The organism is Streptomyces sp. SID13726 (assembly GCF_010548375.1).
Classification (GTDB): domain Bacteria; phylum Actinomycetota; class Actinomycetes; order Streptomycetales; family Streptomycetaceae; genus Streptomyces.
In genome coordinates, this window is record NZ_JAAGLY010000036.1 from 1 (window position 1) to 57,671 (window position 57,671).

Sequence of the window (57,671 nt, forward strand, 5' to 3'; positions counted from 1 at the left end):
GTGGAGACCGCTGAGGACGCCGTGGAGGCCGAGGCGCCTGCCGGGCGTGCGCGTCGGCGGGCCAGCCGGCGTGCTTCCGCGCCCGCCGGTGCTCCGGAGGCCGCCGAGGCCCCCGAGGTCCCCGACACCCCTGAGACCGTCGAGGCCGTCGAGGCCGTCGAGCCCGCCGACGCCGAGGACGGCGCCCCGCGCCGGAGCCGTCGGCGTGCCACGCGCCGTGTCTCCACGCCCGCCGGGGCCCCCGAGGGCGAGGCCGTCGCGTCGGAGCCGGTCGCCGTGCCCGAGCCGGTCGCCGAGACGCCCGCCGCCGAGACGCCCGCTGTCGAGACCCCGGTCGCCGAGGCCCCCGTCGAGGAGCCCGCTCCCCGCCGTGCCCGTCGCCGGTCCGTGCGGCAGGCCGCCACCGGGTTCTCCGAGCCCGCGCGTGTGAACGGTGCCGAGGACGACGACGAGTCGCCGCGTCGCCCGGCCCGCCCCTCCGTCGCCGTGTTCCAGGCGCCCGTGTTCACCGAGCCGCAGTTCCAGACCCCGCAGCGGGCCGCCGCCGAGGCCGCCGCCGTGGCGGAGTCCGGGCAGAGCGAGCCGGCCGAGCAGGTCGATGCCGTCGAGCCGGTCGAGGAGATCGCCGAGGAGCAGACCGGGGGACGGCGCCGCCGTCGCCGCCGGGGTGCCGCCGACGAGCCCGAGGTGCGGGAGACCGCCGCCGAGACCGTCGTAGAGGAAGAAGACGAGACGGACGAGGGCGTCGAGGACTCCGCCGACGTCGACGGGGACGAGGCCGAGGAGACCGGGTCGCGGCGTCGCCGTCGGCGCGGCGGGCGTCGCCGTCGTCGGGGCGAGTCCGCCGACGCGTCCGGTGACGAGGAGTCCGAGGACTCCGACGAGCTTTCCGCCGAGCAGTCCGAGGACGACGCCGAGCAGGACGACGAGGACGACGAGGACGCGCGTTCCGAGGAGTCCGGCGGCTCCAGCTCCAGCAGCCGTCGCCGGCGTCGTCGGCGCCGCAGGGCCGGGGACTCCTCCGGCGACTCCGAGCCCGGTGACGGCGACCCCGAGCGGACCGTCGTCAAGGTGCGCGAGCCGCGGCCCCCGCGGGAACGGGGCGGTGAGCCGTCCGACGAGGTGCAGTCCATCAAGGGCTCCACGCGTCTGGAGGCCAAGAAGCAGCGCCGCCGCGAAGGCCGTGAGCAGGGCCGCCGCCGTGTCCCGATCATCACCGAGGCCGAGTTCCTGGCCCGCCGTGAGGCCGTCGAGCGCGTGATGGTCGTCCGGCAGAGCGGTGAGCGCACGCAGATCGGCGTCCTGGAGGACGGCGTGCTCGTCGAGCACTACGTCAACAAGGAGCAGTCGACCTCGTACGTCGGCAACGTCTACCTGGGCAAGGTCCAGAACGTCCTGCCGTCGATGGAGGCCGCGTTCATCGACATCGGCAAGGGGCGCAACGCCGTCCTGTACGCCGGTGAGGTCAACTTCGAGGCGCTCGGCATGGCCAACGGGCCGCGTCGCATCGAGGCCGCGCTGAAGTCGGGGCAGCCCGTCCTGGTCCAGGTCACCAAGGACCCGATCGGACACAAGGGCGCCCGTCTGACCAGCCAGATCTCGCTCCCGGGCCGCTACCTCGTGTACGTCCCCGAGGGCTCGATGACCGGCATCAGCCGCAAGCTGCCCGACACCGAGCGGGCGCGTCTGAAGACCATCCTCAAGAAGATCGTCCCCGAGGACGCGGGCGTCATCGTCCGTACGGCCGCGGAGGGCGCTTCGGAGGACGAGCTGCGCAGGGACGTCGAGCGGCTCCAGGCGCAGTGGGAGGACATCCAGAAGAAGGCGAAGAGCGGCAACGCCCCGACGCTGCTGTACGGCGAGCCGGACATGACCGTCCGGGTCGTCCGCGACATCTTCAACGAGGACTTCTCCAAGGTCGTCGTCAGCGGTGACGAGGGCTGGGAGACCATCCACGGCTACGTCTCGCACGTCGCCCCCGACCTCGCCGACCGGCTGTCGAAGTGGACCTCCGAGGTCGACGTCTTCGCCACGTACCGGATCGACGAGCAGCTCGCCAAGGCGCTGGACCGCAAGGTCTGGCTGCCCAGCGGCGGTTCGCTGGTGATCGACCGGACCGAGGCGATGGTCGTCGTCGACGTCAACACCGGCAAGTTCACCGGCCAGGGCGGCAACCTGGAGGAGACGGTCACCAGGAACAACCTGGAGGCGGCCGAGGAGATCGTGCGTCAGCTGCGGCTGCGCGACCTCGGCGGCATCATCGTGATCGACTTCATCGACATGGTCCTGGAGTCCAACCGGGACCTGGTGCTGCGGCGCCTCCTGGAGTGCCTGGGCCGGGACCGGACCAAGCACCAGGTCGCCGAGGTCACCTCGCTGGGGCTGGTCCAGATGACCCGTAAGCGGGTCGGCCAGGGTCTGCTTGAGTCCTTCTCCGAGACCTGCGTCCACTGCAACGGCCGCGGTGTCATCGTGCACATGGAGCAGCCCAGCTCCTCCGGTGGCGGCGGCAAGCGCAAGAAGCGCGGGCGCGGCGGCGACGGGCACGAGCACACCCACGAGGCCGCGGTCGCCGTGGAGGCGCCCGAGGCTCCGGAAGAGGTCGAGACCGAGGCCGAGGTCGCCGCCGAGGTGGCCGAGCCGATCGCGCTGACGCCTCCCGAGTTCCACGCGGACGAGGAGCTGTACAGCAGCGTCGCCGAGGCGGAGGCCGCCGCCACGCGCGGTCGTGGCCGTCGCCGGGCGAGCCGTCGTGCGTCGGCTCCGGCCGGTGCGCCGAGGGGCGCCGGGTCGAGGCGGAACGCCGGCTCCGAGGCGCAGGTGGCCGAGGAGGGCGCCGAGAGCGCCGAGGTCCCGACCGCGCAGGGTGTTCCCGCCGAGGCGGAGGCCGCGCGTCCGGTGCAGCCGGAGACGGCCGCCGAGGCGCAGGCCGAGCCCGTCGCGGCGGAGGACCCGGTGGTCGAGGCCGCCGCGTCCGCCCCGGCCGAGGCCCCGGTCGCCGAGGAGGCCGCTCCCAAGGGCCGTACCCGTCGTCGCGCCACCCGCAAGGTGTCCGCGCCGGCCGGTTCGCCCGCCGGGGCCGAGGCCTCCGTGGTGACGGTCGCCGAGAGCACGCCGGTCGCCGAGACCGCGCCGGTGGCGGAGCCGCAGGCCGAGGAGGCTCCCGCGGAGGTCGCCGAGACCGCCGAGAGCGCGGCCCCGGCCCGTCCGCGGCGCCGAGCCGTCCGCAAGGCCACCGCGCCCACCGCGTCCGAGGAGGCGGCCGTCGTGGTCGTCCCGTCGGCGGAGGCGGGGGAAGCGGCGGACGCGGCGGAAGCGGCTGAGTCCCCTGCCGGTGCCGAAGAGGCCACCGAGGGACCGGTTCCGGCCAAGAAGGCGGCCCGCAAGACGGCCAAGAAGGCCACGGCGAAGAAGGCCGCGACCAAGAAGACGGCCGCCAAGAAGACCGCCGCGAAGAAGACCGTCGCCAAGAAGACGACCGCGAAGAAGGCGGCGTCGAAGAAGACGGTGGCTGCCGAGCAGCAGTCGGCGCGGTCCGTCTCCACCCCGGCCGACGAGGCCTGACACCCGGTCACCGGGAAACCGGCCCGTGAGAGATGGGCCATAAGAAGATCGAAATCCGCCCCCGGTCCACCGGGGGCGGATTTCGCGTTTCACCTGGATTGCATCCGGCCGGGAGCTGTCGTACGGGGATCGATCATGTGAATGACGGGTGAATCGAGGCTCCGGCGACAGGGTTATGATGTGAGCCGAGATTGACACTTAATTTAGACAAATAGGGAATTTCGTGAAGGCTCTCGTGCTCTCCGGGGGAGCGGGCACCCGCCTCCGCCCGATCACCCACACCTCGGCCAAGCAGCTGGTGCCGGTCGCCAACAAGCCCGTCCTGTTCTACGGCCTGGAGGCGATCGCCGAGGCCGGGATCAGCGAGGTCGGCATCGTCGTCGGCGACACCGCCGACGAGATCCGCGAGGCGGTCGGTGACGGCTCCCAGTTCGGGATCAAGGTCACCTACATTCCGCAGGAAGCGCCGCTGGGCCTCGCTCACGCCGTCCTCATCGCGCAGGAGTTCCTCGGTGACGAGGACTTCGTCATGTACCTCGGCGACAACTTCATCGTCGGCGGTATCACCGGTCTGGTCGAGGAGTTCCGCGGCGAGCGCCCCGACGCGCAGATCCTGCTGACCAAGGTCCCCAACCCCACCTCCTTCGGTGTCGCCGAACTCGGCGCCGACGGCCGGGTCGTGGGCCTGGAGGAGAAGCCGAAGGAGCCCAAGAGCGACCTGGCGCTCGTCGGCGTCTACCTCTTCACCCCGGCCATACACGAGGCCGTCCGCTCCATCGAGCCCTCCTGGCGCGGCGAGCTGGAGATCACGCACGCCATCCAGTGGCTGATCGACGAGCGGCGCGACGTGCGCTCCACCACGATCTCCGGCTACTGGAAGGACACCGGCAACGTCACCGACATGCTGGAGGTCAACCGGTCGGTCCTGGAGACCGTGGACCCGGTGAACGAGGGCACGGTCGACGCGGACAGCGAGATCATCGGCCGGGTGCGCGTCGAGGCGGGCGCCCGCGTCAGCGGCAGCCGGATCGTCGGCCCCGCGATCATCGGCGCCGGTACGGTGGTGGAGAACGCGTACATCGGTCCCTTCACCTCCGTCTCGGAGGGCTGCCGGATCGAGGACAGCGAGATCGAGTACTCCATCGTGCTGCGCGGCTCGTCCGTGACCGGCGTGCGCCGCGTGGAGGCCTCGCTCATCGGGCGGGACGTCGAGGTGACCCCCGCCCCCCGTAACCCTTCCGCCCACCGGCTCGTGCTCGGTGATCACAGCAAGGTGCAGATCTCTTCATGACCACGCGCATCCTGGTGACCGGCGGCGCCGGTTTCATCGGCTCGCACTACGTCCGTACCGTGCTCGGCCCCGAGGGCCCCGGTGACGTGTCGATCACCGTCCTGGACAAGCTGACCTACGCGGGCAACCCGGCCAACCTCGACGAGGTGCGCGAGCACCCCGGGTTCGCCTTCGTGCAGGGCGACATCTGCGACCCCGAGCTGGTCGGCAAGCTGATGGCCGAGCACGACCAGGTGGTGCACTTCGCCGCCGAGTCGCACGTGGACCGCTCCATCGACGGCGGCGCGGAGTTCGTGCGCACCAACGTGGTCGGCACCCACACCCTCATCGACGCGGCCCACCGCGCGGGGATCAAGACCTTCGTGCACATCTCCACCGACGAGGTCTACGGCTCCATCGACGAGGGCTCCTGGCCCGAGACGCACCCGCTGCAGCCCAACTCGCCCTACTCCTCGGCGAAGGCGTCCAGCGACCTGATCGCGCTGTCGTACCACCGCACCCACGGCCTGGACGTCCGCGTGACCCGCTGCTCCAACAACTACGGGCACCACCACTTCCCCGAGAAGGTCATCCCGCTCTTCGTGACCAACCTGCTCGACGGCAAGAAGGTCCCGCTGTACGGCGACGGCGCCAACGTCCGCGACTGGCTGCACATCGACGACCACGTCCAGGGCATCGAGCTGGTGCGCACCAAGGGCCGGGCCGGCGAGGTCTACAACATCGGCGGCGGCACCGAACTCTCCAACAAGGAGCTCACCGGGCTGCTGCTGGAGGCGTGCGGCGCCGACTGGGAGACCAGCGTCGAGTACGTCGAGGACCGCAAGGGCCACGACCGCCGCTACTCCGTCGACTGCACCAAGATCCGCGAGGAGCTGGGCTACGAGCCCCGCAAGAGCTTCCAGCAGGGCCTCGCGGAGACCGTGCAGTGGTACCGCGACAACCGCGCCTGGTGGGAGCCGCTGAAGGAGCGGGCCGCGCTGTGACGCTCAACTGGCTGGTCACCGGCGCGGGCGGGATGCTCGCCCAGGACGTCCTGGCGCGTCTCGCCGACGCCGGGATCCCGGCGGTCGCGGCGACCCGCGCCGAACTCGACGTCACGGACCCGGAGTCGGTGCGCTCGGCCTTCGCCGCCCACCGCCCGGCCGTCGTCGTCAACTGCGCCGCCTGGACGGCCGTCGACGACGCCGAGTCCCGCGAGGACGAGGCGCTGCGGATCAACGGCGACGGCGCCCGGCACCTCGCCGAGGCGTGCGCGGCCGAGGGCGCGGTACTCCTCCAGGTCTCCACGGACTACGTGTTCGCCGGGGACGCCGAGAAGCCGTACGCCGAGGACGCGCCCACCGGGCCGCGCAGCGCGTACGGACGCACCAAGCTCGTCGGCGAGCAGGCGGTCCTGACCGCGCTGCCGTCGCGCGGCTACGTGGTGCGCACGGCCTGGCTGTACGGCGCGGGCGGCGGCAACTTCGTCCGTACGATGATCAAGCTGGAGTCCGTCAAGGACACCCTCGACGTCGTCGACGACCAGCGGGGCCAGCCCACCTGGACCGCCGACCTCGCCGACCGGCTGGTCCGCCTCGGCCGTGGCGCCCTCGCGGGCACCGCACCGGCCGGCGTCTACCACGGCACCAGCTCCGGCGAGACGACCTGGTTCGGCTTCACCCGGGCCATCTTCGAGCAGCTGGGTACCGACCCCGAGCGGGTCCGTCCCACCACGAGCGAGGCGTTCGTACGACCCGCTCCCCGGCCCGCGTACAGCGTGCTGGGCCACGACAGGTGGGCGGCGGCGGGCATCGAGCCGATCCGCGACTGGCGTGCGGCGCTGACGGAGGCGTTCCCGGCGCTGGTCGAGGCCGAGCGCGGCTGACGGACGTACGACAGGAGAGGGGCCCTTCGTGACGAAGGGCCCCTCTTCGTACAACCCAAGTTCCGCTCGGGCAGTCCGAGTTCACATGAACAGAAGGCTTGCCGCGGGTGTCGTCCTGGTTCTTGTGCTGTCCGGCTGCGGGTCGGGCGGTTCGGAGGACGGCCCCGCGCGTCATCCCGGGGTGCGGTCCGACTTCGACGGGGACGGGTACGGCGATCTCGTCGTCGGTGACACCGGCGCGACCGTCGACGGGAAGTACGCCGCCGGATACGCGGCCGTCCTGCCCGGATCGGCGAAGGGCCCCGAGAACACCGGCAAGCCGCGGGTCGTCACCCAGAACTCGCTCGGACTCGGCAAGGCGGGCGAGGGCGGCGGCTTCGGCAGCGCCGGTGCGAGCGTGACCGCGGACCTCGACGGCGACGGACGGGCCGACTTCGTCACCCAGGCGGGCCGCAGCACGATCTTCGTGGTCTGGGGGAGCGACAAGGGGCTCTCCGGCGACGCGGCGGCCCGGCTCCCCGGTGCCGCGCCGCTCACCGGTGACGTGGACGGGGACGGGCACGCCGACCTCGTCGTCTCGGGGAGCGAGGAGAACACCGTACGGGTGCTGCTGGGGCCGTTCAGCCGCAAGGGGGCGCCGCGTGGGTCGGTCTCCCTCGATCTGACGCCGAGCGATCCGGCGTACCCGCGCGCGGTGCCCGCCGCCCTCGGGGACGTCACCGGGGACGGCAAGGACGACCTGCTGGTCAGCTGGGCGTTTCTGGCGGACGAGGCGCCCGTGGCCCGTGCCACCGTGCTCTACCGGGGCGCCGCCGGCGGGAAGCTGGCCGAGGGGCAGCGGTGGAAGGACTTCTACGGGACCGCGCTCAGCGTGGGCGACGTCAACAAGGACGGATACGCCGACGTCGTGGCGGAACTCGCCTGCGAGATGCGCGGCGACCCCTTCCCGCCGGAGGGCGGCAGCCGGGTGGAGGTGCTGTACGGCGGGACGTTCCAGACCACGCGCATCACCGAGGAGACGGCGGGGCTGCCCGTCCAGGGGCCCTTCTCCTACTGCTCGTTCGGCAGCGGGCCGGAGGTCGGTGACGTCGACGGCGACGGATACGCCGACGTGGCGTTCTCGGCCGAGACCGAGAAGCGGAAGAGCGTCGGCATCCTGCTGCACGGAAGCGCGCGCGGGCTGACGGTCACCGGGGCGCAGTCCGTGCCCGCCGGCGCGGCCCTGATGCTCGACACCGACGGCGACCGCGCGGACGAGCTGATCATCCAGGACCTGGGAGCGGTCCAGGTGCTGCGCGGCGGACCGGACGGGGTCGGCACCTCACCGATGCTCACGGTCCACGGGGCGAACCTGGACCTCGGTCCGGACATCACGGGTACGGGACGGGGCTTCCGGCCGGTCGGCTGACGCCGGTACCGGCCGGAGGCCGCCCGTGTCTCAGCCGCGCAGCTCCGCGTAGTACGCCTGGCACGCCTCCCACGTCGGCAGCAGGCCCTGTGCCTCCGCCTCGGCCAGCGTCGGGGCCGCCGCGTCCTTCTCGGACAGGACCGGCTCCAGGCCCGCGGGCCACTCGATGCCGACCTCGGTGTCGAGCGGGTGGATGCCGTGCTCGCGCTGCGGGGCGTACCCCTCGGAGCACAGGTAGACCACGGTCGCGTCGTCGGTCAGCGCCATGAAGGCGTGCCCGAGCCCCTCGGAGAGGTAGACCGCGTGGTGGTCCACGTCGTCCAGGCGTACGGCCTCCCACTGCTTGTAGGTGGGGGAGCCGACCCGGATGTCGACGATGACGTCCAGCACCGCGCCGCGTACGCACTTGACGTACTTGGCCTGGCTGGGCGGCACGTCGGCGAAGTGGACACCGCGCAGGGTGCCGCGGCTGGAGATGGACATGTTGGCCTGGGACAGGCCCAGCCGGTGGCCGACCGCCTCCTCGAAGTCGGCCCCCTTGAACCACTCGTGGAAGCTCCCGCGAGCGTCTGGAAAGACCTTCGGTTCATGGATCCAGGCGCCGGCGATGCCGAGCTCCCGCATGTAGATCACATCCTTGCTGTGTGTCCGGGTCCGTGGTGCGGACGGTGGTCAGCCGACCAGCTTCTTCGCGAGCCCGCTGAGCTTCTCGCGGGCCGGGGAGGGCAGCCTACGGACCACGGGACCGCCGACGGCACGCAGCCTGCGCCGAATGGCCGCCTTGCGCCGCTTGGCCAGGGCGGTGCGCACGACCTCCGGGTCGACGACCGGGACGGCGGCGCTGATCTGCACCTTGCCGTTGCCCTGGATCGTCACCTCGCACAGGTCGAGGGCCGCGCTCTTCTCGCCGTCCAGCTTCGCCGCGAGCTTCCAGTCGCCCGCGGGGACACCCGCCGCCCGCTCGGGCAGCACGACGTGACCGCGGCTCGCGACATGGCGGACCTCGCCCGGCAGCACGAACGTCCGGCCGTCCGCGCCGGTCAGGATGAGGTCCGTCTTGTACGGGGCGGTCGCCGGGCGGCTGAACAGGTCGAGCCGCAGCTCCGGCCGGCCGGAGGGCATCCGCAGCACGGGACGCCCCTCCAGGTAGGTCTGGAGCTTCTTGCTGCGCCGGGCCACGTCGAGGGTGAGGTTGCCGTGCGGGTCGGTGAAGTAGAGGATCACCGCGCGCGAGGGCGAGCCGAGCAGCGCCGGGCGGCAGTCCGCGTCGACATGGGGCGCGCGGTCGGCGCCGAGGCGGGCCTTGCGGACCACACCGAGCCCGCGGACCGGCACCCAGATGTCCCAGAAGCCGCGGGAGACCGGGCCGCGGCCCTTGACGCCCTGCGGGGCGACCTGGCCGGTGCCGCGCAGTACGACCTCGCAGGCGTCGTCGCCGAGGTCGACCACCTCGGAGGTGTACTTGGCGGCGCAGGACCACTCGACGGCCGTCTCCCGGTTGCGCAGCGACATCTCGGCCTTGAAGTCGCCGAGTTCGTCGGTGACGTCGACCAGCTCGCCGTCCTTCAGCACGTCCTCGACGAAGTCGGGGTGCAGGTAGACGCGGCCGTCGCGGCGCAGCAGCTTCAGCGGCTCGGAGTTCTCGCCGTGGGTGAGCCGGGCGCTGACGGTGACGGCCAGCTTGCCGTCGGGCTGCCAGGCGACGTCCTCCAGGCGGGCCGCGCCCTTGATGGAGCTCATGAACCGGGCGAAGCGCACCAGGGCCTGGCGGTCGTCGCGGCGCAGCAGGGTGGAGCGGACCCGGGTGAGCGCGCCGAGCCCGTCGTGCACGCCCTCGGTCATGAAGTCCCGCTCCAGCGGGCGGATGGCCTCGACCATCTCGTCGAGGTAGGCCTCGTCGTACTTGAGGACGCTGGGCTCGCTGAGCCGGCCGAGCATCTCCACCCGGTAGAAGCGGCGCAGCAGCAGGTCGCGGAAGGCGCCGGGCTCGGTGTTGGCGACGACGACGTCCAGGACCTCGCGGAGGTTTCCGTAGTAGCCGGACGGGATGATCCGGGCGGAACCGGCGTTGTTGCCGTCGTCGCGCTTCGAGTAGTAGTAGCAGGTGTAGCTGCCGAGAATGGAGACGACCTTGGCGGGGAAATACGCCTCCATCATGTAGAGCTGGTCCTCGAGCCGCCGCTTGCCCTCGGGGTAGGCGATGTTGTTCTCGCGGAGGAATTCCGTGCGGAACATCTTGTGCGGGGTGAGGCTGTCGTACAGAGGGGCGTCGTGGATGGTGCACTTCTCGCGGTCCAGGCGGAAGACGCCGTGCGGGACCCCGCGGAAGTTGCTGGCCACCTTGCCGATGACGATGTCGGAGCCGTTGCGGTGGCCCATGTCGTACAGGCGGCGCAGGGCGTCGGAGGCGAGGTAGTCGTCCTGGTCGACGAACTGGACGTATTCGCCCTTGGCCTCACCGACGCCTATGTTCCTGGGCTTTCCGGGCCAACCGGAGTTGGGTATGTGAATCGCCCGGAAATGCGGGTGTTCCTTGGCGAGGGAGTCCAGCTTCTCGGCGGTGTCGTCCGTCGAGCCGTCGTTCACGAAGAGGACTTCGAATTCCTCGGCCGGCAGGGTCTGCCGCAGCAGCGAGTCGATGCAGGGTTCGATGTACTTTCCCGGGTTGTAGACCGGGATGATGACGCTCACTTTGATCGACATCTGCTGGTACCTGTCTCCTGTTCGCAAGCCCTGCGGCGTATGGCCGCCCCATGGACGGCTGGTGATCATCAGGTGTATGCCTGGGGTCACAGGGTAGCTGCACATGTTCGAGGCGGCTCGGTTTGACCCCTTCGCTGACGGCCCCGTACTCTTGACCGTCGACGTGTCCGCAGAACAGGCCACGTCACATCCCCGTAAACCTCATTCCTCCAGGGCACCGGGTGCCACGGAGAGGCCGCTCGTATGCCGGGCGGCTGGACTGCGGGGGTGCCGTTCCCGAGCGAGAGAGTGAGATCCGCGTGTACGCCATCGTGCGCAGCGGTGGTCGCCAGCACAAGGTTGCTGTCGGCGAAATCGTTGAGGTTGACAAGATTTCCACTGCCAAGGTTGGCGACACGGTCGAGCTCTCGACCCTGCTCGTTGTCGACGGCGAAGCTGTCACCAGCGACCCGTGGGTGCTGGCCGGCATCAAGGTCCAGGCCGAGGTCGTGGACCACCACAAGGGCGTCAAGATCGACATCCTTCGCTACAAGAACAAGACCGGCTACCGCCGTCGTCAGGGCCACCGCCAGCAGTACACGGCGATCAAGGTCACTGAGATCCCCGCGGCTGCGAAGTAAGGGACTGAGGAGAGATGGCACACAAGAAGGGCGCATCGTCCACCCGTAACGGTCGTGACTCCAACGCTCAGCGCCTCGGCGTGAAGCGTTACGGCGGTCAGGTCGTCAGCGCGGGCGAGATCCTGGTCCGCCAGCGCGGCACCCACTTCCACCCGGGTGCGGGCGTCGGCCGTGGCGGCGACGACACGCTGTTCGCGCTGAACGCCGGTGCGGTGCAGTTCGGCACCCACCGTGGCCGCAAGGTCGTGAACATCGTTCCGGTCGCCTGAGCTCAGGCTCAGACCGAACTTTTCGCGAGGCGGACCTCACTTCCCTGGTGGGAAGGCGGGTCCGCCTTTCGCGTGTTAGAGCAATAGGTATTCCGTACGTTTTCTGGAGGCACTGACCATGACCACCTTCGTGGACCGCGTCGAACTGCATGTCGCCGCGGGTAACGGAGGTCACGGCTGTGCCTCCGTCCACCGGGAGAAGTTCAAGCCGCTCGGCGGACCCGACGGCGGCAACGGCGGCCGGGGCGGGGACGTGATCCTCACCGTCGACCAGTCCGTGACCACGCTGCTCGACTACCACCACTCCCCGCACCGCAAGGCCACCAACGGCAAGCCCGGCGAGGGCGGCAACCGCTCCGGCAAGGACGGCCAGGACCTGGTCCTGCCCGTGCCGGACGGCACCGTGGTCCTCGACGCGGTGGGCAACGTCCTCGCCGACCTGGTCGGACAGGGCACCACCTACATCGCGGCCCAGGGCGGCCGCGGCGGACTCGGCAACGCGGCGCTGGCCTCCGCCCGCCGCAAGGCCCCCGGCTTCGCGCTGCTCGGCGTGCCCGGCGACCTCCAGGACATCGTCCTGGAGCTCAAGACCGTCGCCGACGTGGCGCTGGTCGGCTACCCGAGCGCCGGGAAGTCCTCGCTGATCTCCGTCCTTTCAGCGGCCAAGCCGAAGATCGCCGACTACCCCTTCACCACGCTGGTCCCGAACCTCGGTGTGGTCACCGCCGGCGAGACCGTCTACACCATCGCCGACGTGCCGGGTCTGATCCCGGGCGCCAGCCAGGGCAAGGGCCTGGGCCTCGAGTTCCTGCGCCACGTCGAGCGGTGCAGCGTCCTCGTGCACGTCCTGGACACCGCCACGCTGGAGTCCGACCGGGACCCGGTCTCCGACCTCGACATCATCGAGGCGGAGCTCAGGGAGTACGGCGGCCTCGACAACCGGCCGCGGATCGTCGTCCTGAACAAGACCGACGTACCGGACGGCAAGGACCTCGCCGAGATGGTGCGGCCGGATCTGGAGGCCAGGGGATACCGGGTCTTCGAGGTGTCCGCGGTCGCGCACGTCGGCCTGCGGGAGCTGTCCTTCGCGCTCGCCGACCTGGTCGGCAGGGCGCGGGCCGCGCGGCCCAAGGAGGAGGCGACCCGGATCGTCATCCGGCCCAAGGCCGTGGACGACGCGGGCTTCACCGTGACCCGCGAGGACGACGGGCTGTTCCGGGTGCGCGGCGAGAAGCCGGAGCGCTGGGTGCGCCAGACCGACTTCAACAACGACGAGGCCGTCGGCTACCTCGCCGACCGGCTCAACCGCCTCGGTGTCGAGGAGGAGCTGATGAAGGCGGGCGCCCGCTCCGGCGACGGCGTCGCCATCGGCCCCGAGGAGAACGCGGTCGTCTTCGACTGGGAGCCGACGGTCATGGCCGGCGCCGAGATGCTCGGCCGGCGTGGCGAGGACCACCGCTTCGAGGAGCCCCGTCCCGCCGCCCAGCGCAGGCGCGACAAGCAGGCCGAGCGCGACGAGGCAGCACAGGAGTTCGACGACTTCGAGCCCTTCTGAGCCCCGGCCCCGCCGGGGGTGTCCGGAAGGTGAATTTCCTCCCGAAGACAAACTCAATCTAAAAGATCGTCACACGGCGGTGTCCTGAGGCCCGTTGCGACAAGATCACGTTCATCATGTGATTCCCGAGTCGCAACGGGTCTCCTGTTTGCTATCTGTTTGTCATGCACGCGAACGCTCGGGTTCAGCAGGCGGACCGCCCCGGAGCATGAGCTTCCAGGGTGTCCAAGAGGCCAGCGACGCAAGGGAGTTCGTCATGACCCGAGTCACCTCGCCCGACCGGCGCCGCTTTCTGACCGCTGGTGCCGCCGTCCTCGGCGCCGCGGCCTCCGCGCAACTGTGGCTGCCGGCCACCGCGAGAGCGGCCGCCGCCGCACTTCCGGACGGTGTCTTCGGCCTCGGCGTGGCCTCCGGCGACCCGCTGCCGGACGGCATCGTGCTGTGGACCCGCCTCGCCCCCGACCCGCTGCACGGCGGTGGCATGCCCGACAGCGCGGTCGAGGTGGAGTGGGAGATCGCCGAGGACGAGCGCTTCGCGAAGGTCACGCGCCGGGGCACCGCCCAGGCGCTGCCCGCATACGGACACAGTGTTCACGTGGATGTACGGGGTCTGGGAGCCGGACGCACCTACTGGTACCGCTTCCGCGCGGGCGGCCAGCTCTCCCGCACCGGCCGCACCCGCACCGCGCCCTCCTGGACCTTCTCCCGCGGCAGCCTCCGGGTGGCGCTCGCCTCCTGCCAGAACTGGCAGCACGGCTACTTCACGCCGTACGCCGACATGCTCGCCCAGGACCCCGACTTCGTGCTCTTCGTCGGCGACTACATCTACGAGTCCGCGCCGGCCTCGACCGGCCCGCGCCGCCACGAGGGCACCGGGGAGCCGTACACCCTCGTGCAGTACCGCAACCGGTACGCGCAGTACCGCGCCGACCCGGACCTCGCCGAGATGCACGCCAACGCGCCCTTCGTGGTCACCTTCGACGACCACGAGGTCGACAACGACTTCGCCGGCGAGATCCCGCAGGACCCCGACAAGCAGCCGCACGACGCCTTCGTGGCCCGGCTCACCGCCGCCTACCAGGCGTACTACGAGCACATGCCGGTCCGCGCGAGCGCCGTGCCGAACGGCCCGCACATCCAGATGTACCGCGCGCTGGACTTCGGCCGCCTCGCCCGGCTCAACATCCTCGACACCCGGCAGTTCCGCAGCGACCAGGCCACCAGCCAGTCCGGCGCCCAGGACCCCGGGCTGACCATGCTCGGCGCCGCGCAGAAGCAGTGGCTGCTCGGCTCGCTGCACGGCTCGACGGCCCGCTGGAACCTGGTGGCCTCCCAGATCATGCTCGCCGAGACCGACCTCCTGCTCGGCGAGGGCAAGCTCTGGTACTACGACGCCTGGGACGGCTACCAGGCCGAGCGCAACGCCCTGCTCGGCCAGCTCGGGAACGTGAGCAACCCCCTCGTGCTCAGCGGCGACCGCCACCTCACGATGGTCAGCGACCTCAAGGAGGACTACGCCGACCCGTCCTCCGCCGTGGTCGGCGCCGAGTTCGTCGGCACGTCGATCTCCAGCAACGGCGACCAGGACCAGGCCGCCTTCCACGCCCAGTGGGACCCGCTGCGGGCCGACAACCCGCACTGGAAGCTGATCGACGCCCACCGCGGCTACCACCTCTTCGACATCGACCGCGACGGCGTCGACGCGCAGGTCAGGGTCGTGGACACGGTCCTCAGGCCGCAGGCGGCGCCGAGCACGCTGGCCCGGCTGCGGGTGGACTCGGGGACCCCGGGCGTCCGGCTGGTGTGAAACCTGTGTGAGGGGAGCCTGGGACTCATCCCTGTCCCAGGTCTCTCTCAGGCAGGTCTCAGGAGCGGCTCTTACCGTCCTCTGACCATGGAGACGGACTGTACGAGTGATGACTTCCCGGTGAACGGCGTGCCCGCCCCGCTGTCCGCCGGTACCCGGCTGCTGCACATCGGCCCCCACAAGACCGGCACGACCGCCGTCCAGGGCGCGCTGTTCGCGGCCAAGGAGCGGCTGCCCGAGCACGGCGTGGTGTTCCCGGCGCACACCAGGCACCCGATGGAGGCCGCCCTCGCCGCCTGCGCGAGGCCCGCGATGATGGGCGACACCGCGCCCACCGAGAAGCACTGGACCCGGCTGGTCGAGGACGTGGCCGCCGCCGGCCCGCGCACCTCGGTGGTGAGCAGCGAGTTCTTCGCCGACGCCGAGGACGACGCCACCGTCGCGCGGATCGTCGAGCGGCTCGGCGGGGAGCGCGCGCACATCCTGGTCACGCTGCGGCCGCTGGTGCGGATCATGCCCTCGCAGTGGCAGCAGTACGTGCAGAACGGGCTGCGCATGGGCTACGAGGACTGGCTCACCCACATGCTGCGCAAGGCGCCGTACGAGAAGCCCAACCCCAGCTTCTGGCGGCGGCACCGGCACGACCGGCTGGTCGAGCGCTGGGTCCGGGCGGTCGGGCCCGGGCGGGTCACGGTCGTCGTGGTCGACGACGGCGACCGGGACGGCCTGATGCGCACTTTCGAACGGCTCCTCGGGCTGCCCGAGAATCTTCTCCAGCCGGTTCCGGACACCGCGAATCGTTCTCTTACCCTCGCCGAGACCGAAATGCTGCGGAATCTTAACAAGGAATTCCGCGGCAATGGACTGCCCGACGAGTTGTATTCCAAGCTCGTCCGCAACGGCGCGGTCATGCATATGAAGAACGCGTGCAGTCCCTCGCCCGAGGACGTGAAGATCCTCACTCCGGACTGGGCCGTGGAGGCCGCGGCCGGGATCGGCGCCGGGATGGCTCGAAGCATCCGTGACCTGGGCGTGCGGATCATCGGCGACCCCGCGCTGCTGTCCGCCGTACCGGAGGCGCCCGCCCTGGACGGGATCCCCGCCCCGCGGATCTCGCCCGAGGCGGCGGCCCAGGCGCTGTACGGGGTGCTGGCCGCGGCGGCCGAGGCGCCGGTGCGGCACACTTCGCCGGCCAAGGCGCGCACGGTGCACCAGACGTCGTCGAAGGAACTGATGCGGGTACTCGGCCACCGCTGTCTCAAGAGGCTGCGCCGCCGCTGAACTTCCGCGCGGTCGCGCCGTTACTGCCAGTGCAAGATGAATGACAGGTAGCGCGTACATATGCAGTGAACGGCGGTCACCTTGCACAGCGGTAACCGCAAGTGGGACCATTTCCCCGTTCCCTGTCGCCCCGAGGTAGGTCATCTGTGTCCCAGCACATCGCCAAGCCCCGTACCACCGCAGTGATCCTGGCCGGTGGTACCGGTCAGCGCGTGGGTCTCTCGATCCCCAAGCAGCTGCTGAAGATCGCCGGCAAGGCTGTCATCGAGCACACTCTGACCACCTTTGAGAAGGCCGACTCGATCGACGACATCATCGTGCTGATGGCGCCCGGTTATGTTCCGGACATAGAGAAGATCGTGGCCAAGGCCGGTTTCCGGAAGGTCAAGAAGGTCATCGAGGGTGGCTCCACCCGGAACGAGACCACCGAGCGCGCCATCACGGCCCTCGGCGAGGACCTTGCCGAGGGCGAGGACCTCAACGTCCTGTTCCACGACGCCGTCCGCCCGCTACTGTCGCGGCGCGTGATCGACGACTGCGTGGTCGCCCTGGAGCGCTTCCAGGCGGTCGACGTGGCCATCCCGTCCGCGGACACCATCATCGTCACGCGGACGCACGGCGACGACGGCGAGTTCATCACCGAGATCCCGGACCGCTCCCGGCTGCGCCGCGGCCAGACCCCGCAGGCCTTCAAGCTGTCCACCATCAAGAGGGCCTACGAGGTCGCCGCCGGTGACCCCAACTTCCAGGCCACCGACGACTGTTCGGTCGTGCTCAAGTACCTGCCGGACGTGCCGATCCACGTCGTCGCGGGTGACGAGTACAACATGAAGGTCACCCAGCCCGTCGACGTCTTCATCGCCGACAAGCTCTTCCAGCTCGCCTCGACCGCGGCGCCCGAGCAGGTGGACGACGTGGCCTACCGCGAGCTGCTCACCGGCAAGACCGTCGTGGTCTTCGGCGGTTCCTACGGCATCGGCAAGGACATCGGCGAACTCGCCGAGTCCTACGGCGCCAAGGTGTACGCGCTGGGCCGCTCCACCACCGGCACCCACGTGGAGAACCCGGAGGAGGTCGACGACGCGCTGTCCAAGGCGTACGGCGAGACCGGGCGCATCGACTACGTCGTCAACACCGCCGGCGTGCTGCGCATCGGCAAGCTCGCGGAGACCGACAACGCCACCATCGAGGAGGCGCTGAAGGTCAACTACCTGGCCCCGGTGCAGATCGCGCGGTCCTCGTACAAGTACCTGGCGGAGACCAAGGGCCAGCTGCTGCTGTACACCTCCAGCAGCTACACGCGCGGCCGCGCCGAGTACAGCCTGTACTCCTCGACCAAGGCCGCCATGGTCAACCTGACCCAGGCGCTGTCCGACGAATGGGCGGGTGACGGCATCCGGGTGAACTGCATCAACCCGGAGCGCACCGCCACGCCCATGCGCACCAAGGCCTTCGGCCAGGAGCCCGCGGGCAGCCTGCTGTCCTCCGAGGCGGTCGCCCGCACCTCGCTCGACGTGCTGCTCTCCGAGCTGACCGGGCACGTCATCGACGTCCGCCAGCAGGACCCGACGGCCCCCGCGGGCCAGGCGTCCGGCTTCGAGCAGGCGCTGGCCAGTGTCCTGGACCGACAGGACGGCGTGGCATAATCAGGGACAAATAGTCTTCTGCAAATTCAGGCCTCTGTGGCTGCCCGTTCCTGGTGCATTCGCAGGGGCCTGAAGCCTTAAGCAAGGTTCCGCAGCCCCAAGCACCGTTAATTCGTAAACAACCGGCATCCCTCCCAGAGCAGGTTTTCAGTGATAAGCACCGCTATTCGCGTCGCCCGGGTGGGCAGTGCGGCCGAACTGGCCGCGGCGGTCCTCATGATGGCGGGCTTCCCCGCCATAATGGTGGCCGCGCTCGTCCCGAGCGTTCCCGCCTTCGCGGCCGCGACCGCCGTGACATACCTTGCGGACCACTATCTGCACCGCCAGGGCAGCTATCTGGTCAACCGCCTCAGCAAGGTGCGCGCCGGCCTGTCGATCCGCTTTCTGATCAGACAGCTCCTGCTGATCCTGCTGCTGGCCCGGATGAACCTCTCCGACGGCCTGATCTTCTACGGCGCCACCGCCTGCTTCATCGCGTTCTACGGCCTCCAGGCCCCGCACGGCGCGCTGGTCACCCTGATCCGCAACCGCCGCCGGATGCCGGTCGCCACCCGCAACGTCGACCTGGCCGCCCGGATCCGCATCCCGGACGCCCCGCCGCAGGGTCTGCTCAACCGCTCCGCCGAGAAGATGCTGCACCTCGACCTCGCGGCCGTGGTCGGCATACTCGTCTCCGCCCAGCTGGACTCGGCGGTGCCCGGATTCATCGGCATCGGCGTGACGATCGCGCTCGGCTCCCTGTACGTCCTGGCGCTGATGCCGTACGTGCGCGGCAAGAAGATCCCGCCGAACGCCGACAAGGTGCTCGCCAAGGTCGACGACTGGCTGCGCGACTACCGCCCCGAGACGGTGCTGTACTTCTCCGGCTCCAAGGACTCCGCCTACCAGGTCAACATGTGGCTGGAGACCATGGAGCAGCTGGACACCCGGCCGCTGATCATCCTGCGTGAGCGGGTCATCCTCCAGAACCTCGCGGCCACCACGGTCCCCGTCATCTGCGTGCCCGGAGGGGTGCACCTGATGAACATGGACCTGTCCACGGTGCGGGTCGCGCTGTACGCGGCGAACGTCGGCAAGAACATCCACCTGCTGCGCGTGCCCACCATGAAGCACGTCTTCATCGGCCACGGCGACAGCGACAAGCTGGCCAGCGTCAACCCGTTCAGCAAGGTGTACGACGAGGTGTGGACCGCGGGCCGCGCGGGCCGCGACCGGTACGCCATCGCCGACGTCGGCGTCCGCGACGACGACATCGCCGAGGTCGGCCGCCCGCAGCTCGCGCCGATCGAGAAGTGGCAGGGCGTGCCGGACGGGCGTGTCCCGACGGTGCTCTACGCGCCCACCTGGGAGGGCTGGGACGGCGACCCGGGTAACACCTCGCTCATGCTGGCCGGCGAGAACATCGTGAAGAAGCTGCTCAAGGCCGACCCGCCGGTCCGGGTCCTCTACAAGCCGCACCCCTTCACCGGCACCGTCCTCGCCAAGGCGGGCGCCGCGCACCAGAAGGTCACCGCCCTCATCGCGAAGGCGGCCGCCGAGCGCGCCACCGACCCCCGCTTCCAGGCCGACGCGGCCGCGGTGACCGCGGCCAAGGCCGAGCTGGCCCGGATCGAGGCCCGGCTCACGGTCCTCGCCGGCAGCGGCGGCGAGAAGGGCGACGAGGCCGAGGCCACCCGGGACGGCGTGGTCGACGTCGCCAAGTACGAGGAGATGGCCCGCCTGCGCGGTGAGTGGAACGCCGCCTACTGGCGCTCCTTCCCGGTGTGGGAGCACCGCGTGGTCACGGGCGCCGAGCCGCGCCTGTACGACTGCTTCAACGTCTCCGACGCGATGGTCTCCGACATCTCCAGCGTGGTCTCCGACTTCATCGCGAGCGGCAAGCCGTACGCGGTCACGGACTCCGCGGAGCTGGGCGAGGAGGAGTTCAAGCGGCAGAACACCGCGGTGCGGGCCGCCACGATCCTGTCCAACAGCGCCGCCGAGCTGGGCGGTCTGCTGGACGCGGTCCGCGACCCGGCGGGCGACCCGCTGGCCGAGGACCGGGTGGAGCTCAAGCAGTACCTGCTCGGACCGGACGAGCCCACCTCGATCGACCAGTTCAACACCGCGGTGGCGAACCTGACGATCAAGGCCGAGGCGCGCAACGTCGGCCAGGAGTCACGGGCGGCGGCCGGAGCCGCGGAGACCGTGGCCTGACCCGGCCCGGCTTGGTCCCGGTCGGACTTGGTAAAGAAACGGCCCGGTTTTCGGGGGTGATCCCCGAAAACCGGGCCGTTCCCGCGTATCCCTGGGCATCGGAACAACCCACCGCGTCCAGGGGGAACAGTGTCCTTTGCGCAGCCTGACGTCACCGTCGTCATCGGGGCGTACGAAGCGATGCCCTATCTGGTCGACTGCCTGGCCTCCGTCGAGGCCCAGACCCTCGACCACGCCCGCATCGAGGTCATCGCGGTCGACGACGGCTCGACGGACGGCACCGGCGAGTACCTGGAGGGGTTCGCGGCCCGCACCTCCCTCGACGTCACGGTGCTCCGGCAGGACAACTCCGGCGGCCCCAGCGGCCCGCGCAACGTCGGTCTGGGCAAGGCCACCGGGCGCTACGTCTTCTTCCTCGACGCCGACGACCGGCTCGGCCCCGAGGCCCTGGAGCGGATGGTCGCGACGGCCGACCGCAACGCCACCGACGTCGTCCTCGGCCGGGTCGAGGGCGTCAACCGCAAGCCGCCCACCGCGGCCTGGCGCGCCACCCTGGACCGCACCGACGTCTTCTCCTCCAACATCAAGTTCACGCTGAGCGCCCAGAAGCTGTTCCGCCGCGCCTTCCTCGAACAGCACAGCATGCGCTTCGACGAGTCCCTGTGGACCGGCGAGGACGCGCTGTTCACCATGGAGGCCTATCTGCGGGCCGACGGCGTCTCCGTCATCGCCGACCACACCTGCTACTACCTGGTGGGCCGCGAGGACGGCAAGCACGTCACGAAGACCGGCAGCCACACCCTGCGCTTCGACTCCGCGCGCGCCCTGATGAACCTGATCGCCGACATGGTCCCGGCGGGCGCGCGCCGCGACGCCCTGATGGTGCGCCCCTTCCTCGTCACCCTGCTCCCGCAGTTCGGCCCGCGGTTCCTCACGGACGGCGAGCCGGTGCGCCGGGAGAAGCTGGCCCTGGCGAAGCCGCTGACGGACACCCACTGGACCGGCGAGGTCGCCCACCGGCTGCGGGTCCACGAACGCCTGCGGCTGCACCTGGTGGCGGCCGGCCGCCCCGATCTCCTGGTGGAGGTCCTGGAGTTCATGAAGGCGAAGCGGACACCGGAGGCGGTGCTGGAGAAGGGCGGCCGCCGGGTCTACCTCGCCTACCCCTTCTTCCGCGACCCGTCGGCGGGCCTGCCCGACTCGCTCTACCTGGCCGAGCCGCGGGAGGCCCGCGAGGTGCCGGGCTACCGGGAGGTCGGCGTCGACCAGCTGCTGCGCCGGGCGGTCCGCAAGGCGCGCCGGGTGCTCATCCCAGCAGCGTGAGCGTCCCGGAGGCCGACCCGGTCTCCTCGTCCCGCCGCTGCCCGGGCACGCGTCGCCGCCTGGCCACCAGACACAGCGCCTGTACGGCCATGTCGAACCGTTCCTGCGAAGAGGGCGAGTCCGGCCCCAGCAGCCGCCGCTTCAACTCCCGCCGGGCCTCCACGAGTCCGTCCAGCTCCGGGTGGCGTACGGCATCCAGCAGCTGTCGTACGCCCGAGCCGTCCGGGGTCAGCACCGTCGCCGCTCCCGCCGTCGGGAACGCCTCGCGGAACGCCCGCTCGCTCAGCCCGCTGGTGTTCGCGACCGCGTACGGCTTCCCGCTCGCCAGGAAGTCGCTGACCACACTGGACACATCGCTGATCAGCAGGTCCGCCCGGTTGAAGCAGGCGTACAGCGTGGGCCGGGCGTCGGTCACGAGCTGGTGCTCCCACTCGGGGAGCGAGGCCCAGTACGCCCGCTCCCAGGCCGCGGTCGCCCGGGTCACCGCGTCCGCCCGGCCCCGCTCCGGCGTGGACTGGAGCAGCATCCGCTCGACCGAGTCGGCGGCGGTCCGGAAGGACGCGGTGGTGAGCCGGTCCAACTCGCGGGTCCGGGAAGCGAGTTCACCGCTGTCGACGGGACGTTCCCCGGCCCGCTCCCGGTTCGCCGCCCGGACCAGCTCGCGGATGCGCAGATCCGCCGCCCCCGCCCGCGGGTCCACCGAGCCGGTCAGCGGATGTGGCTTGTACAGCAGCCGGACGCCCGGGTCGGCCAGCAGCGCCCGCACCAGGTTCTCCCCGGCGGCCACCACCGACGTGTTGCCGGGGTTGCCGTCCCAGCCCTCCCAGGTCGGCGCGTACAGCACGGTCACGGGCCCGGCGGGTGGGCCCTCGAAGGGCCGTACGGCTTCCAGCTGCGGGCGGCCGATCTCCACCACGTCCTTGTCCTCGACGCCGACCTCGGCCGCCGCGTACCGCTCGCGCGCCGCGGGTCCCGCCACCCACACCTCGTCGTAGGCCTTGGCGTACGGGTTGCAGGAGGACAGCTTGTCGCTCTCGCCGTGGTTGACGAAGGTGTGCCTGATCGTCGGGATGCGCAGCACCTGGGAGGTCTTGCCGGAGTTCGAGGGGTGGACGAGGACCTGGAGCGTGGACTGCTCCAGCCGCAGCAGCGTGGACACCTTCGGCAGGCAGACCACCGGGACGTCGGTCGCGGCGATCTTCTGCGTCATGAACCGCTCGCGCAGGATGATGACCGGCTTCCCGCCGAGCTTCGCGAGCGGCTCCAGCCACATGTTGGCCTGGTAGGCGGAGGAGGACCCGCCGGAGAAGTACAGGCCGACGGTGGGGCGGTACTCGGCCAGCCACGCGTCGAACCAGTCCAGCACCTCCTGCTCGCCCGCCGGCCGACGGCCCGGCAGCAGGCGTACGAGAAGGTCGCAGAGGCCGATGAGCGCGAGGCCGAGGGACATCGCGATGCCGAAGGCCGCGCACCGGGGTTCACCGGTGGCCGCCGTGACCAGCAGGCCGGTGGTGGCGGGCAGGCCGTGCACCAGGAGACGGGGGCCGGGGCGGCGCAGCAGGGCGGGCGGGGCCGGGGTGAGGCGGAGCGCGGAGGCGTCGATGTTGCGGGTGACCACCGGGAGGGTGCGGGTGCGGCGGACCAGGACCGAGGCCGCCTGGATCGCGCAGTGCAGGGCGTAGAAGCCGAGCAGCCCCGCGACCAGCACGGTGTACGCCGTCTCCTGGTCCTCCGGGGTCAGCCGCAGCAGGCCGACGACCAGGAGCAGGTCGCGCAGGACGTGCCGCACGGTGATGTCCGCGTGCGACTTGGCGAACAGGGACACCATCCCGCGCTGCCACCGGTGCAGGACGCCCTCGACGACGAGGGAGGCGGTGGTGGCGGCGAGCAGCAGCGGGACGTGCGGACGCAGGGCGGCGGCGGCCTGGGCGACGACGGCGGCGGCGAGGACGGCGGCGACGAGGGCTCGCGTCGCGGTCTGCCGGCTCGGCAGCCGCAGCGCGGACCGAAGGCGGGGGAGGGGTTTTCGCACGGGGGTCACTCCAAGGTCGTCGCGAGACGGACGCCTTGGTTAACGGGTACCGACGTCAGGACGACACGCGCGTGTCCTGTGCCTGTGCGTCACGCGACGGGGGCCACCAGGTCCTCGGCGCGTTCCGCCAGCGCCTTGTCGGCGAGGTCGTTCACGGCCGTGTTGAACCGCTCCATGGAGGTCGGGTGGTCCGGGCCCAGCACGTACTCCTTGAGCTCGCGGCGCTGCGAGGCCATCGGGTCGTGGAGGGGCTCGCGGACCGAGCGCAGGATCTCCGGCAGCCGGGTGCAGTCGCGGTCGAGCAGATAGGCGCCGCCCGCGGTGGTGTAGGCGGCCCGGAACTCCTCGTCGGGCAGGTCCTGGGCGTTGGTCAGGACGTACGGCTTCAGGCTGGCCACGAAGTCGGCGACCACCGAGGAGACGTCGCTGACGAGGAGGTCGGCCTGGTTGAAGCACTCGTACAGGGTGGGGAGCTGACCGAGGATCACCTGGTGCCCGGCCGCGCTCCGGCTCTCCCAGAAGAGGCGGTGCCACTCGTCCCGCAGCTCCTGCCACTCGGCCGCGCCCGCGCCGTCGGGGACCCGCGCGTCCCTCAACTGCTGGGCGTCGTCGCCCTCGTGGCGCCCCGACAGCTCGTCGAGCCGGGCCTGGATCTCCTGGAGCCGGGGTCTCGCGCGCTCCGCCGCCCTGTCGGCCTTCTCGTCGTCGGCGCGCAGCAGCTCCCTGATGGTGCGGTCCGCGGTGGCCGCCTCGGGGGAGCGCTTGCCGGTGAGGGGGTGCGGCTTGTAGATGATCCGGACGCGCTCGGCGAGGAGCTTCTCGATCAGGGGTACGCCCATCGGGATCAGCGAGGTGTGGCAGTCGTCGTCGCTCCAGCCCTCCCAGGTGGGGGCGTACAGGACGACGGGGGCCGGGCCGGGGACGTGGTCGGCGTGCAGCCGGACCGGGGCCAGCTGCGGGCGGCCCACCTCGACGATCGCCTCGTCGCTGATGGCGTGCCGGACCCGCTGGTAGCGGTCCCGGCCCGCCTTTCCGGCCACCCAGATCTCGTCGTACACCTTGCTGACCCGGTTGCTGCTGGCCAGCTTGTCGCTGTCGCCGTGGCCGATGAAGACGTGCTTGGCCTCGGCGACGCGCAGCATGTGGACGTTCTTGCCGGCGTTGCCGGGGTAGAGCACGACCCGGACGCCGGACAGCTCCAGCTCGGCCAGGTCGTCGGCCTTGGGCACGCAGATCACCGGGACGCGGGTGCGGCCGAGGTAGCGGAACGAGGCCCGCTCGCGCAGGACGATCACCGGGCGCCGGTCGAGCCGCTCCAGCGTCTCGATCCACATGTTGACCTGGTACATGAAGTCCCGGGAGACCGCCGCGAAGCTGAAGTACAGGGCCACCTCGGGCCGGTAGCCGACCAGTTGGCGGTTGACCTCGGCGATCACCGCGTCCTTGCGGGGCATCCGGCGGACCGAGCGGAACTGTCCGAGGAGCGCCGCGAGGGCGACCAGGGTGGCGCCGATCGTCAGCGCGCAGCCGGCGTAGGCCCAGTACCAGGTTCCGGTCGCCAGCGCGGTGAGGAGTCCCGCGTGGGCCGGCAGGTCGAGGTGGAGGAGCTTGCGCAGGAAACGCCGGTAGAGATAGGCGGGCGGGCGCTCGGGGATGCCGATCCCGCTCATGTCGAGATTCCGTACGACCACCGGAAGTATTCGCCGTCTGCGAATGGCGTGATGCACCGCCGAATACAGCATGACCAGCAGGAAATGGGCGCTGAACACGGCGAGGCCGACGATCAGCAAAGCATCCGGCGCGTCCATCCGGTCGGCCAGGGCGAGCAGCATCACCGAACGCACGGCGAACCGCATCGTGCGGCTGAGCTGCAACGTCGCCAGCCGGCGGACGAAGCCCGGGGCCTTCGCGTGCAGTACCTCGTCGGCGAGGTAGGTCACGGCCCACGCCACGGTGAATCCCCACAGCGAGGGCAGCAGCGCGAGAACCGGAAGCGCCGCGAAGCCGGTACCGAACAGGACCACCAGAAGGAGTTCGGTTTTCCCGGGAACGCGCAGGACGGCACGGAGCCGACGGATCATCATGGCCAGTTCGACGCGGCATGACGAGAAAGGGTTGTACACCTTCCGGAAGTGAGTAATTCACCTTCCGTTCATGGAGGAAGAGGGTGTGGATCTCCTGGTCCGGGGGTGGTCCGGGGGCTGGACGGATGCGCGCCGCCGCGTCCCCTTCGCGTACATTGCGGACGAGGTACCCGGTGTGACGCGAGGGGACAGGAACACGTGGCAGGGGCAAGGCAGGCCGTGAGCGAGGCCCGCAGGATCGTCGTCAAGGTGGGCTCCTCTTCGCTGACCACCGCCTCCGGCGGTCTCGACGCCGACCGGGTCGACGCGCTCGTCGACGTCCTCGCCAAGAGCCGCAGCGGGGGAGAGCGCGAGGTCGTGCTCGTCTCCTCCGGTGCCATCGCCGCCGGACTCGCCCCGCTCGGACTGCGCCGCCGCCCCCGGGACCTGGCCCGCCAGCAGGCCGCCGCCAGCGTCGGCCAGGGCCTGCTCGTCGCCCGCTACACCGCCTCCTTCGCCCGCTACGGCGTCCGCGTCGGCCAGGTGCTGCTGACCAGCGACGACATGAGCCGGCGCGCCCACCACCGCAATGCCTCCCGCACCCTCGACAAGCTCCTCGCGATGGGCGCCTTCCCGATCGTGAACGAGAACGACACCGTCGCCACCGACGAGATCCGCTTCGGCGACAACGACCGGCTCGCCGCGCTGGTGGCCCACCTGGTCCACGCCGACCTGCTGGTGCTCCTCTCCGACGTCGACGGCGTCTACGACGGCGACCCCAGCAGGCCCGGCACCTCGCGGATAGCGGAGGTGCGCGGCCCCGCCGATCTGGCGGGTGTCCAGATCGGCAGCGCCGGGAAGGCCGGAGTCGGCACCGGAGGCATGGTCACCAAGATCGAGGCGGCCGGGATCGCCGCCGCGGCCGGCATCCCCGTGGTCCTGACGAGCGCGGTGCACGCCGCCGAGGCGCTGTCCGGCGGGGACACCGGGACCTACTTCCACGTCACCGGCAAGCGCTCCGCCGACCGGCTGCTGTGGCTCCAGCACGCGTCCACCCCGCAGGGCTCGCTGACCCTGGACGACGGGGCGGTGAAGGCCGTCGTCGAGGGGCGCAAGTCGCTGCTGCCGGCCGGGATCGCCTCCGTCGAGGGCGAGTTCGCCGCCGGTGACCCCGTCGAGCTGCGGGACGGCGAGGGGCGCGCGGTGGCCCGCGGGCTCGTCAACTTCGACGCCAAGGAGATCCCGCTGCTGCTCGGCCGCTCGACCCGGGAACTGGCGCGGGAGCTGGGAGCGGCGTACGAACGGGAGGTCGTCCACCGGGACGATCTGGTTCTCCTGCGTCCGTGAGGCATGTCTGATGCGTCCCTGGTGAGGTCTGATGCGTCTCTGGTGCGTCCGTCGTGCACTCCTGATGCACCCCTGAGGTGCGATGCCACCGGACCGGACGCCCGAAAACGGGGTGAACGCCCTGCCAAGGGCGTCGCCCTGAGGTGGACGTTCCGCAAAACCGCCCCACAAGCCCTTGCGGCCTGCTCAACTTTGTCTCAGGGACACATTCCGCCCGGCCCGTGGGGGTCGATCTGTGCGTAGAGGAGGCCGTCGTGAGACGAGTGCGCCCTGGGACGGCGGTGTCCGGTGGGGCGGCGGTGTCCGGCGGTGGTGTCGTGCGAGCGGGTGGCGGGGCCGGTGGGTCGGCCGCTCGGCAAGGTGGCGGGGCCGGGGGATCGGCCGCGCGGGCGGCCGGTGAGGAGCGGGCTCTGACGAGTGTGGCCGCCGGTGACCGGTTCGAGGGGGAGAAGCCCGAGGACCTGCCCCGGCTCTGGCATGTCACCCTCAGCGTCTCCGGCGAGGAGGCCCCGCTGAAGGAGGTCCGGCGCGCCCTCGAACAGCTGGCCCACGACCACCCCTTCCTGCTGACCAGCCGCTACGCCAACGACCACGCCGAGATCCGCTACTGGGAGGAGGCCCGCGACCTGCACGACGCGGCCGCCGTCGCCCTGCGCCTGTGGGGCGAGCACCGCCAGACCGCGGGGCTGCCGCCGTGGGAGATCGTCGGTCTGGAGGTCATCGACCGGCAGACCTACCACCAGCGGATCGCGGAGGGCTACGGACCGCCCCCGGCCTCGCCCGTCGGGGTCCACCCGTTCTGACCGCGGGCCCGCCGGAGCGTCCCTTTGGTCCCGTCTCGCGCTGTGGAACAACGGGTGGACGGGCCGTTCCGGCGCACTACCCTTCCGGTATGACCTCGCTCTCGCCGTACGACTCCATGACCCCGGTCGTCCAGGCCGCCTACCGGGCCAAGGCCGCCGCCGCCGACCTCGCCCCGCTGCCGAGGGCCGAGAAGGACGACGCGCTGCTCGCCATCGCGGACGCCCTGGAGGTCCGTACCAGCGAGATCGTCGAGGCCAACGCCAAGGACATCGCCAAGGCCCGCGAGGCAGGCACCAGCGAGACGGTCATCGACCGGCTCACCCTCACCCCGGAGCGGGTGCGCGCGATCGCCTCCGACGTCCGGGACGTCGTGGCGCTGCCCGACCCGGTCGGCGAGGTCGTCCGCGGCTCGACCCTCCCCAACGGCATCGACCTGCGCCAGGTCCGCGTCCCGCTCGGCGTGGTCGGCATCATCTACGAGGCCCGCCCGAACGTGACCGTGGACGCGGCGGCCCTGTGCCTGAAGTCCGGCAACGCCGTCCTGCTGCGCGGCTCGGCCTCCGCGTACGAGTCGAACACCGCCCTCGTACGGGTCCTGCGCGACGCCGTGGGCGGGGCCGGGCTGCCCGCCGACGCCGTCCAGCTCGTGCCCGGCGAGTCCCGCGAGAGCGTCCGCGAGCTGATGCGCGCCCGCGGCCTGGTCGACGTGCTCATCCCGCGCGGCGGCGCCTCGCTCATCCAGACCGTCGTGACCGAGTCGATCGTCCCCGTCATCGAGACCGGCACCGGCAACTGCCACGTCTACGTCGACGCCCACGCCGACCTCGACATGGCGATCGACATCCTGATCAACTCCAAGGCCCAGCGCCCCAGCGTCTGCAACGCCGCCGAGACCCTCCTGGTCCACCAGGACATCGCCCCCGAGTTCCTGCCGCGCGCCCTGGACGCCCTCGCGGAGGCCGGGGTCACCGTGCACGCCGACGCGCGTGTGCTGGCGTACGCGAAGGACACCGAGGCGACCGTCGTCGAGGCGACCCTGGAGGACTGGGACACCGAGTACCTCTCCTACGACATCGCCGCCGCCGTCGTCGACTCGCTGGACAAGGCCGTCGAGCACATCCGGCTGTGGACCTCCGGCCACACCGAGGCCATCGTCACCACCTCGCAGCAGGCCGCCCGCCGCTTCACCCAGCTGGTCGACTCCACGACCGTCGCGGTCAACGCCTCCACCCGCTTCACCGACGGCGGCCAGTTCGGCTTCGGCGCGGAGATCGGCATCTCCACCCAGAAGCTGCACGCCCGCGGTCCGATGGGCCTGCCGGAGCTCACCAGCACGAAGTACATCGTCACCGGGGACGGTCACATCCGGCGCTGAGCCGGGCGGCCCGAGACGCACGAGAGGTGTCTCACAAGGCGGATGAATTTCCATACCGTCTGCCCAAATTGACCCCCCAGGTCTACTCTGGATCCGTGCCGGAGGACGTGGGGGGCACGCCGTTCCCTGACGGCTGGGAGCCCGACGACGACCACGACCGCGGGGTGTCGGACGAAGAGTTCGCCTCCGTGGTCTTCGACGAGGCCTTCGTACGGGCGGCCGTGGTGCACGAGCCGACCGCCGTCGAACGCCTCCTGGCCGCCGCCCAGGCGAGAGCCGAGGCGTCCGAGGCCGAGGCCCGCCGCGCCCACCCCAGAGGCGAGCGCTACGAGGACGGCTACGGCCCCGGCGGTTTCGGCCATGATCCCGACCTCGACGACCTGGACGACACCGAGATCCTCGAAGGCCGCTACGGCGCCCCCGGCACGTACGGCAAACAGGTCCGCTGGCACCGCCCGGTCGCCTGGATGCTCGCCCTGGTCATGGGCATCGGCATGGTCGCGCTGGCCTTCACCGCGGTCTACCGGGGCGCGTCCTCGGGCAGCCGGGACCGGGTTCCGGCGCCCGCCTCGACCGGCCTGGAGCAGGGGAGCACGGTGACGCCCTCGGCGTCCGCGGACTATTCCCAGCCAGCCGTCTCCGCGGTGCCGCGAACGCCCTGACACTCCTGGTGAGAACCTGTCAGAAGTTGTCGCGCAGCAGGGCGTTTACCTGAGCTCCCCCGGACCTACTCTGAAGATATGGGAGGGCCAGCAGACCCACCTGAGGGGACACCCGAGGGCGGCCCCGCAGGTGGTGAGGACGAGTACCGATCCGTCGTCTTCGACGAGTCGTTCGTCCGCGCTGCCCGGCTCCAGGAGTTCTCCGCGCAGGAGCGCATGGCCGACCACGCTCCCGCCGTCCGCCGCCGCCCGCCCCTGCGCCGGGGCCTGTCCCGGCAGGCGCTGATCCTGGTCGTGCTGATCGCCGTCGCCTTCGGCACCGCGATCTACATGGGCGTACGGCACCCCTACCAGACCACCGCGGCCCGGCAGCCCGTCGAGCCCCTGCGGATGACGGTCATCCCGCTGGCCCCCGAGGGCAGGGTCCCCGGCCACCCCGACGCCGAGTACCTGTACGCGCACAGCCCCGCCGCGCAGTTCCGCATCGGCGCCGAGGGCATCCCGCTGCCGGCCTCCCGCCGTACCGCGCACTTCTCGGACGGCCAGGTGGTGAGCGCGCTGACCACGGCCAAGGACTACATCGTGCGGTCCGCGCTCGACCCGGACGTGCTCGTCGGCGACCAGGTCCGCTCCGTGCGGGTCCTGCTCGACACCGACCAACTCGACCAGTTCGACCAGAGCTTCGCCCACCCGGCCGCGGACGGACGGCACGCGCCGACCGGGTGGCTGGTTCGCTTCGACCCCGCCGAGGCGCGGCTGGCCGACGGCAGGATCCGGGTGCAGGGCAGTCTCCAGGCCGCCGAGACCGACTCGTCGACGCTGGAGGTGACGGCGGACCACACGTTCGTGTACGCGCTCCGCCCCGTGGGCGGGGCCGCCGGTGCCGAGGTCTCGCTGTTCACCGTCCGCCGCGAGCTGCACTTCCGGTTCGACCGGGACGATCTGCGGATGCACACGGCCCAGCTGGTCGTGTCGTACGTCCAGGCTGGGCCGCTGTCCTGCGCGGCGGACTCCGTCGGCCGGCTGCACCCGCTGCTCGCCGGGGAGACGGCGAAGGCGGGTGGGCCGGCGGGGACGGATCCGTATGCGACCGGCAGCGCCACGGCTCTGTGCGGGACGTTGGCCAGCAGCGCGCAGCCGAAGGTGTGACCGGGGTTTCACGAGGTCGTTCGTCGGCTGCGGGCCGGTGGGGCTGGTCGCGCGGTTCCTCGCGGGTGGGTTTCAGCCCCCTTCACCGTTACGCGGTGTGTCCGTCGGGGGCTCCTCGTCCCTCGGGGACGAGTTCGAGAAGCCGCCGAAGCCCCTGCGTACCCGGCCGCCCAGGTCGCCCGCGCCGCCCGCGATGTCGTTGACCAGCTTCATCAGCGGGTCCTTGGAGTTCTTCACGTTGCTCGCGTAGCTCGCCGCGGACTCGCGGAAGCTGTCGGTGACCGAGGTGTCCTTGTCCTCGGTGCGGCGCGGGTAGTGGCCGTCCATGATCCGCTGGTAGTCGCGGGACTCGGACCACTTCTTCAGCTCGGCCGCCCGGATGGTGGTGAAGGGGTGCGTGCGCGGCAGGATGTTGAGGATCTTCAGGACGGAGTCGCGCAGGTCGCCGCCGGCCTCGTACTCGTCGGCCTGCTTCAGGAACGCGTCCACGTTCATCTCGTGCAGATGGTGGCCGCCCGCCAGCTTCATCAGGCCGCGCATCGAGGCCTTCAGGTCCTGGCCGACCAGCAGGCCCGCCCGGTCCGCGGACAGCTCCGACTTGCGGAACCACTCGCGCAGCGCGGTCACGATCGCCATGATCGCGATGTTGCCGAGCGGGATCCACGCCACCCGCAGGGCCAGGCTGGTCAGGAACAGCAGGATGGTCCGGTAGACCGAGTGGCCGGACAGGGCGTGTCCCACCTCGTGCCCGACGACCGCCCGCATCTCCTCCTCGTCGAGGAGGTCGACCAGGCCCGTGGTGACGACGATGATCGGCTCGTCCAGGCCGATGCACATCGCGTTCGGCTGCGGGTCCTGGTTGACGTACATCGGCGGGACCTTCTCCAGGTCCAGGATGTAACACGCGTCCCGCAGCATGTCGTTGAGGTACGCGAACTGCTGGTCGGACACCCGCACCGAGTCCGACAGGAACAGCAGCCTCAGGCTCCGCTCGGGGAGCAGGCCGCTGAGTGCCTTGAACACCGTGTCGAATCCGCTCAGCTTGCGCAGCGCCACCAGGGCGGAGCGGTCGGCGGGGTGCTCGTACGCACGCGAGGAGATTCCCGGGAAACGCTTGCGCTGCCTGCTCGGCACGTTCTCGTGACCGTCGTTCTGATGGCCGTCGTCGGACATGTCTTCCCCCATGTGCGTCTTTGGCTGTGCCTCTTCGGCCTCTGTGATCCTTTGCGGACCCTTGTGCGGCCCTTTGCGCCCCCGAAGCAGAGCCCAGCCTAGGCGGAGATAGCGTGGACGGGCAGTACAGCGAAGGAGTCCATGTCATGGAGCACACCCGGGCCGCCTGGCTCACCGAGGCCGCGAGCGCCGCCGAGCAGCAAGGGTCCGGAGATCTGCTCCGGGTCGTCCTGGTCGTGATGTTCCTGGGCTGTGCGTTCACCGCGTGGTTCGTGCTGCGGGGGTACAAGCGGAAGGACGACTGAGGAAGGGCGAAGGTTCCCCGGCTTCCCCCAACGGTGGAGTCGGCGTGATCGCCCTCACGGCGCCCGCTTACGATGGGCCGACATCTTTATCCCGCCCTCACCGAATAGGTACTGCCGAAGATGAGCTTCCACAGCACCGCTGCCCAGTTGGTCACCCTCGCCGCCGAGGGCGAGGAGCACGGCGGAAACCACGAGAGCCTCAACCCCCTGGTGACCGGTGGCGCCGCGTTCGTCATCCTGCTGCTCCTGCTGTGGATCACCACTCGTTTCAACCGCGACCGCTGAGGCACGGAGTGCCCATAGCGGGGCACTCCGGGCCCGTGCCGTCCGCCGCCCTCAGGCCGGGCCGGTAGGGTCTGCACGCATGGGAGAGCAGGACATGCCTACCGGCCCGGGCAACGGCCCGTCGAACCCCGGCAAGCGTCGCCTCGGCGTCATGGGCGGAACGTTCGACCCGATCCACCACGGACACCTCGTGGCGGCCAGCGAGGTCGCCGCGCAGTTCCACCTGGACGAGGTCGTCTTCGTACCGACCGGCCAGCCGTGGCAGAAGACCCACCGCAGGGTCTCCCCGGCCGAGGACCGCTATCTGATGACGGTCATCGCGACCGCCGAGAACCCGCAGTTCTCGGTCAGCCGCATCGACATCGACCGCGGCGGCGCGACCTACACCACGGACACGCTGCGCGACCTCAAGGCCCTCAACCCCGACACCGACCTCTTCTTCATCACCGGCGCCGACGCCCTCGGCCAGATCCTCACCTGGCGGGACGCGGAGGAACTGTTCTCCCTCGCGCACTTCATCGGGGTCACCCGGCCCGGCCACGTGCTGGCCGACCCCGGGCTCCCCGAGGGCGGTGTCTCGCTCGTCGAGGTGCCCGCCCTGGCCATCTCCTCCACCGACTGCCGGGCGAGAGTCGCCAAGGGCGACCCCGTCTGGTACCTGGTGCCCGACGGAGTCGTGCGCTACATCGACAAGCGCGAGCTGTACCGCGGCGAGTGAGCCGAGAGGGGCACCGGTGAACGACCGATACGACGCGGGTTACGGCGGCGATCAAGAGAACCAGTACGAACTCGTCGGCTACGACGAGTACGGCCGACCGGTGTACCAGCAGGTCCCGCCGCAACAGGCTCCCCAGCAGCAGTACGACCCCTACGCACAACAGGGCTACGGCTACGACCCGTACGCCACCGGCCGGCAGCAGACGCCGTACGACACGGGCCACCAGAACCCCGTCCCGCCGTACGACCCCTACGGCACCGGCGACACCGGTCAGCAGGCGCCCGTACCGCCCTACGACCCGTACGCCAACGGGGCCCAGCAGGGCGCCGGTTCGGCGACGGCGTACGACCCCTACGGCCGGGCCGCCGCGAGCGGGCAGCAGCCCCGCGTCGCCGAGCAGACCGCCTACATCCCGCAGCAGGGCGGGCGGACCGAGGGCACGGACACCGCCGGGGCGGGCCATGCCGAGGGCCTGCGGGCGCCGTCGGGTCACGCCGGCACCCAGGCCGGCGCCGGCTTCGGCCCGGCGGCCGACGCGGACCGCGGCGACGGCGGCCGTGCGGGTGGTGGCCGTGCCGGTGGCGAGCATGCCGGTGGCGGCCATGCCGGTCATGACCCTGCCGACGGTGACGAACGGCAGTACCAGACCGCGCAGTTCGCCTTCGTCGAGGAGCCCGACGGTGACTCCGAGGACGTCATCGACTGGCTCAACTTCACCGAGAACCGCACCGAGCGCCGTGAGGAGGCCAAGCGCCGCGCCCGCAGCCGGCTCGTCGCCCTGGTCGTCGTCCTCGCCCTGGTCGCGGTCGGCGGCGTCGGCTACCTCTGGTACGCCGGGAAGCTGCCCGGTCTCTCGGACCCGGAGAGCAAGAAGGGCACCACGATCGCGGCGAGCGCCCAGAACCGCGACGTGATCGTCGTCCACCTGCACAACACCACGAAGGGCGGCACCTCCACGGCGCTGCTCGTCGACAACACCACCACCAAGCAGGGCACCACCGTCCTGATCCCCAACTCCCTCAACCTGACGTCCGACGACGGCTCCACGACCACCCTCGCCAAGTCGGTCGGCGACGACGGCTCCTCCGGGACCCTGGACTCCCTCGACACCGTCCTCGGCACCGACATCGAGGGCACCTGGCGTCTGGACACGCCCTATCTCCAGAACCTGGTCGACCTCGTCGGCAACATCGACGTCGACACCAACGCCGCCGTGCCCGACCCCGCCGCCAAGAAGAAGGGCGAGGCACCCCTGGTGAGCAAGGGCAAGGGCCAGACCCTCAGCGGCAAGATGGCCGTCGCCTACGCCACCTACCAGGCCTCGGGCGAGGCCCAGAACGCCCAGCTGGAGCGCTTCGGCCAGGTCATGCAGGGCGTGCTGCGCAAGCTGTCCTCCGATCCGACGGCCGCGACCACCACCGTCCAGACGCTGGCCCAGATCCTCGACCCGTCCCTCACCGACAAGGACCTCGGCACCTTCCTCGCCAAGCTCGCCGACCTCGCCAAGGGCGGCGACTACAAGACCGCGCTGCTCCCCGTCCAGCAGGACGGCACCCTGAGCGCGGCGGCCGGCGCGAGCGTGGTCAAGGACGTCCTCGGCGGCAAGGCGAAGAGCCCCGACAAGGACGCGGCGGTCAGCGTCTCCGTCCAGAACGCCACCGGCACCAAGGACAACACCGAGAAGGCCCGCGTGGTCCTCCTCAACGGCGGCTTCACCTTCGTCGACGGCGGCACCCCCGCCTCGACCCAGGCCACCTCCGAGGTCGTCTACGCCGACGCCGCCGACAAGGCGAACGCCACCGAGGTCGCCAAGACCCTGGGCCTGCCCACCAGCGCCGTCCGCAAGGGCAGTGCCGCGTCGGGCGCGAACGTCTCCGTGATCCTGGGACAGGACTACAAGCCGGGCTCGTCCTCCTAGGCCCGGCCCCGGCCGGAAGCGGTGTCTCCCGAGGTGCCCCACGTGATCAGAACAATCACGTGGGGTGCCGTCGGCGGTCCGTGAGACCCTTGGTGTCAAGTGACCGCCGACCGAAAGCCTTGTAGTGACCGCCACTGACCGTTCCCTCGAGCTCATCAACGCCGCCGCCCAGGCGGCCGCCGACAAGCTCGCCCATGACGTGATCGCCTACGACGTCAGCGACGTCCTGTCGATCACCGACGCCTTCCTGCTCGCCTCCGCGCCCAACGACCGCCAGGTCAAGTCGATCGTCGACGAGATCGAGGAGCGGCTCTCCAAGGAGCTCGGCGCCAAGCCGGTGCGCCGCGAGGGCGACCGCGAGGCCCGCTGGGTCCTCCTCGACTACGTCGACATCGTCGTCCACGTCCAGCACAGCGAGGAGCGGGTCTTCTACGCCCTGGAGCGGCTGTGGAAGGACTGCCCCGAGCTGGAGCTGCCGGCCGACGCCAAGGCGACCCGCGGCAAGGGCGAGGAGCACGCCAAGCTCCGCGCCGAGGAGGACGACACCGAGTTCGGGGACCCGCGGTGACCGCTCCCGCCGACCGCGAGGGCCGGGGCCGCCGCGTCATCCTGTGGCGGCACGGCCAGACCTCCTGGAACGTGGAGCGCCGCTTCCAGGGCAGCACCGACGTCGAGCTCACCGAGACCGGCGTCGGCCAGGCCCGTCGCGCGGCCCGGCTACTGGCCTCCCTCCAGCCCGACGCGATCGTCGCCTCCGACCTCAAGCGGGCCGCGAACACGGCCGCCGAGCTCGCCGCGGTCACCGGCCTCGACGTGGCCCACGACGAGGGCCTGCGCGAGACCTACGCGGGCGTCTGGCAGGGGCTGACGCACGAGGAGATCATCGCCCGGCACGGCGACGAGTACGCCGCGTGGAAGCGCGGTGAGCCGGTGCGCCGCGGCGGTGGCGAACTGGAGACGGAGGTCGCCGACCGCGCCGCCCCCGTCGTGCTCCGGCACACCGAGAAGCTCCCCGAGGACGGCACCCTCGTCGTGGTCAGCCACGGCGGCACGATCCGCACCACCATCGGACGGCTGCTCGGTCTGGAACCCACGCACTGGGAGAGTCTCGGCGGCCTCTCCAACTGCTGCTGGTCCGTCCTCGGCCAGGGCGCCCGCGGCTGGCGACTGCTGGAGCACAACGCCGGCACCCTCCCGGAGCCGGTGCTCGGCGACGACGACTGAGGGCTCCTCCGGGGGCCCCGGACCGGATTTCACTTTCCGGCAGGGCGCAGGCTAAAGTTCTTCTTGTTCGGCCCGCGGAGCGGGAAGAACGCTCGGGGCTATAGCTCAGTTGGTAGAGCGCCTGCATGGCATGCAGGAGGTCAGGAGTTCAATTCTCCTTAGCTCCACAGATCGACACTCTGTTGAGTTGTCAAAGATCGATTGATGACGATCCCGTCTCCGTCAGGAGGCGGGAGTTTTCACGTGTCTCCTCGTCCTCCGGTGTGTAGACCACGATCCGGCACTCGGGCATCCCGTCGATCGACAGCGACTGGGACGTCATCCGCAGCTCGCCCACCGCCCGGTGCCGGAACGTCTTCACCCTGGGCCCGGGCTGGACCACCTCTCCGCTCGCCCACAGCTCGGCGAAGTGCGCGCTGGCCGACGCCAGCGCGGATATGAAGCCCTCCCAGGCCGGTTCGCCTACATGTCTGCCGTACGAGGACCGCAGCGTCGCCACCATCACCGGCAGCTCACGCTCCCGGTGCAGCAGCGGACAGGCCTCGTCGGACACCGTGAACAGGGCCCACAGCGCGTTGGCCACCCCGATCTCGATGATCTCCGGGATCAGGAACAGGTCCCGGTAGCCGGAGTTCGTCGCCAGGATGTCGTAGCGCGAGTTGTAGACGACGGCCGGGAGCGGGGCGAGGGCGTCGATGATGCCCTGCACCTCGGGGCCCGTCGACCGGGTCAGGCCCTCCGGGTCCGGGAGGAACGGCACCTGCGCGAGCCGGTACAGATGCTCCCGCTCGGGCGCGTCCAGCCGCAGGGTGCGGGCCACGGCGTCCAGGACCTGCGCGGACGCGTTGATCGGCCGGCCCTGCTCCAGCCAGGTGTACCAGGTCACGCCGACGCCGGAGAGCTGGGCGACCTCCTCGCGGCGCAGGCCCGGGGTGCGGCGCCTGAGGCCCGGCGGCATGCCGACGTCCGCCGGGGTCACCCGGGCCCGCCTGCTGCGCAGGAACGAGGCCAGCTCGGGCCGTCGCCGCTGTGTCGTCGTCATCGTTGCGTCCCCCATCGCCACGTCCCCCGTCACGACCATCCTCGGTGCCGCACCCGGCGCTTGCCAGGTGCTGGCAGTACCAGCATCAGCGGGCTCTCGGCACCCGTACCGGGATGTCCTCAAGCTCGACGGCATGACGACCACACCCCGGACGGGACTAGGTCCCGCCTCCGTTCTCCCACCTGACCAAAGTGAAGCACCCGGCACTGACAACCGGGCCCGGCCGCTGCTGGCGCTGGTGCTCGCCGCCCAGTTCATGGCCCTGCTCGACGTGTTCATCGTGAACGTGGCGGCCCCGACGATCGGCACCGACCTGCACGCCTCGGACGCCGAGCTGCAACTCGTCATCGCCGGGTACGCCATCACCTACTCGGTGCTGCTGATCACCGGCGCCCGGCTCGGCGAGCGGTTCGGGCACGGCCGGGTCCATCTCGCCGGGCTCGCCCTGTTCACGGCAGCCTCGCTCGCCTGCGGTCTCGCGCAGGGCGCCACCGAGCTGATCGCCTGCCGGCTGGTGCAGGGCGCCGGTTCGGCGGTGATGATCCCGCAGGTGCTCAGCCTGATCCAGCGCACCTTCACCGGCGAGGCCCGGATGAAGGCGCTCGGTGTGTACTCGGCGGTCATCGCCGTCGGTGCCGCCGCCGGACAGGTCGTCGGCGGAGTCCTGGTCAGCGCCGACCTGTTCGGGACCGGCTGGCGGCCGGTGTTCCTCGTGAACGTCCCGGTCGGCCTGGTCCTGCTGGCCGTGGGAACGCGCGTCCTGCTGCCCCGGGACCGTACGGTGCCCCGGGACCGGACGCGCGGTCTCGACCTGCCCGGCCTGGTGCTGCTCGGCGCCGCCGTGTCGCTGTGCACGGTGCCGCTGGTGCTCGGGCAGGAGGAGGACTGGCCGCTGTGGTCCTGGCTGTCCCTGGTGGCCGCCGCCGTCCTGTTCGCCGTCTTCTGCGGCTACGAGTCCCGGCTGGCCAGGCGCGGCGGCGCCCCGCTGATCACGCCGAGCGTGCTGCGCCATCCCGGAACGGGCCTCGCCGTCTTCCGGATCATGGCGGTCATGGCCGTCAACGGCGGCTTCCTGTTCGTGCTCACCCTGTACGTGCAGGGCGGCCTCGGATACAGCGCGCTGCGGGCCGGACTGTCGTTCGCGCCGACCGCGGTGATCTTCGGGGTCGTCGGACTGACCTGGCGCCGCTGGCCCGCGTCCTGGCAGCGGCTGCTGACGCCCGCCGGGTTCGTGGTCACCGCGCTGGCCGCGCTGGGCGTGGGGCTCGCGCTGAAGGACGGCGGCGGGGGAGGCGCCGCGCTGTACGTGGCGTACGCCGGTCTGGGCGCCGGGCTCGCGCTCGGCTTCAGCCCCACGCTCACCAAGGCCCTGGCGACGGTGCCGCCCCAGTACGCTGCGGACGCCAGCGGGCTGCTCGCCACGGTCGCCCAGCTCGGTCAGCTGATCGGTGTCGCGGGCTTCGGCACACTCTTCTTGAACCGACTTGAGTCACTCGGCCCCTCTGAGGCGTATACCTCTGCGGAGGCGCTTTTGGCGTGCATGTTCGCGCTGACCGGGACCGCCGCGGTGGGCGCCGTGTCCGGACTGGTACTCAGGCGTCGCTGACCGTATTGGTCCGGCCGTGGCAGAATCAAACGGCCGGAAGGGGGCGCGGCCCGACGGGAGGGAGTAGTGATGCCTGCGAGCATCCTCGTGGAGGTCGGCCACCTCCGCGAAGCGGCATCGACAAGGGATACGACGGTCCGCCTCATCTGCCCTTCCTGCGGTTCCGGCCACGTCGCCCAAGTACTCGGCGACAACGGCGGAATCTCCTACGTGTGCACGGCCTGCGGCCACAGCTGGAGCTGATCGATGGGTGCACACAGGCGAAAGTGCGACTGGTGCGGCAGCGGGACGCCGATCGTGCGGGACATGGAGCCGGTCAATCCCGACTACCAGTACTGGTGCGAGGAGTGCGCGCGGGCGCTGATCATAAAAGGCGACCCCATCGAGACGTACCGTGAACTCGAAGGCGAGCCGATCTACGGCCGGCTCCTTGAGGAACACTGCACGCTGAAGCGGTTCTACTCGTTCGTGACGGCTTGACGTCGTCCCTGCCGCCCGCAGGGAAACGATTTGGTGTTCCCCCCGGTGGACCGTGTAATGTTGGCGTCGCCGCCAGGGAAACCGGACGGAACACCGCACGGGGCTATAGCTCAGTTGGTAGAGCACCTGCATGGCATGCAGGGGGTCAGGAGTTCAAATCTCCTTAGCTCCACAGAAAGATCCCGCCGGATCATCTTGATCCGGCGGGATTCTTGCGTTTTCAGGGGCAGTTGTTTCGCATACGACTGTCTCGCGTACGACTGAGGGGGCCGCCCGGATCGGGCGGCCCCCTCAGTGCTGCCTCAGCAGCCAGTGCTGCCTCAGCGGCCCAGTGCTCGCCGCCCGCGGCCCTGGGAGAGGACCGGCAGGTTCCTGGCGGGGGCCTTGTCGCGCGGTGCCTCCTCTTCGAGGCGCAGGGCCAGCGCGGGGCAACGGCGCACCGCACGCAGGGCCTTGGCCTCGGCGTAGCGCGGCACCTGGGCCTGCGCGACCGTCGGGAAGCCGTCGGCGCCGAGTTCGAAGACCTCGGGGAGGATGTCGGCGCACAGGCCGTGACCCCGGCACAGCGTCCAGTCGACGTAGATCTTCTGACGGCTGGGGCCGGTCTCCTCGGCCTCGCCGCCGCCCGGGATGCCCGTCGGCATCTGGCCGCCCTCGAAGAGCGGCAGAACGCCCTCCACGGGCCGTCCGCAGCCGTTGCCGAGGACATGGGCCGCCAGGTCGTCCGTGAACGCCTTGATGGTCGACTCCAGGAACATCGCGGAGCCGTCCGGGTGCGAGCACGCCCCGCGCCGCTTCACGTTCTTGGCGACCTGCTTGAGCGCCTCCAGAGCGGCCGGACCGCCGCCGTTGAGGATGTCCTCCATGCCGCGCGCGGCGGCCGGCAGGCCGAGGTAGCAGGGACCGCACTGGCCGGCGCTCTCCTCGGCCAACCACTGGGCCACACGCAGCGATTCGCCCAGCGGGCAGGTCTCCTGGGTGATCGGCAGGATCGCGCCGGCGCCGAGCGCTCCGCCCACGGCATCCAGGGAGTTGCGGGAGACGACCGCCTCGTTGACCGTCGCCGCGTCGATCCACTTGCCGTGGTAGCCGCCGGTCAGGACGCCCTGCGGGACCGGCGGGGCGCCGGCCAACTGAAGGACGTAGCGCAGCGGTACGCCGGTCGGGACCTCGATCACCATGGGGCGCGCGACGGCGCCGGAGACCGTGAGCATGACGGTGCCGGGCTCGTCGTACAGGCCGGTGTTGCCGTAGCGCTCCGGGCCGATGCGCGCGGCGATGGCCAGCTGCGCGTAGGTCTCGGCGTTGGACAGCAGGGTCGGCGCTCCGCCGACGCCGCTCTGGGAGGCGCTGATCTTGCGGCCGGGCGGGATGGCCGGGCCGCCGTCGATGGAGCGGATCAGCGAGGCCGCCGCTCCGGTGACCATGCGCACGGGGTTGCGCTGCACGCGTGCGCGTAGAGCCGACCTGCGGCCGTTGCTGAGGCCGCGCTCGGCGAGGGCGGCCTCCATGGAGCGCTGTGTGGACTCCCGGGTGACCCCCACCACGAGCGTGCGGGCACCCAGGGCTTCGGCGGCCAGGAGGGCGCCGTCCAGGATGAGGTGCGGGGCACGGTTGATGAGCACCGTGTCCTTGCGGCAGGCCGGTTCGTCCTCGCTGCCGTTGACGACCACGACGGGCCGTACACCGCGCTTGATGGCCGCTTCGGCGACCGAGCGCAGTTTCTTGTGGAAGGGGAAGCCGGCGCCGCCGCGCCCCTTCAGGTTGATGGCTTCGGACAGCTTCGCGAGCTGTTCGCCGCCCATGGGTTCGAGCGGCCCGTGCACCTTCAGGTGCATGGGCAGGTCAAGTCGTTCGACAAGGTCGAAGCCCGACGTGAGCTGAGGAAGACCGACCACGCGGACTTCTGGGACGTCGGGCAGGGCCTCGTTCACCTATAGCCTCCGGAAGGCGTGTTCCAAGGTTCGCCCGAGCCCGGTGAGTCGAAGTCGTACGACTGACCGGACGTCTGATCAGTGGCGGGACCGCTGTTGTACGTGTCGTTCGGGTTGTACGCGCCATAAGGGGTGTTCGACTCACCTGTGTCGCGCACATCACTCGTGAGATAGCTGGCCGTGCCCGAATTACCGCCATAGGTGGGGATGTTGTATCCCGTGTCCTGGAGCGGGTCGTAGGCGGAGGGCGGTGCCTCGCCGACCGGCGGCGGCAACGGGATGGGCCAGCTGCCGGAGGTGCTGCCGCCGTTGTCCACGCGCGGGATGGCCTCCGTGGCCTGCGTGTCCATCGGCATGTCCATGCGGGCGGTCTGGCCGGTGTCGAAGGGCTGTTGCGCGTTCGGTGTCACGGCGCGGTACGCGGCGGCGAACCCGCTGCCCGCGGTCTCGGGTCCCGCTTGGTAGGCGGGTATGGAGCCGGTCTGTCCCAGGCCCTCGTAGCCGGGCAGGGCGGACTCGGAGCGCCGGCCCGAGGACTCGGCGGGGCGGCGGCTCTCGCGGCCCGGAGCGGCGGACTCGGCGGCCCTCCTGGCGCGGCTGGCCTCCAGTTCCTCGCGGCCCGGCCGCTCCTCGGCGCCGAGGAGCATGGCGATCCGGTCGGTGACCCTGCGCTTGAACGGCCGCGGTGCCGCGCGCAGGGCGAGGGCCACGATGACGCCGAGCACGCAGAGCGCGTACATGTACGTGAAGATCGGGGCCTTCACCGCGCGACCCGCGTAGAGCCCGTGGACCAGTCCGGCGCACCAGGCCGGGTAGGCCAGCATGTGCATCGCCCGCCAGCGGGCCGCCACCGGGGCCGGGGAGGCGAAGCGGTTGCGCAGCGCGCCGGTGATGCCGACGAAGATCATGAGCTGGCCGGCCAGGGTGCCGAGGCCGATGAGGCCGCCGCTGCTGCTGAAGCCGAGCCCGAACGGGATGAACGCGGCGATCCACGTCGTGTGCTCAAGGGTGAGTTTGATCCCGATGTGCAGCAGAAGGAACGCGATCGAGCCCACGGCGGTGATCCGGTGCACGCCCTGGGCGACGATGCGCTGGCGGGTGTTGAGGATCAACCGGTCCTGTGCGACGAGCCCCCAGATCACGGAGCAGGTGAGCAGGACAAGCGTCACCACGCCCGCCCCGAAGTTGAGGAAGTCCTGGAGCCAGACGCCTCCGTACACCACGACCAGAGGGATGGCCAGCAGAAAGACGGCAGTCGCCACCCCATAGGCCGACCGGCCCGTCCTGGGGAGCGTGCTGTTACTACTACGAGGGTTCATGGGGGCAACTCCGAGCGGTTCGGGAAGGCGGTCCCGCTGCCGCACTCTAAGTGGCGCCATACCGATGGGTACGGCGTTTGAGTTATTGCGTTGTTATCAAACGACTATGGGGCTGTTGTGATGCCCCTTAGTGGCTGTTACGCGAAGTAATCCTTGACCTTGGTTCAGTTCCTGTCGGATCGGACGATTGCGCTCGACTGCGGCGGCGAGTGCGGCACCCGGTGCCAAAGAGGCATACGTAAGCTCGTCGCGGCTTGCTCAACGGCTGCGGTACTCTGACGCCATGCGTGCCGTACGCCTTCTGCTTAGCGAGCCGCGCTGATCAGTCCCGACCACCGGTGAAGACGTGGTCGGAATCGGCGCGGCGTCCCCTCCTGTGCGAGGGGATTTTTCGTTTCCGGACGACACAGCCGCTGGCAGAGACGATCGATGGAGCTTTGAGGACCATGAGCGAGACGAACCCCGCTGCCGCCGAAGTGGCCGCGCCGCACCGCTACACGGCCGCCGTCGCGGCCGAGATCGAGGCACGCTGGCAGGACTTCTGGGACGCCGACGGCACCTACGCGGCGCCGAACCCCAAGGGCGACCTGGCGGGCGACCCCGCGGTCGTGGCCCGGCCCAAGAAGTTCATCATGGACATGTTCCCGTACCCCTCCGGCACGGGTCTGCACGTCGGCCACCCGCTGGGCTACATCGCCACCGACGTCTTCGCCCGCTTCCAGCGGATGACCGGCCACAACGTCCTGCACACCCTGGGCTTCGACGCGTTCGGCCTGCCCGCCGAGCAGCACGCCGTGCAGACCGGCGAGCACCCGCGGATCACCACTGAGGCCGCGATCAACAACATGAAGTCCCAGCTGCGCCGGCTGGGCCTGGGCCACGACAAGCGCCGGTCGTTCGCCACGATCGACCCGGACTACTACAAGTGGACCCAGTGGATCTTCCTGCAGATCTTCAACTCCTGGTACGACGACGAGGCGAAGCAGGCCCGCCCGATCTCCGAGCTGATCGCGCGGTTCGAGTCCGGTGAGCGTGCCGTACCCGGGCACACGCGCGCGTGGAGCGAGCTGACCGCTGCCGAGCGGGCCGACGTCCTGGGCGGGTTCCGCCTGGCCTACGCCTCCGACTCGCCGGTCAACTGGTGCCCGGGCCTGGGCACCGTGCTGGCCAACGAGGAGGTCACCGCCGACGGCCGCTCCGAGCGCGGCAACTTCCCGGTCTTCAAGTCCAAGCTGCGTCAGTGGAACATGCGGATCACCGCGTACGCCGACCGCCTGCTGGACGACCTGGACGAGCTGGACTGGCCCGAGGCCATCAAGCTGCAGCAGCGCAACTGGATCGGCCGCTCCGAGGGCGCCCGCGTCGACTTCCCCATCGACGGCGAGGCGATCACGGTCTTCACCACGCGCCAGGACACCCTGTTCGGCGCGACCTACATGGTGCTGGCCCCCGAGCACCCGCTGGTCGAGAAGTTCACGCCGGCCGTGTGGCCCGAGGGCACGCACGACGTGTGGACCGGCGGTCACGCGACCCCCTCCGAGGCCGTCGCCGCCTACCGCGCGCAGGCCGCCTCCAAGTCGGACGTCGAGCGCCAGGCCGAGGCCAAGGACAAGACCGGCGTCTTCACCGGAGCGTTCGCCACCAACCCGGTCAACGGCGAGCAGATCCCCGTCTTCATCGCCGACTACGTCCTGATGGGCTACGGCACCGGCGCGATCATGGCCGTACCGGCGGGCGACCAGCGCGACTTCGACTTCGCGCGCGCCTTCGAGCTGCCGATCCGCTGTGTCGTGGAGCCCACCGACGGCCGCGGCACCGACACCTCGACGTGGGAGAACGCCTTCGGGTCCTACGACGCGAAGCTGGTCAACTCCGCCAACGACGAGATCTCGCTGGACGGCCTGGGCGTCGCCGACGCCAAGGCGCGCATCACCGAGTGGCTGGCCCGCAAGGGCATCGGCGAGGGCACCGTCAACTTCCGGCTGCGCGACTGGCTGTTCAGCCGCCAGCGCTACTGGGGCGAGCCCTTCCCGATCGTCTACGACGAGGACGGCATCGCCCACTCGCTGCCCGAGTCGATGCTGCCGCTGGAGCTGCCCGAGGTCGAGGACTACTCGCCCCGCACCTTCGACCCGGACGACGCGGACACCTCCCCGGAGACCCCGCTGTCCCGCAACGAGGACTGGGTCAACGTCACCCTGGACCTGGGCGACGGCCGCGGCCCGCGCGCGTACCGCCGCGAGACCAACACCATGCCCAACTGGGCCGGTTCCTGCTGGTACGAACTGCGCTACCTGGACCCGCACAACGACTCCGTACTGGTCGACCCGGAGATCGAGCGGTACTGGATGGGCCCGCGCGAGGGTCAGCCGCACGGCGGTGTCGACCTGTACGTCGGCGGCGCCGAGCACGCCGTGCTGCACCTGCTGTACGCGCGCTTCTGGTCCAAGGTCCTGTTCGACCTGGGCCACGTCTCCTCCGCCGAGCCGTTCCACAAGCTGTTCAACCAGGGCATGATCCAGGCCTTCGTCTACCGCGACAGCCGGGGCTTCCCGGTGCCGGCCGCCGAGATCGAGGAGCGCGACGGCCAGTTCTTCCACGCCGGCGAGCCCGTCAAGCGCGAGCTGGGCAAGATGGGCAAGTCCCTGAAGAACGCCGTCACCCCCGAGGCGATCTGCGAGGAGTACGGCGCCGACACCCTGCGCCTGTACGAGATGGCGATGGGCCCGCTGGACGTCTCCCGGCCGTGGGACACCCGCGCGGTGGTCGGCCAGTACCGGCTGCTGCAGCGGCTGTGGCGCAACATCGTCGACGAGGCCACCGGCGAGGTGACCGTCGTCGACGCCGAGCCCGACGAATCGACGCTGCGTGCCCTGCACAAGGCGATCGACGGGGTGCGCCACGACCTGGAGGGCCTGCGCTTCAACACCGCCATCGCCAAGGTCACCGAGCTGAACAACCACCTGACCAAGGTCGGCGGCGCGGTCGCCCGCCCGGTCGCCGAGTCGCTGGTGCTGCTGATCGCGCCGCTGGCCCCGCACGTCGCCGAGGAGCTGTGGCACAAGCTGGGCCACACCGACTCGGTCGTCCACCGGGACTTCCCGGTCGCCGACCCGGCGTACGTCGTGGACGAGACGGTGACCTGTGTCGTCCAGATCAAGGGCAAGGTCAAGGCCCGCCTGGAGGTCTCGCCCGCCATCTCCGACGACGAGCTGGAGAAGGTCGCGCTGGCCGACGAGAAGGTCGTGGCCGCGCTGGACGGCGCGGGCATCCGCAAGGTGATCGTGCGGGCGCCGAAGCTGGTGAACATCGTTCCGGCGTAGCGCCTGAACGCCGTTGCGGTGTCACGCCCCCTAAGGGTCTCGTGCGGGCAGGTTCGGGGTTCCTCCGGAACTCCGGGCCTGCCCGTCGCGTTTATCTTGGAGGAGCGGCACGGCAACCGCCGGCCGGGTGGAGGAGGAGTTTCGTGGAAGCAGTGATCGCGATCGTGGCCCTGCTTTTCGTGCTCTTCGTGGCGCTCGGCGTGTACGCGACGGTGAAGGTGGTCGGTGCCGCCAAGCGCGGTGTGGACCGCACCATCACCCAGGCCAGGCGCACGGTCGAGGACCACACCCTGCGGGCCAAGTCCTTCACCCAGCTCGGTCCCGCCGGCGAGCTGGCCCAGCTGCGGCTGAAGCTGCGCACCTCCATGCGGGCCACCCAGGACGCGCTGCACGCGGGCGCGGCCGAGGACGAGTCCCTCAAGGAGTCCCTCGGCCTCTTCCAGCGGCTCAGCTCCCACGGCCACGAACTGGACGGCGAACTCAAGCGCCTGGAGTCCGAGCCCGACCGCGCCAGGCTCGCCGAGCGGCTGCCCGGCCTGCGGGAGCGCACCGAGCGCGTCACACAGTCCGCGGACTCCCTGCGCTGGGCGGCCCGTGACCGCGCCCGCAGGTTCGCCGACGACGACCTCGACACCCTCAGCGCGCAGATCGACGTCGAGTCCGGCGCCCTCCGGCACTGGACGAAGACCGAGCCCGCCGAGGCGCCGCCCCCGTGGCCCGAGGCCCCCGCCGCCGGGAACAGCACCGATCGGCAGACCTGGCCCGAGACACCCCGCTCCCGCACCGCCGAGGAGCCGACGCGGCCCGCCATCGACCCGACCGGGCCGCGCCCCGCCTATCCCTGGCAGAAGAAGCCCCGTCCCGAGAGCACGACTTGATCCGGACTCGGCAGCCCCGGGTGACAGGGGCCGGGCTGCCGCCTCGACGCTACGGCAGGTAACCTCCAGCTCATGTCCCGCCATGTCGCGATCGTCACGGATTCAACGGCCTACCTGCCGCAGGGGACGATGGAGCGGCACGGCATCACAGCGGTACCCCTGACCGTGGTCCTCGGAGACCGCGCGCTGGAAGAGGGCACCGAGATCTCGACCCGGTCGCTGGCCCAGGCGCTCCAGAAGCGGCGCCCCGTGACGACCTCGCGACCCAGCCCCCAGCTCTTCGCCGAGCACTACCGCAAGGTCGCCGAGTCCGGCGCCACCGGCATCGTCTCGCTGCACCTGTCCGCGGAACTCTCCGGCACCTACGACGCGGCGGTCATGGCGGCGCGCGAGGCGCCGGTCCCGGTGCGCGTCGTCGACACCGGGATGATCGCGATGGCCCTCGGCTTCTGCGCGCTCGCCGCCGCCGAGGCCGCAGAGACGGGCGGCACGGTGGACGAGGCGGTCACGGCCGCCGAGAAACGGGCCGCGGGCACCTCCGCCTACTTCTACGTCGACACCCTCGACTACCTCCGCCGCGGCGGCCGGATCGGGGCCGCCCAGGCGCTCCTCGGCTCCGCGCTCGCCGTCAAACCGCTGCTGAAGCTCGACGGCGGGCGGATCGAGCCCCTGGAGAAGGTACGGACGGCGTCCAAGGCCATCGCTCGCCTGGAGGAGATCGCCGCCGACCGGGCCGGCAGCGCACCCGTCGACATCGCGGTGCACCATCTGTCCGCCCCCGACCGGGCGTCGGCCCTCGCGGACCGGCTGCGGGCGCGGGTGACGGGGCTTGCCGATCTGCATGTGAGCGAGGTCGGGGCGGTTATCGGGGCGCATACCGGGCCTGGGTTGTTGGGGGTTGTGGTCTCGCCTCGGTGACGAGCGCGGTGGGTCTGTCGGGGCTTTCGGGTCTTTCGGTTCTTTCGGAGGTGGGCTCGTCACCCGTGTGGGTGGCGGAGTTATCCACAACCGGTGGGTAATCCCCGGGAATTGACCAAGATCATCGCGAGAGTGCGGATGTGGCCGATGCTCGGCGCATGGCACTTCGAACACGTTCAGGTACAGCGACCAGTGGGCCGGGGCGCGGTCCGTATTCCGACGGGCGCGCACGGCATCGCTCTCCCCGTGCGCGTACACGCGGCCGGGTTCGGCATCCGCAGCGGAACGGGCGTGCGGCTTCGGCGGACGAGCTCCGTCGGCGGGCGGAGGTGCTCTTCGCCGAACGGGTGGGGGAGCGAAGGGATTCGGGGAAGGGGCCACCGTTCGGTGAGGGCGGACGGCGAGTGGACGACGGGGTGGTGGGTGCGGGGCTTGGGGCTGCCGGTGAAGAAGACGATCGGCCGGACTTCGGTTCCGTGGATGGGACTCGGTCGGACTTCGGATCCCTGGACGGCCCTCGACCGGGGCGGTTCGGGGCTGCTCTGCGGGAGCGGATGCCGGTGTGGTTGCAGACGCGGTGCGGGCTGGAACGGCGGAACGTGCTCGCGCTGTCGGTGCTGCTGGTCGTGGCCGGGGTCTTCGCGGCTCAGCACTTCTGGACCGGGCGGACACAGTCCGTGCAGGCGCCCGAAGTGGTGCGTGCGGCCGCTCCGTTCGGGGAGAGCGGGCGGGGTGGAGAGGCGGAGTCGGCCGTGCCGGGCGGGACTTCGGCTGGGGCCGCTGGGGCGGCTGGGGCCTCGGCCGGGCCGCCGGTCGGGGCCGAGATCGTCGTGGACGTCAGCGGCAAGGTCCGTGAGCCGGGGATTCATCGGCTGCCGGCCGGTTCGCGGGTGGCCGACGCGTTGCGGGCGGCCGGCGGGGTGCGGCCGGGGACGAACACCGATGCGTTGAATCGGGCGCGGTTTCTCGTGGATGGGGAGCAGGTGATCGTGGGTGGGGCGGTTGCGCCTGCGGTGGGGGGTCCTGTTGCCGGGGGTTCGGCGGGCTCGGGTGCGGGTGGGATGGCGGGGGCCGGACCGGCCGCTCCCGTCTCGCTCAACACGGCCACCGTGGATCAGCTCGACACCTTGCCCGGCGTCGGGCCCGTCCTGGCCCAGCACATCGTCGACTACCGCACGCAGCACGGTGGTTTTCGCTCGGTGGATGAACTGCGGGAGGTCAACGGAATCGGTGATCGTCGCTTTGCCGACCTGCGGAATCTCGTACGGCCATGAGGTACGGGGCGGGGGCGCCGGGCGGGCGTGAGGGCGAGGCGCGGAGTGCGGCTGAGGCGGGCGGGAGCAGGGGGCGGCGAGGGGGTGTCCGAGAGCGTGGGGAGCGTGGGCGGCGGTCTGATGTGCACGCCGCCTCGGGGAAGCGGCTCGGGGATGCGCACCCTCGGCAGGAGGGGCCGACGGATCTGCGGCTCGTGCCGCCGGCGCTCGCGGCCTGGGGGACGGCCGCGTTGGCCCTCGATGCTTCGTCGGCGTGGGTCACGGGGCTCGTCGTCGGGTGTGCCGTCGTGGCCTGCGTGTTGTTGTCGGGGAGGGGGCGCGGAGCGCGGGGTGGTCGGTCAGGTCGGGTGCCGGTGGCGGCGGTACTGCTCTGTGTGGCGGCGGCCGCCGCGTCCGCCGGGCTGCATGGAGCCGATCTGCGGCGCGGGCCGGTGCCCGAACTGGCCCGGCAGTACGCCACCGTGACCGCCGAGATCGAGGTGACCGCCGACCCGCGGCTCACCCGGCCCCGGATCACCGGTGATCACGCCGCTCCTACCAGCGTCCTGATCGGCGCCGATGTCCGGCGGGTGGAGACGGCGGACGGGAAGGTGGTGGCGACACGGGCGCCGGTGCTCGTGATGGTCGACGCCGGGGCCGGGGCCGGGGCGGGAGGCGGTGCGGGTGCGGATGGGAGTGCGGCGGGCCTCGGTTCGTCGGGTGCCGAAGGTGGACCGGCTCGGTCGCCGTGGCTCGGGCTGTTGCCGTCCACGCGGGTGCGGGTCACCGCGCGGGTCTCGCCGACGCTGATGGGCGGTGATCGTGTCGCGGCGGTGCTGCGAGTGCGTGATCGGGCGGGGCCCGAGGTGGTGGGAGAGGCGTCGGGGGTACAGAGGTTCGCGGGGCGGTTGCGGGCGGGGCTGCGGGAGGCCACCGACGGGTTGCCCGCGGATGCGCGGGCGTTGCTGCCGGGGCTGGTCGTCGGGGACACCGCGCGGATCACGCCGGAGCTGGACGAGGCGTTCAAGGAGACCGACCTCGCGCACACGCTCGCGGTCTCGGGCAGCAACCTCACGATCCTGCTCGCCCTGCTCATCGGACCGCCCGGACTGGCCCAACTCGTCGAGCGGCGTGGGCTGGCGCCCCGGCTCGGGGTGTCCCTGCGGACGACCGCGCTGCTCGGCGGAGGGCTCACGCTGGGATTCGTCGTGGTGTGCAGGCCGGACCCGAGTGTGCTGCGGGCGGCGGCCTGTGGAGCGGTCGCGCTGCTCGCCCTCGCGACCGGACGCCGCAGGTCGCTGATCCCGGCGCTGGCGACGGCCGTACTGCTGCTGGTGCTCTACGACCCCTGGCTGGCCCGCAGTTACGGCTTCCTGCTCTCCGTCCTGGCCACCGGTGCCCTGCTCACCCTGGCCCCGCGTTGGAGCGTCGCGCTGCGCCGGCGTCGGGTGCCGCCGAGGCTGGCGGAGGCGTTGGCCGCCGCGGCCGCCGCGCAGGCTCTGTGCGCGCCGGTGGTCGCCGTGCTGTCGGCGCGGGTGAGTCTGGTGGCGGTGCCGTGCAATCTGCTCGTGGAGTTCGCGGTCGCGCCGGCCACGGTGCTGGGCTTCGGGGCGCTGGCGGCGGCGCCGTTGGCGATGCCGGTGGCCAAGATGCTGGCCTGGTGCGCGAGTTGGCCGGCCGGGTGGATCGCGGACGTCGCCCGTACCGGAGCGGCGCTGCCCGGTGGGGGAGTGGACTGGCCGGGCAGCTGGACCGGGGCGCTGCTGCTCGCCCTGGTCACGGGGGCCGTGCTGCTCGTCGGGCGGCGGTTGCTGAGGCATCCCTGGTGGTGTGCCGTCTGCGCGGCGGTGTTCGTGCTGGCGGTGGTGCAGCCGCCGCCGTTGACCCGGGTGGTCACGGGCTGGCCGCCGCCGGGCTGGCGACTGGCGATGTGCGATGTGGGGCAGGGCGATGCGACGGTGCTCGCGGCCGGTGCGGGTACGGGCGTGGTCGTGGACGCCGGGCCCGATCCGAACCTGGTCGACGACTGCCTGCGCACGCTCGGCATCACCAAGGTGCCGCTCGTGGTGCTCACCCACTTCCACGCCGACCATGTGGCGGGCCTGCCCGGGGTGTTGCGGGGGCGTTCGGTGGGGGCGATCGAGACGACGGGGTTCGAGGAGCCGGTGGACCAGGCCGAGTTCGTGCGCCGGGAGGCGGCGGCCCGGCGGATTCCGGTGACGCGGGCCGTGGCCGGGGAGGAGCGGCGTACGGGGGCGCTGTCCTGGGAGGTGCTGTGGCCCCCGGCCGGCCCTGCGGCCGTGGCGGCGGACGGGCCCAACGACGCCAGCGTCACGATGCTCGTCCGGTCGGCCGGGCTGCGCTTCCTCCTGCTCGGGGACCTCGAACCCCCGGCCCAGCAGGAGCTGTTGAGATCGCCGGCGGGGGCGCGGCTGGCCGGGGTGGATGTGCTGAAGGTGGCTCACCATGGTTCGGCGTACCAGGACCCGGAACTGATACGCCAGGTCGCGCCTCGGGTCGCGCTCATCTCGGTCGGGGCCGACAACTCGTACGGGCATCCCGCTCCCACTACGGTCGCCGCGCTGCGGGCCGGCGGCGCGGTGGTGCTGCGGACGGATCGGGACGGGGCGCTGGCGGTGGTCGGCTCCGGCGAGGGCGTCGGTGGCGTTGAGGGAGGACGCGTGGGCGGGGACGCCGGTGACGGCGTGGGAGGTCGGGTGAGCGGGGGTACCGGCGAGCGAGGTCGCGTGGGCGGCGGGGAGCTGTGGGTGGCGCGAGACTGAAGGTATGAATCCCACACAGGTTGACGCGTATCTGAGCCGGCTGGGGGTCCAGCATCCGGCGTGGCCGACCGTGGAGGTCCTGCGCGAGCTGCATCTGCGCCATCTGCGGACCGTGCCCTTCGAGAACCTGTCGGTGCACCTCGGCGAGGAGATCGTGCTGGAGGAGAAGCGGCTGGTGGACAAGGTGGTGGGGGCCGGGAGGGGAGGGTTCTGCTACGAACTGAACGGGGCGTTCGGGGCGTTGCTCGGGGCGCTCGGCTTCGACGTCACGTTGCTCGCGGGGCGGGTGTACGGGGACGAGGGGCGGCTCGGGATTCCGTACGACCATCTCGCGCTGCGGGTGCGGACGGTGGACGGGGGCGAGTGGCTGGCCGATGTCGGGTTCGGGGCGCACAGCCACTATCCGCTGGAGTTCGGGGCGCGGGGTGAGCAGGAGGACCCGGGCGGCAGTTTCCGGATCGTGGCGGCGGGGCCCGACGCGGCGGGGGTGCGGAGCGGGGGCGTTGCGGAGCGGAAGGGCGGGGGTGGTGGCGAGGATCTGGATGTCCTCATGGGTGGCAAGAGCCAGTACCGGCTGGAGGTGCGGCCCCGGGTGCTCGGTGACTTCGTGGCCGGGGCGTGGTGGCACAGCACCTCGCCGGCCTCGCACTTCACGCAGTCACTGGTGTGCTCCAAGGTGACGGAGGACGGAGGGAGGATCACGCTCAGTGGTCGGACGTTCAAGGTGACGACAGCCGACGGGGAGCGGGAGGAACGGGAGTTGGGGACGGACGAGGAGGTGCTGTCGGTGTACCGGGAGAGGTTCGGGATCGAGTTGGGGCGGGTGCCGGTCGTGCGGGATGCCGGGCAGGACGGCTGACGCGGGCCGTATCCGGGGGAGTGGTGTGGGGTGTGAGCGGTGGTGGTCGGGTTCTTCGGGGGCGACCTGGAAAATGGGTCCGTGAGCGATGTGCGACATGTGCTGGTGCTGCCTGATCGGGATGGCGCGGAGGAGGTCGTCGAGGCGCTGCGGGAGCGGTTCGGGGTGAAGGAGGAGCCGCAAGTCGTCCGGGACGCGTTGGCGGGGGAGGACGACGCGGAGGACGCGCAGTGGCTGGTCGTGCTGCGGGACGAGGCGGGGCGGCTGGACCCTGGGGAGCTGGACGCGTTCGTGGGGGAGTGGGAGGGGTGGCGGGAGGAGCCGTAGCCTCCGGCGGTTCGGCCGGGGTAGGCGGGCGGTGTGTGGGTGGGGCGGCGGGCTTCGAGGGGTGCCGGGGCGTGTGGCGGTTGCGACGGCTGCGGTGTTGTCAGTGCCGCGTGGGATGCTGTCGGGGATGGCAAAGAAGAGTGCTGGTGACGATCCCCTCGCTCCTGTGACCCTCGCTGTGGGGCAGGAGGAGCTGTTGCTCGACCGGGTTGTGCAGGAGGTGGTCGCCGCCGCGCGGGCCGCCGACGCGGATACGGATGTGCGGGATCTGGCTTCGGAGCAGTTGCAGCCGGGGACGCTGGCCGAGTTGACCAGTCCGTCGTTGTTCGCGGAGCGCAAGGTCGTGGTCGTGCGCAACGCGCAGGATCTCTCCGCCGACACCGTCAAGGATGTGAAGGGGTATCTCGGGGCGCCCGCCGAGGAGATCACCCTGGTGCTGCTGCACGCGGGGGGCGTGAAGGGCAAGGGGCTGCTCGACGCCGCGCGGAAGGCGGGGGCCCGGGAGGTCGCCTGTCCGAAGATGACCAAGCCGGCGGACCGGCTGGCGTTCGTGCGGCAGGAGTTCCGGGCGACCGGGCGGTCCGCGACGCCGGAGGCGTGCCAGGCGCTCGTCGACTCCATCGGCAGTGATCTGCGGGAGCTGGCGTCCGCGGTGTCCCAGTTGGTCGCGGATGTCGAGGGGACGATCGACGAGGCCGTGGTCGGGCGGTACTACACCGGGCGGGCCGAGGCGTCGAGCTTCACGGTCGCGGATCGGGCGGTGGAGGGGCGGGCCGCGGAGGCGTTGGAAGCGTTGCGGTGGTCGCTGGCGACGGGGGTGGCGCCGGTGATGATCACCAGTGCGTTGGCTCAGGGGGTGCGGGCGATCGGGAAGCTGTCGTCGGCTCGGGGTGGGCGGCCTGCGGATCTCGCGCGTGAGTTGGGGATGCCGCCGTGGAAGATCGATCGGGTGCGGCAGCAGATGCGGGGGTGGACGCCGGATGGGGTGGCGGTTGCGTTGCGGGCGGTTGCTGAGGCGGATGCGGGGGTGAAGGGCGGGGGGGATGATCCGGAGTACGCGCTGGAGAAGGCGGTTGTGGTGATTGCTCGGGCGGCTCGGTCTCGGGGGCGGTAGGTATTTGAGCGGTGTTCGGGGTTACGTCCCGGGTGCGGGTGCGGGTGCGGGTGCGGGTGCGTTGAGGCCGGCTGTGGGGGTGGGGTTCTGGCCAGCCTTGCTGGAGGGGTGCTGTTGCGCGCTTGGGGGTGCCGCGTGTTGTCGTAGGGCGTTTGCGGCGTGCGTTGTGGCTGGTCGCGCAGTTCCCCGCGCCCCTTCGGGGCGCCGGGCCCCGGGCTGAGAGCACACGAAAGCCCCGGCGGTCCCGCCCTGGGGAAGGGCGGTGCACCGGGGCTTCGCGCAAGCTGTCGAGCCCGTACCCGCGTGGCGAACGCAGGCCGCGTACAGGCTCTGGGGGCCGGTCGGGAGCGGATGAGAGAGGGCCCGCTCGGGTCCTTCCGGCGATTCGGTCCCGTAGAACGGGGCCGGTCAGATCAGGAGTGGTCGGCCTTAGAGGGACGTGACCTTCGAAGCAAGCGCCGACTTCTTGTTGGCGGCCTGGTTCTTGTGGATGACGCCCTTGGAGACGGCCTTGTCGAGCGCACGCGCGGCAGCGCGCTGCAGCTCGGTGGCCTTCTCGGTGTCACCCGCGGCAGCGGCCTCACGAGCCTTGCGGATCGCGGTCTTCAGGGAGGACTTGACGGCCTTGTTGCGCAGCCGAGCCTTCTCGTTGGTCTTGATCCGCTTGATCTGGGACTTGATGTTCGCCACGAATGCCTTCTCTTTCTGAATTTTCCGAAGTGTGCCTCGCGCTGAGAGGGCATGAGACACAGCTGCCCAGACTACCAGCGGGCCCACGAGTGGCCCAAACCGGTCGCCGGTCCCCGCCCGTGGGACCATGGAGGCTACGTATCGATCCGACCCGAGACCGCAGACACTGCGGACGCCTCAAGAATCAGGACCCTGCGTGCCCGCGATCCCCAGCCATGTGCCCGAGCCGAGCCGTACCGACCCGGCGCTGATCCGCAACTTCTGCATCATCGCGCACATCGACCACGGCAAGTCCACGCTCGCCGACCGGATGCTCCAGCTCACCGGCGTCGTCGACCAGCGCCAGATGCGCGCCCAGTACCTCGACCGCATGGACATCGAGCGCGAACGCGGCATCACGATCAAGTCGCAGGCGGTGCGGCTGCCCTGGGCCCCGACCGAGGGTCCCGACCAGGGCACGGCCCACATCCTCAACATGATCGACACTCCGGGGCACGTCGACTTCACCTACGAGGTCTCGCGGTCGCTCGCCGCCTGTGAGGGCACCGTCCTCCTCGTCGACGCCGCCCAGGGCATCGAGGCCCAGACCCTCGCCAACCTCTACCTGGCGATGGAGAACGACCTCAAGATCATCCCCGTACTGAACAAGATCGACCTGCCGGCCGCGCAGCCGGAGAAGTTCTCCGAGGAGCTGGCCAACCTCATCGGCTGCGACCCGGCGGACGTCCTCAAGGTCTCCGCCAAGACCGGGGTCGGCGTCGACGCGCTGCTCGACAAGGTCGTACGGGAGATCCCGGCGCCCGTCGGCGTCAAGGACGCGCCCGCGCGCGCGATGATCTTCGACTCGGTCTACGACTCCTACCGCGGTGTCGTGACGTACGTCCGTGTCATCGACGGCCAGCTCAACAAGCGCGAGCGCATCAAGATGATGTCGACCGGCGCGACCCACGAGCTGCTGGAGATCGGCACCAACTCGCCCGAGATGCTGGGCGCCGACGGGCTCGGGGTCGGTGAGGTCGGTTACCTCATCACCGGTGTGAAGGACGTCCGCCAGTCCAAGGTCGGTGACACCGTCACCAGCCAGTCGAAGGGGGCCACGGAGGCGCTCGGGGGCTACAAGGACCCGAAGCCCATGGTCTTCTCCGGGCTGTATCCGCTGGACGGCTCCGACTACCCGGAGCTGCGCGAGGCCCTCGACAAGCTCCAGCTCAACGACGCCGCGCTCGTCTACGAGCCGGAGACCTCCGCCGCGCTCGGCTTCGGCTTCCGCGTCGGCTTCCTGGGGCTGCTGCACCTCGACGTGATCCGTGAGCGTCTGGAGCGCGAGTTCGGGCTCGACCTCATCGCGACCGCGCCGAACGTGGTCTACCGGGTCGTGATGGAGGACGGTACGGAGCACACCGTCACCAACCCGAGCGAGTTCCCCGAGGGCAAGATCAACGAGGTGTACGAGCCCGTCGTACGAGCCACGATCCTCGCGCCCACCGAGTTCATCGGCTCGATCATGGAGCTGTGCCAGACCCGGCGCGGCACCCTGCTCGGCATGGACTACCTGTCCGAGGACCGGGTCGAGATCCGCTACACGCTGCCGCTCGCGGAGATCGTCTTCGACTTCTTCGACCAGCTGAAGTCGAAGACCCGCGGGTACGCCTCGCTGGACTACGAGCCCACCGGTGAGCAGACGTCCTCCCTGGTCAAGGTGGACATCCTGCTGCACGGCGACAAGGTGGACGCCTTCTCGGCGATCACGCACAAGGACGCGGCCTACGCCTACGGCGTGCGCCTGGTCGCCAAGCTGCGCGAGCTCATCCCGCGGCAGGCCTTCGAGGTGCCGATCCAGGCCGCCATCGGCTCCCGGGTCATCGCCCGCGAGACCATCCGCGCCATCCGCAAGGACGTCCTCGCCAAGTGCTACGGCGGTGACATCTCCCGTAAGCGGAAGCTGCTGGAGAAGCAGAAGGAAGGCAAGAAGCGGATGAAGATGGTGGGTTCCGTGGAGGTTCCGCAGGAGGCCTTCATCGCGGTGCTCTCCAGCGATGACAGCGCGGGGTCGGGCAAGGGCAAGAAGTAACCGCGGGTTACAGCCGGTTAGCTGTCGAATCGGATGGAAAGGGGTCCGTCGTGCGAAAGCGCGGCGGGCCCCTACGCGTCCGTAGGGTCGCGCTCTGTGGGAAGTGACAGGCCGCCGCCCCTTACGAACCGGTCGGCCGCGCTTTACTCTGATCTCTGCTCGATAGTTACTCGCGAGTTAAACAACAGCCGCAACCTGAGAGCCAGCCGCACTGTCGCGGGCCCCGGAGGATGTCGTGAGCGACACACAGACCCTGATCGAGAACCGTCCGCCGAGTGTGGCGACCGTCTTCCTGGAGCGCGTTGCGGCCACGCCGGACGCCGAGGCCTACCGGTACCCGGTGCCGGCGGCCTCCGGCCAGGGTCCTGACGACTGGAAGTCGCTGAGCTGGGCGCAGGCCGCGGAGCGGGTGTACGCCATTGCGGCCGGGCTGGTCGAGCTGGGGGTGCGGTCCGAGCAGCGGGTCGCCCTCGCCTCCTCGACCCGGATCGA

General features: G+C 70.9%; 46 protein-coding genes and 2 tRNA genes (1 of these 48 running past the window's edge). 39 read left to right on the plus strand and 9 right to left on the minus strand.

Annotation, left to right across the window (positions count from 1 at the left end):
- The 5 genes from G3I78_RS43815 (at window position 1) to G3I78_RS43835 (ending at window position 8,127) form a co-directional block, all read left to right on the plus strand.
- Window positions 1–3,564, plus strand: a complete 3,564-nt coding sequence (locus G3I78_RS43815) for an Rne/Rng family ribonuclease (protein ID WP_343243994.1) — start codon at window positions 1–3, stop codon at window positions 3,562–3,564.
- Window positions 3,565–3,787: 223 nt separating this feature from the next.
- Window positions 3,788–4,855 (plus strand): glucose-1-phosphate thymidylyltransferase, encoded by a 1,068-nt coding sequence (locus G3I78_RS43820; RefSeq protein WP_164435557.1) that lies wholly within the window; start codon window positions 3,788–3,790, stop codon window positions 4,853–4,855.
- Window positions 4,852–5,838, plus strand: a complete 987-nt coding sequence (rfbB, locus tag G3I78_RS43825; RefSeq protein ID WP_164435558.1) for a dTDP-glucose 4,6-dehydratase — start codon at window positions 4,852–4,854, stop codon at window positions 5,836–5,838. The genes G3I78_RS43820 and rfbB overlap by 4 nt, the downstream gene beginning before the upstream one ends.
- The gene (gene rfbD / locus G3I78_RS43830; protein ID WP_164435559.1) at window positions 5,835–6,719 is read left to right on the plus strand and encodes a dTDP-4-dehydrorhamnose reductase; all 885 of its coding nucleotides are present in this window, start codon (window positions 5,835–5,837) and stop codon (window positions 6,717–6,719) included. Before rfbB ends, rfbD begins: the two co-directional genes overlap by 4 nt.
- Before the next feature lie 85 nt (window positions 6,720–6,804).
- Window positions 6,805–8,127, plus strand: coding sequence for a VCBS repeat-containing protein (locus tag G3I78_RS43835; RefSeq protein WP_164435560.1), 1,323 nt, complete (start codon window positions 6,805–6,807; stop codon window positions 8,125–8,127).
- Window positions 8,128–8,157: 30 nt separating this feature from the next.
- Here the strand turns inward: G3I78_RS43835 and rfbC are convergent, their stop codons facing one another.
- Together rfbC and G3I78_RS43845 are read right to left on the minus strand one after the other, a co-directional pair.
- The gene (gene rfbC, locus G3I78_RS43840; RefSeq protein WP_164435561.1) at window positions 8,158–8,751 is read right to left on the minus strand and encodes a dTDP-4-dehydrorhamnose 3,5-epimerase; all 594 of its coding nucleotides are present in this window, start codon (window positions 8,749–8,751) and stop codon (window positions 8,158–8,160) included.
- A 48-nt stretch (window positions 8,752–8,799) separates the two neighbouring features.
- Entirely contained in the window at window positions 8,800–10,830 is a 2,031-nt protein-coding gene (locus G3I78_RS43845; protein WP_164435562.1) for a glycosyltransferase, read from the minus strand.
- Between the two features lie 299 nt (window positions 10,831–11,129).
- Here G3I78_RS43845 and rplU point away from each other — a divergent pair, with 299 nt between their 5' ends.
- The 8 genes from rplU to G3I78_RS43885 all read left to right on the plus strand — a co-directional run bounded on the left by rplU (window position 11,130) and on the right by G3I78_RS43885 (window position 21,527).
- Window positions 11,130–11,450, plus strand: a complete 321-nt coding sequence (gene rplU, locus G3I78_RS43850; protein WP_164435563.1) for a 50S ribosomal protein L21 — start codon at window positions 11,130–11,132, stop codon at window positions 11,448–11,450.
- A 14-nt stretch (window positions 11,451–11,464) separates the two neighbouring features.
- Complete coding sequence (rpmA, locus tag G3I78_RS43855) at window positions 11,465–11,719, plus strand: 50S ribosomal protein L27 (RefSeq protein ID WP_164435564.1); 255 nt, start codon at window positions 11,465–11,467, stop codon at window positions 11,717–11,719.
- Between the two features lie 118 nt (window positions 11,720–11,837).
- Complete coding sequence (gene obgE / locus G3I78_RS43860; RefSeq protein WP_164435565.1) at window positions 11,838–13,274, plus strand: GTPase ObgE; 1,437 nt, start codon at window positions 11,838–11,840, stop codon at window positions 13,272–13,274.
- Window positions 13,275–13,530: 256 nt separating this feature from the next.
- Window positions 13,531–15,081: an alkaline phosphatase D family protein gene (locus G3I78_RS43865; RefSeq protein ID WP_164435566.1), complete on the plus strand. Its 1,551-nt coding sequence runs from the start codon at window positions 13,531–13,533 to the stop codon at window positions 15,079–15,081.
- An 87-nt stretch (window positions 15,082–15,168) separates the two neighbouring features.
- On the plus strand, window positions 15,169–16,362 hold the full coding sequence (locus G3I78_RS43870) for a hypothetical protein (protein ID WP_164435567.1): 1,194 nt from the start codon (window positions 15,169–15,171) through the stop codon (window positions 16,360–16,362).
- Window positions 16,363–16,508: 146 nt separating this feature from the next.
- Window positions 16,509–18,008 (plus strand): bifunctional cytidylyltransferase/SDR family oxidoreductase, encoded by a 1,500-nt coding sequence (locus tag G3I78_RS43875; protein WP_164435568.1) that lies wholly within the window; start codon window positions 16,509–16,511, stop codon window positions 18,006–18,008.
- Between the two features lie 150 nt (window positions 18,009–18,158).
- Entirely contained in the window at window positions 18,159–20,204 is a 2,046-nt protein-coding gene (locus tag G3I78_RS43880) for a hypothetical protein (protein ID WP_343243995.1), read from the plus strand.
- Window positions 20,205–20,333: 129 nt separating this feature from the next.
- Window positions 20,334–21,527, plus strand: a complete 1,194-nt coding sequence (locus G3I78_RS43885) for a glycosyltransferase (RefSeq protein WP_164435570.1) — start codon at window positions 20,334–20,336, stop codon at window positions 21,525–21,527.
- Here G3I78_RS43885 and G3I78_RS43890 read toward each other — a convergent pair.
- Together G3I78_RS43890 and G3I78_RS43895 are read right to left on the minus strand one after the other, a co-directional pair.
- Window positions 21,511–23,526 (minus strand): hypothetical protein, encoded by a 2,016-nt coding sequence (locus tag G3I78_RS43890; protein WP_164435636.1) that lies wholly within the window; start codon window positions 23,524–23,526, stop codon window positions 21,511–21,513. The genes G3I78_RS43885 and G3I78_RS43890 overlap by 17 nt on opposite strands.
- Window positions 23,527–23,648: 122 nt before the next feature.
- Window positions 23,649–25,640 (minus strand): hypothetical protein, encoded by a 1,992-nt coding sequence (locus G3I78_RS43895; RefSeq protein WP_239158400.1) that lies wholly within the window; start codon window positions 25,638–25,640, stop codon window positions 23,649–23,651.
- 222 nt (window positions 25,641–25,862) lie between these two features.
- On the opposite strand from G3I78_RS43895, the gene proB reads away from it, so the two are divergent.
- From proB to G3I78_RS43920, 5 genes are all read left to right on the plus strand, one after another.
- Complete coding sequence (proB, locus tag G3I78_RS43900; protein WP_164435637.1) at window positions 25,863–26,969, plus strand: glutamate 5-kinase; 1,107 nt, start codon at window positions 25,863–25,865, stop codon at window positions 26,967–26,969.
- A 317-nt stretch (window positions 26,970–27,286) separates the two neighbouring features.
- A complete protein-coding gene (locus G3I78_RS43905; protein ID WP_164435639.1) occupies window positions 27,287–27,772 on the plus strand; it encodes a hypothetical protein in 486 nt (161 codons plus the stop codon).
- A gap of 89 nt (window positions 27,773–27,861) precedes the next feature.
- A complete protein-coding gene (locus G3I78_RS43910; RefSeq protein WP_164435574.1) occupies window positions 27,862–29,148 on the plus strand; it encodes a glutamate-5-semialdehyde dehydrogenase in 1,287 nt (428 codons plus the stop codon).
- A 95-nt stretch (window positions 29,149–29,243) separates the two neighbouring features.
- Window positions 29,244–29,810 (plus strand): hypothetical protein, encoded by a 567-nt coding sequence (locus G3I78_RS43915; RefSeq protein ID WP_343243996.1) that lies wholly within the window; start codon window positions 29,244–29,246, stop codon window positions 29,808–29,810.
- Between the two features lie 78 nt (window positions 29,811–29,888).
- Window positions 29,889–30,959, plus strand: a complete 1,071-nt coding sequence (locus G3I78_RS43920; RefSeq protein ID WP_164435578.1) for a hypothetical protein — start codon at window positions 29,889–29,891, stop codon at window positions 30,957–30,959.
- Window positions 30,960–31,031: 72 nt separating this feature from the next.
- On the opposite strand, the gene G3I78_RS43925 is transcribed toward G3I78_RS43920, so the two are convergent.
- Window positions 31,032–32,132 carry a M48 family metallopeptidase gene (locus G3I78_RS43925; protein ID WP_164435580.1) on the minus strand — a complete coding sequence of 367 codons (1,101 nt, stop codon included), beginning with the start codon at window positions 32,130–32,132 and terminating at the stop codon, window positions 31,032–31,034.
- Window positions 32,133–32,278: 146 nt separating this feature from the next.
- Here G3I78_RS43925 and G3I78_RS51400 point away from each other — a divergent pair, with 146 nt between their 5' ends.
- The 7 genes from G3I78_RS51400 to G3I78_RS43950 all read left to right on the plus strand — a co-directional run bounded on the left by G3I78_RS51400 (window position 32,279) and on the right by G3I78_RS43950 (window position 36,749).
- Window positions 32,279–32,437 carry a hypothetical protein gene (locus G3I78_RS51400; RefSeq protein WP_203616347.1) on the plus strand — a complete coding sequence of 53 codons (159 nt, stop codon included), beginning with the start codon at window positions 32,279–32,281 and terminating at the stop codon, window positions 32,435–32,437.
- A gap of 120 nt (window positions 32,438–32,557) precedes the next feature.
- On the plus strand, window positions 32,558–32,722 hold the full coding sequence (locus tag G3I78_RS51405; RefSeq protein WP_203616348.1) for a hypothetical protein: 165 nt from the start codon (window positions 32,558–32,560) through the stop codon (window positions 32,720–32,722).
- 79 nt (window positions 32,723–32,801) lie between these two features.
- On the plus strand, window positions 32,802–33,440 hold the full coding sequence (gene nadD, locus G3I78_RS43930; protein ID WP_164435582.1) for a nicotinate-nucleotide adenylyltransferase: 639 nt from the start codon (window positions 32,802–32,804) through the stop codon (window positions 33,438–33,440).
- A 16-nt stretch (window positions 33,441–33,456) separates the two neighbouring features.
- Window positions 33,457–35,358, plus strand: a complete 1,902-nt coding sequence (locus tag G3I78_RS43935) for an LCP family protein (RefSeq protein WP_164435583.1) — start codon at window positions 33,457–33,459, stop codon at window positions 35,356–35,358.
- A gap of 124 nt (window positions 35,359–35,482) precedes the next feature.
- Window positions 35,483–35,926, plus strand: coding sequence for a ribosome silencing factor (rsfS, locus tag G3I78_RS43940; protein ID WP_164435592.1), 444 nt, complete (start codon window positions 35,483–35,485; stop codon window positions 35,924–35,926).
- The gene (locus tag G3I78_RS43945) at window positions 35,923–36,582 is read left to right on the plus strand and encodes a histidine phosphatase family protein (protein WP_164435594.1); all 660 of its coding nucleotides are present in this window, start codon (window positions 35,923–35,925) and stop codon (window positions 36,580–36,582) included. The genes rsfS and G3I78_RS43945 overlap by 4 nt, the downstream gene beginning before the upstream one ends.
- Window positions 36,583–36,676: 94 nt before the next feature.
- Window positions 36,677–36,749 (plus strand) — tRNA-Ala (locus tag G3I78_RS43950).
- Between the two features lie 23 nt (window positions 36,750–36,772).
- Here the strand turns inward: G3I78_RS43950 and G3I78_RS43955 are convergent.
- Window positions 36,773–37,624 carry a helix-turn-helix transcriptional regulator gene (locus tag G3I78_RS43955; RefSeq protein WP_164435596.1) on the minus strand — a complete coding sequence of 284 codons (852 nt, stop codon included), beginning with the start codon at window positions 37,622–37,624 and terminating at the stop codon, window positions 36,773–36,775.
- Window positions 37,625–37,862: 238 nt separating this feature from the next.
- On the opposite strand from G3I78_RS43955, the gene G3I78_RS43960 reads away from it, so the two are divergent.
- The 4 genes from G3I78_RS43960 to G3I78_RS43970 all read left to right on the plus strand — a co-directional run bounded on the left by G3I78_RS43960 (window position 37,863) and on the right by G3I78_RS43970 (window position 39,882).
- Complete coding sequence (locus G3I78_RS43960) at window positions 37,863–39,230, plus strand: MFS transporter (protein ID WP_343243998.1); 1,368 nt, start codon at window positions 37,863–37,865, stop codon at window positions 39,228–39,230.
- Between the two features lie 69 nt (window positions 39,231–39,299).
- On the plus strand, window positions 39,300–39,473 hold the full coding sequence (locus G3I78_RS51410) for a hypothetical protein (RefSeq protein WP_203616350.1): 174 nt from the start codon (window positions 39,300–39,302) through the stop codon (window positions 39,471–39,473).
- 3 nt (window positions 39,474–39,476) lie between these two features.
- Window positions 39,477–39,710 carry a hypothetical protein gene (locus tag G3I78_RS43965; RefSeq protein ID WP_003976229.1) on the plus strand — a complete coding sequence of 78 codons (234 nt, stop codon included), beginning with the start codon at window positions 39,477–39,479 and terminating at the stop codon, window positions 39,708–39,710.
- Window positions 39,711–39,809: 99 nt separating this feature from the next.
- A tRNA-Ala gene (locus tag G3I78_RS43970) sits at window positions 39,810–39,882 on the plus strand.
- Between the two features lie 148 nt (window positions 39,883–40,030).
- On the opposite strand, the gene G3I78_RS43975 is transcribed toward G3I78_RS43970, so the two are convergent.
- Both G3I78_RS43975 and G3I78_RS43980 read right to left on the minus strand, forming a co-directional pair.
- Complete coding sequence (locus tag G3I78_RS43975) at window positions 40,031–41,644, minus strand: NADH-quinone oxidoreductase subunit NuoF family protein (protein WP_164435598.1); 1,614 nt, start codon at window positions 41,642–41,644, stop codon at window positions 40,031–40,033.
- Window positions 41,641–42,906: a cytochrome b/b6 domain-containing protein gene (locus G3I78_RS43980; RefSeq protein WP_164435600.1), complete on the minus strand. Its 1,266-nt coding sequence runs from the start codon at window positions 42,904–42,906 to the stop codon at window positions 41,641–41,643. Before G3I78_RS43980 ends, G3I78_RS43975 begins: the two co-directional genes overlap by 4 nt.
- Window positions 42,907–43,409: 503 nt before the next feature.
- Here G3I78_RS43980 and leuS point away from each other — a divergent pair.
- The 8 genes from leuS to holA all read left to right on the plus strand — a co-directional run bounded on the left by leuS (window position 43,410) and on the right by holA (window position 54,418).
- Entirely contained in the window at window positions 43,410–46,286 is a 2,877-nt protein-coding gene (gene leuS / locus G3I78_RS43985; protein ID WP_164435608.1) for a leucine--tRNA ligase, read from the plus strand.
- A gap of 143 nt (window positions 46,287–46,429) precedes the next feature.
- Window positions 46,430–47,164, plus strand: a complete 735-nt coding sequence (locus tag G3I78_RS43990; protein ID WP_164435610.1) for a hypothetical protein — start codon at window positions 46,430–46,432, stop codon at window positions 47,162–47,164.
- 72 nt (window positions 47,165–47,236) lie between these two features.
- Entirely contained in the window at window positions 47,237–48,082 is an 846-nt protein-coding gene (locus G3I78_RS43995) for a DegV family protein (protein ID WP_164435612.1), read from the plus strand.
- A gap of 158 nt (window positions 48,083–48,240) precedes the next feature.
- Complete coding sequence (locus tag G3I78_RS44000; protein WP_203616364.1) at window positions 48,241–49,356, plus strand: ComEA family DNA-binding protein; 1,116 nt, start codon at window positions 48,241–48,243, stop codon at window positions 49,354–49,356.
- 122 nt (window positions 49,357–49,478) lie between these two features.
- Entirely contained in the window at window positions 49,479–52,118 is a 2,640-nt protein-coding gene (locus G3I78_RS44005) for a ComEC/Rec2 family competence protein (protein WP_164435616.1), read from the plus strand.
- A gap of 4 nt (window positions 52,119–52,122) precedes the next feature.
- Window positions 52,123–52,977, plus strand: coding sequence for an arylamine N-acetyltransferase (locus G3I78_RS44010; RefSeq protein ID WP_164435618.1), 855 nt, complete (start codon window positions 52,123–52,125; stop codon window positions 52,975–52,977).
- A gap of 81 nt (window positions 52,978–53,058) precedes the next feature.
- Window positions 53,059–53,304 carry a hypothetical protein gene (locus G3I78_RS44015; protein WP_164435619.1) on the plus strand — a complete coding sequence of 82 codons (246 nt, stop codon included), beginning with the start codon at window positions 53,059–53,061 and terminating at the stop codon, window positions 53,302–53,304.
- A gap of 127 nt (window positions 53,305–53,431) precedes the next feature.
- Window positions 53,432–54,418: a DNA polymerase III subunit delta gene (holA, locus tag G3I78_RS44020; RefSeq protein WP_203616366.1), complete on the plus strand. Its 987-nt coding sequence runs from the start codon at window positions 53,432–53,434 to the stop codon at window positions 54,416–54,418.
- A gap of 429 nt (window positions 54,419–54,847) precedes the next feature.
- On the opposite strand, the gene rpsT is transcribed toward holA, so the two are convergent.
- Complete coding sequence (rpsT, locus tag G3I78_RS52480; protein ID WP_164435621.1) at window positions 54,848–55,108, minus strand: 30S ribosomal protein S20; 261 nt, start codon at window positions 55,106–55,108, stop codon at window positions 54,848–54,850.
- A gap of 196 nt (window positions 55,109–55,304) precedes the next feature.
- On the opposite strand from rpsT, the gene lepA reads away from it, so the two are divergent.
- Window positions 55,305–57,179 carry a translation elongation factor 4 gene (lepA, locus tag G3I78_RS44030; RefSeq protein ID WP_164435623.1) on the plus strand — a complete coding sequence of 625 codons (1,875 nt, stop codon included), beginning with the start codon at window positions 55,305–55,307 and terminating at the stop codon, window positions 57,177–57,179.
- Window positions 57,180–57,414: 235 nt separating this feature from the next.
- Window positions 57,415–57,671, plus strand: the start of a protein-coding gene (locus tag G3I78_RS44035) for an AMP-dependent synthetase/ligase (protein WP_164435625.1). Its footprint extends 1,618 nt past the window's final position; 257 of the gene's 1,875 nt are visible here — the first part of the coding sequence; its start codon is at window positions 57,415–57,417; its stop codon lies beyond the right edge, outside the window.

Bases quoted from the DNA above. Each gene is read 5' to 3' on its own strand.
- rfbB (WP_164435558.1), top strand. From the start codon at position 4,852: ATGACCACGCGCATCCTGGTGACCGGCGGCGCCGGTTTCATCGGCTCG.
- G3I78_RS43835 (WP_164435560.1), top strand. From the start codon at position 6,805: ATGAACAGAAGGCTTGCCGCGGGTGTCGTCCTGGTTCTTGTGCTGTCC.
- rfbC (WP_164435561.1), bottom strand. From the start codon at position 8,751: ATGCGGGAGCTCGGCATCGCCGGCGCCTGGATCCATGAACCGAAGGTC.
- G3I78_RS43845 (WP_164435562.1), bottom strand. From the start codon at position 10,830: ATGTCGATCAAAGTGAGCGTCATCATCCCGGTCTACAACCCGGGAAAG.
- rpmA (WP_164435564.1), top strand. From the start codon at position 11,465: ATGGCACACAAGAAGGGCGCATCGTCCACCCGTAACGGTCGTGACTCC.
- obgE (WP_164435565.1), top strand. From the start codon at position 11,838: ATGACCACCTTCGTGGACCGCGTCGAACTGCATGTCGCCGCGGGTAAC.
- G3I78_RS43865 (WP_164435566.1), top strand. From the start codon at position 13,531: ATGACCCGAGTCACCTCGCCCGACCGGCGCCGCTTTCTGACCGCTGGT.
- G3I78_RS43870 (WP_164435567.1), top strand. From the start codon at position 15,169: ATGGAGACGGACTGTACGAGTGATGACTTCCCGGTGAACGGCGTGCCC.
- G3I78_RS43895 (WP_239158400.1), bottom strand. From the start codon at position 25,640: ATGATCCGTCGGCTCCGTGCCGTCCTGCGCGTTCCCGGGAAAACCGAA.
- G3I78_RS43910 (WP_164435574.1), top strand. From the start codon at position 27,862: ATGACCTCGCTCTCGCCGTACGACTCCATGACCCCGGTCGTCCAGGCC.
- G3I78_RS43920 (WP_164435578.1), top strand. From the start codon at position 29,889: ATGGGAGGGCCAGCAGACCCACCTGAGGGGACACCCGAGGGCGGCCCC.
- G3I78_RS43925 (WP_164435580.1), bottom strand. From the start codon at position 32,132: ATGTCCGACGACGGCCATCAGAACGACGGTCACGAGAACGTGCCGAGC.
- G3I78_RS51400 (WP_203616347.1), top strand. From the start codon at position 32,279: ATGGAGCACACCCGGGCCGCCTGGCTCACCGAGGCCGCGAGCGCCGCC.
- G3I78_RS51405 (WP_203616348.1), top strand. From the start codon at position 32,558: ATGAGCTTCCACAGCACCGCTGCCCAGTTGGTCACCCTCGCCGCCGAG.
- nadD (WP_164435582.1), top strand. From the start codon at position 32,802: ATGGGAGAGCAGGACATGCCTACCGGCCCGGGCAACGGCCCGTCGAAC.
- G3I78_RS43955 (WP_164435596.1), bottom strand. From the start codon at position 37,624: ATGACGACGACACAGCGGCGACGGCCCGAGCTGGCCTCGTTCCTGCGC.
- G3I78_RS51410 (WP_203616350.1), top strand. From the start codon at position 39,300: ATGCCTGCGAGCATCCTCGTGGAGGTCGGCCACCTCCGCGAAGCGGCA.
- G3I78_RS43965 (WP_003976229.1), top strand. From the start codon at position 39,477: ATGGGTGCACACAGGCGAAAGTGCGACTGGTGCGGCAGCGGGACGCCG.
- leuS (WP_164435608.1), top strand. From the start codon at position 43,410: ATGAGCGAGACGAACCCCGCTGCCGCCGAAGTGGCCGCGCCGCACCGC.
- G3I78_RS43995 (WP_164435612.1), top strand. From the start codon at position 47,237: ATGTCCCGCCATGTCGCGATCGTCACGGATTCAACGGCCTACCTGCCG.
- G3I78_RS44000 (WP_203616364.1), top strand. From the start codon at position 48,241: ATGGCACTTCGAACACGTTCAGGTACAGCGACCAGTGGGCCGGGGCGC.
- G3I78_RS44010 (WP_164435618.1), top strand. From the start codon at position 52,123: ATGAATCCCACACAGGTTGACGCGTATCTGAGCCGGCTGGGGGTCCAG.
- holA (WP_203616366.1), top strand. From the start codon at position 53,432: ATGGCAAAGAAGAGTGCTGGTGACGATCCCCTCGCTCCTGTGACCCTC.